A 56,255-nucleotide genomic window follows, 5' to 3' on the forward strand; every position below is an offset into this window, starting at 1 on the left:
CGACACGATGAGGTCGTAACGGCGGCCCTTCAGGCCGTTGAACAGATCCGACTTCACCGCCTCGACGCGGCCTTCCACGTGCTGGAACGCAATGTTCTCGCGCGCCAGCGACAGCGCATCGTCGCTGATGTCGACGATGTCGACCTGCCATTCCGGGTTGTACTCGGCCATGGCGATGCCGATGCAGCCCGAGCCCGTGCAAAGGTCCAGCGCGCGCTCCACGTGGCGATGATCCAGCCATGGCTGGAAGCCCGACTCGATCAGTTCGGCGATGGGCGAGCGCGGCACCAGGGCGCGGCGGTCGCTCTTGAACTTCAGGCCTGCGAACCAGGTTTCGCCCACGAGGTAGGCCACCGGCAGGCGCTCGCTGACGCGGCGCTCGATCAGCGCCAGCACGCGCTCGCGCTCTTCCGTGGTCAAGCGGCCGGCGCCATAGGCCGGCGGGATGTCCGGCGGCAAATGCAGGCTGGCCAGCACCAGATGGGTCGCCTCGTCGATGGGGTTGTCGTGGCTGTGCCCAAAGGTGAGCCCGGCCGCCGAAAACCGGCTGGCGCCGTAGCGGATGAAGTCGATGATGGAGGCGAGTTCGTGGGTCACGGCGGGCACATGGGCGTGAAGGGGTCGCACAGTATAGCGGGTGTGCCCTGGTTCGCCCGGAAGAACGCTTTGCCCGAGGCTTTAGCTCGTCATTCCCGCGAAGGCGGGAATCCAGCGTCGTTGCTTGGGCGTGGAAAAGGCACTGGATTCCCGCCTTCGCGGGAATGACGAGCACGGCATGGACGACCGGTGCGTATTCGCCCTCGGCTTCATTCATACTTGCGCGATGACCTTCAACGTACTCCTGCAATACATCCTGCCCCACCGCGCGCTGTCGCGAGTGGTCTACTGGGCCACGCGCTGGACGTTCAAGCCGTGGAAGAACTTCCTGATCAGCACCATCGTGCGCAACTATCAGGTGAACATGGCCGAGGCCGCGCAGCCCGATGCGCTGGCCTACCAGCACTTCAATGCGTTCTTCACGCGCAAGCTGCGACCCGATGCGCGCCGTGCGGATGCCGACCCGAAGGCGCTGCTCTCGCCGGCCGACGGCAAGATCAGCCAGATGGGCAAGATCGTGGACGGCCGCATTTTCCAGGCCAAGGGACAGGAATACACCGCTGCCGAACTGCTGGGTGACGACGCCAGCGCCGTGCCTTATCGCAACGGTCGTTTCGCCACCATCTATCTGTCGCCGCGTGACTATCACCGCGTGCACATGCCGCTCAAAGGCACGCTGAAGGAAACCGTGCATGTGCCCGGGCGCATCTTCAGCGTGGCGCCGTTCGCCGTGGAAGCGATTCCGCGCCTGTTCGCGCGCAACGAGCGACTGGTCTGCCACTTCGAGGGCGAGCACGGTCCGTTCGTGGTGGTGATGGTGGGAGCCATCCTGGTGTCCAGCGTGGCCACCGTGTGGGACGGGCTGGTGATTCCGCCGTATGCCTCGTCGATCCGCCGCAAGTCCTTCGTGGGCCAGAACATTACGCTGGAACGCTTTGCCGAAATGGCCCGCTTCAACATGGGTTCCACGGTGATCATGTTGTTCCCCGAGGGCATGGCCGAGTTGGACACGTTGGCCTCACAGCAGCCCGTGCAGGTCGGCCAGCGCCTGGGCACGCAGCTCAAGGGGTGAGCGGTCGCGTCAAGGATTTGACGCGACGAGTGACGCATTTCGTCGTTTTGTGACCTTTTTGGCTCATTGCCTTTGCCGGGCGCGGGTAAGCTCCCCGCTCGGCGACGCCCTGCGCGAGCGCCATCCCCCGACCGAGGACCGCCGATGCGCATCGTCACCCGACTCATCGCCATGAACCGCAGCCGCCAGCTCGCCAAGCAGCTTCGCGAGATCGAGCGCCAGATCCACGCCCTGCCCAAGCGCAGCCGCGCGCGCCTGGGCACCATGGCATTGCGTGAAATCGGCCAGGCATCGCGCAGCGACTTCCCGCACCTCTACGGCACGCCGCCGGAAGAGCGTTATCTGCCCTGGGGCCAGGGCACCGACATCGGCCTGGCCCGCGCCCGTTCGGACAACGCAGAGATCGCCATGCGCGGCATCGCGCTCTGGCTGGCCGTGGCCTACCACGAGACCAAGAACACCCCGCATCCGAGCATGCAGCCGCATCACCGCGACCTGATGCGCCTTCTGCGTGGGCTGAAGGAAGACCATCGCGAAGACCCGATGCAGTCATGGATGCAGACGCCCGCAGCCGCCTGAGTCACCGGAGCCCTCGACACCCGCCGCTCGTCATTCCGGCGCAGGCCGGAATCCAGCGGCGGCGACGTTAGCGTGTCGCGATAGCGGGTCACGCTTTTGGGTGACGCGAAAACTCGAAATCGCCGCTACTGGATTCCGGCCTGCGCCGGAATGACGAGCAAAAAAAACGCCGCCCTTTGAAAGGCGGCGTTTTTTCGTTACGGCATCAAACTCAGCGACAGGTCGGCAACCTGAGCACCTGCCCCGGCTTGATCTGGTGATGCTTGAGGTCATTCATCTCCGACACCTCCTGCACGGAGGAACAACCCACCTTGCTGACGATGCTGGTCAGCGTATCGCCGCGCTTGACGGTGTAATTGCGCGTGCGCGACGTGCTGGCGCCGCGCGACGACGCGGCCGGCGGCGGTGATGGCGACGACGGCACAACGGGGATCACCGCCGTGTGCAGGTCGTTCGCAAGGATCGGCCAGGGGCCACTGGTGCAACGCGCTTCGTACGGCTTCTCCAGCACCTTGGGCACCATGATGCGCACGCCCGTCGACTGGCTCACCTGCGGGTCGAGTCGCGGATTGAGATTGCGCAGCGTGCGGAACCAGCCGTCCTGCATGCCACCGGCGGAACCGAGGCAAACGGTGAGCTCGGTGAGCGACGCAGGACGCTTCAGCACGATGCTGCCCTGCGCGCCGTCCACGTGCGGGAAGCGCAGGTTGTAGCTCTCCGGATGCAGGAACAGCCACGCGGCTGCCAGCACGGAAGGCACGTAGTCACGCGTTTCCTGCGAGAGCTGGTTGTAGATGGTCGGGTCGTACAAGCTCACCGTGGTGTTGTCGCCCACGAGGCGGCGCATGCGGCCCTCGCCGCCGTTGTACGCGGCCAGGGTGAGTTCGAGATTGTTGTTGAAGGCCTTGAGCTGCTCGTCCATGTACTCCGCGTTGGCGCGCGCGGACTCGGCAGGATCGAAGCGCGAGTCGAAACCGTCTTCGGTATTGAGGCCAAAGCGAATGCCCGTGGCATACATGAATTGCAGCGGGCCCGCCGCACCGGAGCGCGACACCGCGTGCACCTTGCCACCCGATTCCTTCGCCAGGATGCCGAACAGCAACGCTTCGGGCAGATCCTGCTTCTGGTATTCGGGCCACATCTGGTAACGCAGGAACTGATAGTTGACGTAGGCATCCATCAGGTTGCCGCGCCACTGTGTGAGCCACATCTCCAGCGCCGCCTTCACGGGGCCGTTCATCGCGATGAGCTGCGAGAGTTGCTGGCCGCGCAGCAAGGTCACGCTGCGCTGGGCCTCGGGCAGGCTCGCGGCACCGGTCTTGCCAGCATCGCTGCCTTCGGGCAGATCGTCGCCCATGCTGCCCATGTCGTCGCCCAGGTCGAAGTTGCCATCCTTCAAGCGCAACAGACGATCAAAGGCCGAGAAGAAGCGTTGCGGATCGCAGCCGGGCGTCGAGGGGCAATGCGCGGAAGCGTTCTGGAGCTGATCCAGCGCCGTGGTGAGCGTTTGCTGCGAGGCCTGCGCGTTGCCTGCGCGCGCCTGGGTAAGCGCCGTCTCATAACCCTTGCTGGCCTGGTCCAGCTGCGCGTAGAGCTGATTAGCCTGGGGCGTGGGGGTGGCGGGCTTGGTACCACCACTACTGGAGCAGGCGGCGACCAACATCATGGCGCCAGCCAGAGGTGCCACGCGCAGCGAACGGGAAAAGGCGGGAAAAACCATGGACGACGTCACTGCCAGACCGAAAGCGCGACCTTACTGCGCGCAGCGGTGTCGACTCAACCGAAAAGAACGCCGTGACGCGCGGGCGCATGCCGTCGTGTTCGCGTGAAGGCGCAAGATCGTGCCGGCTCGCTACAATCGTTCCGCACCCAACGGATGGAACGCCATGACTGAGATTCTGATCGGCCGCAACGACGACACCAGCGTGAGCCTGGACCCGCGCTACGGCAATCGCCACGGCATGATCGCGGGCGCCACCGGCACCGGCAAATCGGTCTCGCTGATGGTGTTGGCCGAAGGCTTCTCGAAACTCGGCGTGCCCTGCTTCCTCGCCGACGCCAAGGGCGACCTGGCCGGCCTGTCGATGGCCGCGGCCGAACCGGGCGAGAAGCTCAAGGCACGCCTGGACAAGCTCCATCTCAACGACTGGAAGCCGCAGGCGAACCCGGTCATTTTCTGGGACATCTACGGCAGGCTCGGCCATCCCGTGCGCGCCACCATCAGCGAGATGGGCCCGACGCTGCTCGGCCGCATCCTGGAACTCAACGACACGCAGGAAGGCGTGCTCGAAGTGATCTTCAAGGTGGCCGACGACCAAGGCTGGCTGTTGCTCGATCTGCCCGACCTGCGCGCCCTGCTCGGCTTCGCCAGCGAAAACGCCAAGGACATCTCCACGCATTACGGCCTGATCAGCACGCAGAGCATTGCCGCGATCCAGCGCGCGGTGCTCAAGCTGGAACAGGATGGCGCTGACCAGTTCTTCGGCGAGCCCGCGCTGGAGCTGGCCGACCTGATGCGCCAGGACATGAGCGGACGCGGCGTGATCAACGTGCTCGCGGCCGACCAGCTCATCCTCAAGCCGCGCCTGTATTCCACCTTCCTGCTGTGGCTGCTGTCGGAACTGTTCGAACAATTGCCCGAAGTGGGCGACCTCGATCAGCCGAAGCTGGTGTTCTTCTTCGACGAGGCGCACCTGTTGTTCGACGACGCGCCGCCGGCGTTGCTGCAGCGCGTGGAGCAGGTGGTGCGCCTGATCCGCTCCAAGGGCGTGGGAGTGTACTTCTGCTCGCAGAACCCGGACGACGTGCCTGGCAACATCCTGGGCCAACTCGGCAACCGCGTGCAGCATGCGTTGCGTGCGTTCACGCCACGCGACCAGAAAGCGGTGCGCGCCGCTGCCGAAACCTTCGTGGCCAATCCGAAGATCAACGTGAGCGAAGCCATCACGCAGCTTGCCGTGGGCGAGGCATTGGCATCGACGCTGCGCGACGGTGGCGTGCCTTCGCCCGTGGAGCGCGTGATGGTGACCGCCCCCACGGCACGCATCGGCGCGATCACCGACACGGAGCGCGCCACGGTGCGCCAACGCTCACCGGTGGGCGGCAAGTACGACACGGCCGTGAATCGCGAATCGGCCGCGGAAATCCTGGCCAAGCGCGCGGCGGAAAAAGCCGCCGATCCGCAGGTGATCGCCAAGCAGGCGCCCGCAGGCGCGGCCACTCAGCAAGGCGCCGGCTGGACGGATGCCGCGAAGGAAATCCTGCTTGGCACCAACCGTCGCCAGGGCATGATCGAGGCGATGGCCAAGTCGGCCGTGCGCGCCGCGGGTTCGCGCCTGGGCCAGCAAATCGTACGCGGCGTGCTGGGCGGCATCTTCGGCGGGAAGCGCTGACGATGTCGAACGTGCGCGTGGTGGCGATGATGCTGGTCGTCGTGCTGGTCGTGCTCATGGTGCTCTTTGCCAATGGCTCGATGGGTCGGTTCCTCTGTCGCCGCTTCAGCCATGGCTGGCTGGAAAACCACGGCTTCATCGCCTGTTATCCGCGTGGGCCGTGACGACGTCGCCATGCCACCCATCAAGACCATTTCGCCCGAGACGCCGCTCGCCGAACGCTTTGCCGCCGGACTGACCTATCCGCTGCGCGGCGGCGCGCTCCCCGTCTGCGTGATGCTGGCCCTGGGCCAGTGCCTGACCATCCTGCCCAGCTTCGTCGGCCTTGGTTTCGGTTTCGCGCTCTGGCTGGCGCGCTGGCGTTACGCCGCGACGTGCCTGGTGCATACCGCCAACGGCTTTGCGGAACCACCCGATATCGGCGTCGAGGAAAGCCCAGGTGCCGGACGATGGCTGACGCTGGTGCACATGCTGGTGGTTGCACTGTGCGTGGCGTGCGCGCTGCTGTATCCGTCCATGCTATGGCCGCTGCTGCTGTTCTTCGCCTTGACGCTGCCGGCCATCGACATGTCGCTGGCTTTCGACGGCGATGGTGGCGCTGCCCTCAATCCGTTCAAGTGGCAAGCCGTCATCGGCCGACTGGGCGCGAGCTATTTCATCCCAGTGGTGATCAACGTCGCCACCGGCGTGTTGATCATGCTGCCATCGCTGATGCGCCCGGGCATCGGCCATGCGCTCGCGCAGCCGTTGTTCGCCTTCGGCTACACCTACCTGATCATCTTCAACCTGCACCTGATGGGCGTGATGATCCATCGCCATCACGAACGCTTCGACATGGAACCCGAGGCCGAAGCACTGATACGCGAGAGCGGCCAGGACGAGGACGAGCGCCTGCTCGTCGTGGTCCGTGAAACGGCCGCCGTGGATCGCCGCGCAGCGATCGGCATGCTGGTGGAACGCATGCAGGGACGCAGCGCTCCCACCTCGTTGCATCAGGCGTATCGCCAACTGTTGAAGCAGGAAGGGCTCAACGAAGGACTGATCGAACATGGGCAACTGTGGATCGCCGCGTTGATGGCCCATGGCGAAGCGCGCCGCGCCCTCGCCTTGACCCAGGAATGCGTGGAGATCGATGGCACGTTCCTGCCCGACTCGCCCGAGCAAGCCGCCATCCTTGCCGAGCTGGCCGCCAGCTCGGGCATGACGCGCTTGTCGCTGAAACTGTGCCGCGGCTTTCTCGCTCGTTGGCCGCGCTCGCCCGAGTGTCCCCGCATCGGATTGCTCGCCGCCAAGCAGATGACCGAACGACACGGGCAGGACGCCGAGGCCGCCGTGCTGCTCGGCAAGCTCGCGGCCACGTGGAAGGAACACCCGCTGCATCCGACGCTGGTTGCCCAGGCGTCGCAGTTGCAACGCGCCATTGGCATCCCGCACACACCTGCCGTGGACTAGCGTTTTTTCGTGTTGCGGCCTGCCCCAAGCCGGGTGTAGCGTGCGCACGCCATCTCCTTTTGGTGCATCGCCCCGTCCGTGAGCGATTCCGGCGCTCCGCGGCCGTCGACCCAGCCGGCTCACCCTGGTGCACGAGGAGAATTCCATGCGTCACGTTATCGGCAAGTTCGTATGGCTCGGCCTGATGCTGGCGACACCCGTCGCTTTTGCCCAAAGCACATCGGCCGCCAAGGAGCCGCCTCGCGCGGTCATTTCCCTTTATCGCGTCGCTCCCGGCAAGCACGAAGCCTTTCTCAAATGGATGGCCGATCGCGACGCCATCGACAAGCAGCTGGGCCTGCCGCGCGCGCAGTGGTACGCGCATTTCCAGGGCGATTCGTGGGACTACGTCGCCATCGCCCCCGAGCTCAGCGCTGCACAGCAGAAGAAGGAAGACGATGCGGCGAAAGCCAAGGGGCTCACCACGGGTGCCAAGTCGTCGATCGAATTCCGCCAGTTCATCGCCTCGCATACCGATACGGTCGCCTTTGGACCGATGAGCGTGAGCGACATGGTCACGCTCATCAATACGCCGTAAAACGCGCAGCGGGAGCGCACGGATGCCGCTCCCGCCACCGCTGCGCACGCAAGCCGGCTAACATCGACAGCACGAGCAACGCAACGGAATGATCCACGCATGAGTCGCTGGCGCCCACCCTCGCCTTCTTCCACCGCCATCATCACTCGCGAAGGCTTCGAGAAGCTCAAGGCCGAACTGGATCACCTGTGGCATACGCTGCGCCCGGAAGTGGTAAAGGCACTGGCCGCCGCCGCGGCCGAGGGCGACCGCTCGGAGAACGCCGAGTACACCTATCGCAAGAAGCAGCTTGGCGAGATCGATCGCCGCGTGCGCTACCTGAGCAAGCGTATTCCGTCGCTCAAGGTGGCCGAAGGCGCGCCGGCGGATCAGGCGATGGTGTTCTTCGGCGCGAGCATCGAGCTGGAAAACGTCGATACCGGCGAAAGTGTGCTGTATCGCATCGTGGGTCCCGACGAAACCGACGCTCGGCAGGGCTGGATCAGCATCGATTCGCCGCTGGCTCGCGCGGTGCTGAAGAAACGACTGGATGACGAATTCGAAGCGGAGCTGCCCAGCGGCCGCACGCGCTTCGCGATCGTGGCGGTCAGCTACTGACCGCCACGGGCTCTCACTGCCCCCGCAGCAGCGCCTGCACGTCGGACTGATGCGACTCGACGAAGCGGATGTTGTCAGGGTTGATCCATACCTGGTTGAGGTTGCCGGACAGCGCGGGATCGTTTCGCGCCTGCACGGCCATCACCGCATTCATCAGCGCGATATTGGCCAGCATGAATTCGCGCGGCGTGAAACCATATTTCTTGACCAGGGCCGGAATGCGCGGGTCCGCCGACATCGCCTGGTTGGCCAGATCGTCCAGGCTGTGCACCTTGCTGGCATCGGGCTCCGCCTGCGGCGGAATGCCGGTGGCGCGCGCTTCGCGCGTGGCAGCGGCGAGGCGGCCGAACACATCGTCAGTGAGCGTGTATTTCTTGATCTGCTGCTTGTCCGCATCCGGCAACGAGGCGGGCGACATCTGTGCATGCACCAGCGGCACGGCGCCGAGCACCAGGGCAATCACGGCCATGCGGCACGCGGACAGGACACGATCAAGAACAGGCATGGAAATCTCCGGAAGAACCAGCAGGGCTGGCAAGGCATCACCCCGACATCGGGTGCTTCAATGACATCTCAGTTCTGCAGAAGTTGCTTCAACGCGTGCTGGTAATCCACGTCGATCTGCTTGAGCCGCGTCGTCTTGGCCTGATCGTTCACCCAGCGGCCGTGCTCGACCTGTTCGCGCATCAGGCGGAATTCCAGGTCGATGAAGGGGCGCAGCACACTGTTGTCGGCCTTGGCGAAGCCGGCGAGATCGGGAATGCGCGCCAGATTCGTGCGCTCGCGTTCACCCGCCGCGCCAGGTGCCTGCCCGTAGCTGCGCATGAAATCGATGAGCTGGCCGCGCAAGGGTTCGGCCATGCCATTGCGCACGACCAGCACGCCGGAAGGAATCAGCGTGGACCGCCAGATCACGCGCAACTGCGTGGCCTCCGCAGGGAAATTGCGGCGAAACAGATCCAGGTCGGGGTTGTTGCAGGTCGCAACGTCCACTTCGCCGTTGGCCACGGCAAGCGCGTTGTTCTGGTGATTGCCCACGCGCACGTTGGCGAAGAACGTATCGGAGTTGAGTCCCTTGGGCGCGAACACTTCGGCTTCCGGCGCGACATAACCGGTGACCGACAAGGTTTCGCCGCGCGCATAGCGCCAGCGCCCTGGCTTGGCGAGCATGTCCTTGAGCGAATGAATGGGGCTGTCGGCGCGCACAATGAGCATGGCCGTGTTGCCCTTGGCGCCGTCGTCGCGCACGAACTGCGCCACCACGCTCATGTGCTGATGTTCCACCGCCTCGATCGCGAGCCGGCCGGAGAGAAAGGCAATGTCGACACGCTGGTCGCCGATGGCACCGGAGAGACCCGCGTAGCTGCTGACCGAAACGGTGGTGACGGTGTGACCGAGCTTGTGCTCCAGGTCTTCCAGCAACGGGCGCCATTGCTCGCGCGATTCGGCGGCGCTGCCGATGGGAAGGATGCCGAAATGGATCGCCGGATCAGTTCCGCCCTTCACCACTTCGTCGGCGCGGATCGAAACGGCAGGCACCAGCAGGCAGGCCATCCACACGGCCCGTAACCACCACCCATGCCCCTGATCACGGCGCACTCGACAAGCCTTTTCCATGCCCGCTCCCCAGCCCCGCTGCATTCCTTGTAGCGCGATTGCCACGCCGCCGCAATTTGTTGCAGTGGCGTAACGGTGAAGATCAAAGCGCGACAGGCGGCGGATACGCACGCCCTTCGCGGCGCGGCTGGTAGCACGCGGCTTGCTGGTGGAACGGCTCGGAGTCGCTCCGGGCATGCCATCCCGGCAGGCCAGACAACGGCAAGGGGCGCAGGTCCAAGGGGTCGCGCAGCAGGCGTCCGGAGGCGATGCCATCGGCACAGGCCGCGATGATGTCACCCTCCTCGCCGGAGCCGACGAACACCAACGCCTTGCCGACCAGCAGCTTGGCCGGGGTCAAGGCATGTTCGAGCAAGGCATGGCCAAAGACATGGATGGCGGCCCGCCCGTCCAGCCACGCCTTTCGTTCGCGCCAGAACAGGCCGTACCAGTCGTGTGCATCCCAGAGATCGAGCAGCGAACGATCCCGCAGCTGCACGATCACGCCAGCTTCGTCGAAATGCGTCATGGCGTACTGGGCGCGCGATCGTTCGCGTGTACCCATGCTTGCAATCTCGACCATCTGCTGCGCATTGAGCGCGCGCTTGAGCGAGGGATAACGCAGCCAGGCCATGGCGTTGAACAGGTCGTGCCAGTTCGCCTCGCGCGTGGCGATGTCACCGCGTTCGGCGATGCGCTGCTCGTAGTGCAGGCCGTCGTCCAGCAAGGCCTGCGTCTGCGCGACGAAACGTTCGCGCTGACCGGCAGGCCTGGCGGCATTGAGTTCGTCGATGGAAGGCCAGTGCGTGCCCTGGATCCAGGCACCATGTTCGCACCAGCCGCTCAGCGGCCAGCGCGAGAAAACCACCGGATCGACGCTTTCGCGAGACGGCGCGATGTAGCGCATCACGCCACCGCGATCAGCCGGCCAGGCGCGCGTGCAGGTCGTGCTCGTCGGCGTCTTCGATCACCACGTCCACGAACTGGCCCGCCTTGAGCAACTGGCCGTTGGCGACATGCACCACGCCGTCGATTTCCGGCGCATCGGCCGCCGAGCGTGCGACGGCCCCGTCGGCGCCAGCCTCGTCGACCAGCACCTTCATGGTGCGACCGATCTTGCGCTGCAGCTTGGCCGCGGAGATTTCCGCCTGCACTGCCATGAATTGTTCGAGGCGATCTTCCTTCAATTCCTCGGACACGGCGCCCGGCAACTCGTTGGCCTTCGCACCGTCCACCGGCGAATAGGCGAACGCGCCGACGCGGTCGAGTTCGGCTTCACGCAGGAAGTCGAGCAGCTCGTTGAACTCCGCATCCGTCTCGCCGGGGAAGCCGACGATAAAGGTGCTGCGGATGGTGAGGTCGGGCACGAGCTTGCGCCAGTTGCGGATGCGCTCCAGCGTCTTGTCGATATTGCCGGGGCGCTTCATCAGCTTGAGGATGCGCGGGCTGGCGTGCTGGAACGGGATGTCGAGGTACGGAAGGATCTTCCCTTCCGCCATCAACGGCATCACTTCGTCCACGTGCGGGTACGGGTAGACGTAGTGCAGGCGCGTCCACACGCCCAGTTCCGACAGGCCTTCGCACAGTTCCGTCATGCGCGTGCGGTAGCTCTTGTCGCGCCACTGGCGTTCGGCGTACTTCACGTCCACGCCGTAGGCGCTGGTGTCCTGCGAGATCACCAGCAGTTCCTTCACGCCGCCCTTCACCAGACGCTCGGCTTCCAGCAGCACTTCGTCGACCGGACGCGACACCAGGTCGCCGCGCATCGACGGGATGATGCAGAAGCTGCAGCGGTGATTGCAGCCTTCGGAAATCTTCAGGTAGGCGTAGTGCTTCGGCGTCAACTTCACGCCGGTATCCGGAATGATGTCGAGCAGCGGATTGCGCTTGGGCGGCAGCGCCGAATGCACGGCCTGCATCACGCTCGCATAGTCCTGCGGGCCGGTGATGGCGAGCACGTCCGGGTAAGCCTCGCGGATCAACTCCGAGCGCTTGCCCAGGCAGCCGGTCACGATCACCTTGCCGTTCTCGTGCAGCGCTTCGCCAATGGCATCCAGCGATTCCTGCACGGCTGCATCGATGAAGCCGCAGGTGTTCACCACCACGGCATCGGCCGCGCCGTAGCTGGGCACGATCTCGTAGCCCTCGACCTTGAGCTGCGTGAGGATGCGCTCGGAGTCCACCAGCGCCTTGGGGCAGCCAAGGCTGACGAAACCGACTTTGGGCGAAACCTGCGACATGGCGTGGGGACCGTAACTATGCGGAAAACGGGCGATTGTATCGCACACCCGGCCGCCACACCGACTTGACTTCCTGAATGGCTAAAATGGCGTTTTGCCGCCGCAGGAACGCCAGCCATGGGCCAGACCATCAACCTCAACACCACGCGCATGCAGTGCATCGGCGCCTATCTCGCCCAGCCGGAGGGGAAACCCAAGGGCGGCATCGTGGTGATCCAGGAGATCTTCGGCGTCACCGAGCACATCCGTCACGTGGCGGACGGCTTCGCGCGGGCCGGCTACACGGCGATTGCCCCGGCGTTCTTCGACCATCTGGAGACCGGCGTTGAGCTGAAGTACGACGACGAAGGCATGCAACGCGGTCGTGAGCTGGTCACCGAACTGGGCCTGGAGCGCGCCGTGGAAGACGTGGCGAGCGCCGCGGAGGCCATCAGCTCGGCCGGACGCATCGGCACCGTGGGTTATTGCTGGGGTGGCACGGTGGCCTTGCTGGCAGCGCTGCGCCTGGGCCTGCCGTCGGTCAGTTACTACGGTGCACGCAACGTGCCTTTCCTGGGCGAGAAGCCCAAGGCGCCGGTGATGTTCCACTTCGGCGAGATGGACAAGTCCATTCCGCCCGAAGCCGTGCAGAAGCATCGCGACATGCTGCCGCAAATGGACGTCTTCACCTATCCCGCCAACCACGCCTTCAACCGCGACGTGGGCCCGCAATACGACGAAGCCAGCGCGACGCTCGCCTACCAGCGCACGCTGGCCTTTTTCGACAAGCATCTGGCGCAGGGCGCATGAGCGACGCATCGTTCGCGCTCGACGCCCGCCTGCGGAACGACACGCGCCACGTCGCCTCGCTGGAGTTGTGCGATGTGCTGCTGATGAACGATGCGCGGTTTCCCTGGCTGGTGTTGGTTCCGCGCGTAGCCGGCATGGTGGAGATCTGCGACCTTCCCATCGAGCAGCAAACCATGCTGTGGCGCGAAGTGAGCCATGCATCGCAGGCGCTTCGTTCGCTTGCGCCGTTCGACAAGCTCAACCTCGGCGCGCTGGGCAACATCGTGCGCCAGTTGCATGTGCATGTGGTGGGACGCCGCGAAGGCGACGCCGCGTGGCCTGGCCCGGTCTGGGGCAGCGGTGCCGCGCTGCCCTATGACGAGCACGCGCTGGCTTTGCTGCGCGAACGCTTGCGCGTGGCGTTGACCACGACCGAGTCATAAAAAAAGCCCGCGGCATGCGCGGGCTTTTCTCGAAACGATCGATCAGTAGTGCTGCTGCGTCGGCGGCGGAGCGTCGGCCGCCTTCGGCGGTGCCTTGTAGTCTTCCAGATCGCGTGCCTTGGTATCGACCACACTGATCTTCTTCAGCGTGCCACCGTCGTCGTAGTATACGGTGAAGCCGTAGTCGATCTGCAGGCGCGCCATGTACTGCAGGTGCTGCTTGCGAACCTTCGAGTCGTCGCTGGGTTCGAGCAGGACCGTCTTGGGCAGCTTGCCCTGGTCCTTCAGATAGGCGAAGTGGCTGCCGGTATCGAGTGCCGACAGCACGGCGCCGTCAACGATGAACTGGCCGCTCTTGTAGGCCTGGATCACCGCATCGAACTGGCTCTTCATGTCCGAGGTGCGCACTTCATCCTTGGCGCTACCGCGGTGGCAGCCGGCCAGCACCAGCATGCTGCCCAGCAGGATGGCTGCGCCGGCGCGGGTCAGCAGCGTGGAAAAACGGGTCATGCGGGATCTCCTGCAATGCATCGAAGTGAACGAAAGGAGTTTAGCGCCGCCCCGGTCTCATGCACCGAGGCCGGAAGGCAACCATTCAGGTGAATGTGACGCCAGTCGCAAGGGATTGCGAACGGCGCCTTCAGGTGCGCGGGAGCGTAACGCCCTGCTGCCCCTGGTATTTGCCGCCGCGATCCTTGTAGCTGGTCTCGCATTCCTCGTCGGATTCGAGAAACAGCATCTGGGCCACGCCTTCGTTGGCGTAGATCTTCGCGGGCAGCGGCGTGGTGTTGGAGAACTCCAGCGTCACGTGGCCTTCCCACTCCGGCTCCAGCGGCGTCACGTTGACGATGATGCCGCAGCGCGCGTACGTGCTCTTGCCCAGGCAGATGGTGAGCACGCTGCGCGGAATGCGGAAGTATTCGACCGTGCGCGCCAGCGCGAACGAGTTGGGCGGAATGATGCACACGTCCGCTTCCACGTCGACGAAGCTGGTGGGATCGAACGCCTTCGGATCGACGATGGTGGAATTGATGTTGGTGAAGATCTTGAACTCGCGCGCGCAGCGCACGTCGTAGCCGTAGCTGGACGTGCCGTACGAGACCAGCTTGGTGTCGTTGCGCGTCTTGATCTGGCCCGGCTCGAACGGCTCGATCATGCCGTGCGACTCGGCCATGCGGCGGATCCACTTGTCGGATTTGATGCTCACTCGGGCTCCCGAAGGACTGCTGTGTCGCGCCGGACGGCGTAAAGGATGGGAAAATAGCGGAAAGTGAGGGGTGGCCGCCAGTCGAGGCTGGATGAGACGGGGTTTGGGGTTCGCTTTGCTGTCTTGTAGGGGGCCGGGGGTGGTTGTGGGCTGGGGGCCAGCCGGTTGTCCTGGAATCGGGGGCTTTAGGCGCTTCTGCTCATCATTCTGGCGCACCCCAAAAGCGGGCGGGGGCCCGAGGCGCTGGCCTTTGCTCGTCATTCCGGCGAAGGCCGGAGGCGCTTTACAACAGCCGAATGGCTGGTCATCCAGCGCCTCGGTTTCGGGTTCCCGCGATAACGTCTGATCGCGCCTTTGTGGCGCTGCCGCGACCGGGCCGCCTGCGCGGCGGGCGTTTCGATCGGCTGCCGCCGCTCGAGTCACTTTTCTTTTGTTGGCCCAAAAGAAAAGTAACCCAAAGAAAATGGCCTTCAGAGCAAGGGCTCGCAGCATCGTGCTGGGATAAGCCCGAACACTCGAGGACGGTTGGCGCGGAACACCCATGGGAGGCCATACAGCGGGTACTCCGTAGCGCTGCGCAACGCGCCCGAATCGCTGAGGACTTAAAGCGGAGCCTCGCTTCGCATCAGCCGTTGCTTGCTGTCGATCTCCACGCCATCTCCGTGCACCGCACTTCTCCCTCTCCCCTTGTGGGAGAGGGTCGGGGCATTGCCACCTTTACGGTGGTGAGGGGCGGGTGCTCGCGAAAGCGCAGCTAATTCGCGCTTTGTTCTTGGCTCTACGGGTCCTCGTATGACAGCGGCGGGCGGGCGCGCGAAGGGAAAGCCCGTAGGGTGGCCGCAGGGATGCGGCCAGTTTTTCGACAGGACAAAGATGTCCCGTCGAAAAACCCCGCAACCCGCAGGCGAGCTAGGTCGCGGCAACGCGACAACTGAGCGATGCCAAAATCAGCCGGCCACAGAAACGCCTCCTACGGCGCCCCCTGCACCATGATCTTGCCCAACCCCAATGACTTGTTCCGCGGCATCCGCGACAACCGCCCCGCCGCATTGCGTGCGATCTCGCGATACCGCGCGGCCAGGTCCGACTCCGGTATCGCCGCTACGGTCGGCGTGCCGCCGTCCGCCTGTTCGCGAATGCGGATATCCAGCGGCAACGAACCCAGGTACGCCACGTTGTACTGCTCGGCCATGCGCGCACCGCCGCCTTCGCCGAAGATGTGTTCCTCGTGGCCGCAGTTCGAGCACACGTGCGTGGCCATGTTCTCCACCACGCCGAGCACCGGCACTTCGACCTTCTCGAACATCTTCAGCGCCTTGCGTGCATCGAGCAGCGCGATGTCCTGCGGCGTGGTCACGATGACGGCGCCAGCCACCGGCACCTTCTGCGACAGCGTGAGCTGGATATCGCCGGTGCCCGGCGGCAGGTCGATGATGAGGTAATCGAGCTGTTCCCAGCGGCTGTCGTTGAGCATCTGCATCATGGCCTGGGTGACCATCGGGCCGCGCCAGATCATCGGGGTTTCCTCTTCGATCAGGAAACCGATCGACATCACCTGCAGACCGTGCGCTTCCAGCGGCAGGATCGACTTGCCGTCCGGCGACTGCGGCTTGCCGCTGGCGCCGAGCATGCGCGGCTGGCTGGGGCCGTAGATGTCCGCATCGAGCACGCCCACCTTGGCGCCTTCAGCGGCCAGCGCCAGTGCAAGGTTGGCCGACACCGTGGACTTGCCCACGCCGCCCTTGCCCGAAGCGACCACGATGACGTTTTTCACGCCCGGCTGCGGCGCCAGCGTGCCCTGCACCTTGTGCGAGTGCACGCGCGTGCCGATCGACACCGTCGCGACAGCAATGGCCGGATCGGCTTCCAGCGCCTGCTTCACGCGCGCCGCCAGCGCATCGGCCACGCTCCTGGCCGGATAACCCAGCTGGATGTCCACCGACACGCGATCGCCGTCCACGCCAACGGCGCGCACAGCATCGGCCAGCGGCGCGCCAGTATGGGAATCAACAAGGTCGCCAAGAATACGGCGGACCAGCGCTTCACTCGCCTGCGTCATATCGGGATCTGCGGAATGTCGTGGGGATTACCCATTATGCCAGTCCAGCGCCGCGAGCCGCGTACGGCGCTTTCGCAGTGCAACTTGACGCCCTCGCGGCAGGTCGGTCAGGCTCCGAACATACGCTTTCGTACGGGAGGGATCATCCATGAAGTCATTGCTTCGCATCGCCGTCGTCGCTGGACTGCTGCTGGGTACCAGCGCCGCGTTTGCCGCCGAGGTCACGCCGGTCGGCACCTGGAAGACCATCGACGATGAAACCGGCAAGCCCAAGTCCATCGTGAAGATTACCGACGAAGGCGGCGAACTGAAGGCCACCGTGGTGGAAGTGCTGCAGTCCGATGAAGGCCCGCACCCGACCTGCAAGAACTGCGACGGCGAACGCAAGGACAAGCCGATCGAGGGCATGAACATCATGTGGGGCGTACACAAGGACGGCGACATCTGGGACGGCGGCAAAATCCTCGATCCCAAGACCGGCAAGGTCTACAAGGTGAAGCTGCAGCCCAGCGAAGATGGCAGCAAGCTCACCGTGCGAGGCTACATCGGCTTCTCCCTGCTCGGTCGCAGCCAGGAGTGGCAGCGCCAGCCGTAAGCACGGCGCTGGTCTCGAGGGAGCGCAGCAGTGCGCTCCCTCAGAAGTAATTCCTCAGCTTGCCGTGGCTTCGGCCCGATGCACCGCCATGCCACGCGCCGTAAACGCCGCACGGGTCGCCTTGTCGGCCGAATGCTCCACCACCAGATGCTGCACACGCGCCAGCTCGGCCACCTGATGGGCAGCCACAGCGCCAAGTTTGTCGTCCGTGGCCACGACCACGGTTTCATCGCTCGCTTCGATCATCGCGCGCTTGAACAGCGATTCCTCGCTGTCGAAGCCCCACAGGCCATGAGCCGCATCGATGGCGCAGGCGCCGGGAAAGCACAGGTCCGCGCGCACGCGGCGCACCTGATCCACCGCCTGCGCGCCGGTGGCGCCGCCAATGGTGGTATCGATGCGTCCGCCGATGAGCAGCACGTCGAAACCTTCGCGATCAAGCAGCACCTGGGCGATATGCGGCGCATTGGTGATCACGGTGAGTCGCGCGTCGCGTGGCAAAGCCGCGGCAATGGCGGCGTTGGTGCTGCCCGCATCGATCAACAGCGTTTGCCCGGTCTGCACCAGACTGGCCGCCTTGCGTGCGAGCGCTTCCTTGCGCGCCGAGTGTTCGCCGCGTCGCTGCTTCAGCGGCGTGAGCGTGACGGCAGGCAATAGCGCGCCGCCGTAGACACGTTTGCACAATCCCAGCGCCGCCAGCTCGCGCAGGTCGCGGCGAATGGAGTCTTCCGATACCTCGAAGGCGAGCGCGAGCTCCGCCGCCACCACGCGCCCTTCCGCGCGCAGGCGCTCCAGAATGCGTTGCTGGCGTTCTTCCGGCAGCGCGTTGCTGTCCACGTTGGAAACGGATGACTTAACCATGCGATGCCTCTCGGGCGGACGAGTCCAGCAGTGCCAGTTCGACCAGCCGCTGGCGCAGGCCGTCCGCACCACGGAACCACCAACCATGCATGCCCAGCGCCTCGGCGGCGGCCACGTTGCGCGCCGAGTCGTCGATGTAAAGCGCTTTCGACGGATCGACCGCGTAGCGCTCCAGCAATCGCTGGTAGATACGCGGATCGGGCTTGATCAGGCGCTCCTCGCCGGATACCACGATGCCTTCGAACCACTGCAGGAATTCGAAGCGCTCACGCGCAATGGGAAAGGTTTCCTGCGACCAGTTGGTGAGCGCCAGCAGCCGCACGCCACGCGCGCGAAGTTCGGCCAGCAGCGCGACGCTTTCCTCCATCGCGCCGACCAGGGTTTCTTCCCAGCGCAGATGGTAGGCGTCGATGAGTTCGGCGTGTTCGGGAAACTTGCCGCGCAATAGCGCCGTGGCTTCCGTCCACGAACGGCCCGCATCCTGCTGCTCGTTCCATGCGCTGTTGCAGACGTCGCGCAGGAACCATTCCAGCTGCGCTTCGTCATCGATCAGTTGCCGGTAGAGCCGGCGCGGGTCCCAGGCAATCAGCACGTTGCCCAGGTCGAAGATCACGGTGTCGACGGCTTGGTTCATCACTTCACGATCCTGGCGGAAAACGACACCAACACCAGCAGGCCAGCCACGCCGGCAAAGGCCATCGGCAGGTTGCTCACGTGCGCCACCAGGCCGATCAGTGCCGGGCCACTGAGCAGGCCCACGTAACCGAGCGTGGTCACCGTGGCGATGGCGATGGCCGGCGGCGTGTTGGGCAAGCGCCCTGCCGCGCTGAACATGACCGGCACGATGTTGGACGCGCCCAGGCCGATAAGCACGAAGCCCACCAGCGACATCACCGCGCCCGACACGCAGGCCACCAGCAGGAAACCTGCCGCCGCCAATGCCGCGCCAATGCGCATGGCGAACACAGGGCCGTAGCGACCCACGAAACGATCACCGGTAAGACGCCCCAGCACCATGGCCGCGGAGAAGAACGCATAACCGAAGCCTGCGGACGCCTCCGACAAACCGCGGAAATCGCGCAGGAACACCGCGCTCCAGTCGAGCATGGCGCCTTCGGCGAGAAAGCTCACGAAGCACAACAAGCCAAGAAGCCACGCCAGCGCGTGCGGCATGCTCAGCGGTTCCTTGCGCGGGGTATCGGCCGTGGGCGCGTCATCGAGCAGATCGCTGCGCAACCACATCACCATCACCGCCAGGACGAGTGCCATCACGGTGGCGGCAAAAGTCAGCGGCACGCCAACGGCCAGCAACGCGCTCATCAAGGCCGCACCCGTCAGGCCTCCCACGCTGAACAGGCCATGGAAGCCCGACATGAGGCGACCGCCATCCAGCCGTTCCACGTCCACCGCGTGCGCATTCATGGCCACGTCCACCGCGCCCAGCACCACGCCGAAGTAAAGCAGCACCGCGATGAGCATCGCGGTGCTGGAAGCCATCGCGAGCACGGGCAGCGCCACGCACATCAGCAGGCCCGAGGCGACGATGAGCGTGCGGTTGCCCAGCTTGTGCGCCAGCCAGCCCACGAACGGCATGGACAGCATCGAACCGCCGCCGAAGGCGAGCAGCGCCAGGCCGAGCTGCGCGTCATCCAGGCTCAGTCGCGCCTTGGCATACGGCACCATGGGCGCCCATGCGGACATGCCGATGCCGGAGACCAGGAAGATCAGGCGCGTGGCCCGCCGGGCCGCCCGGACGTCAACGGCAGACGAACCATCCGAACGGTCGGCAATGGCATTCAAGGGCGTGCCTCTTGATCAGGAGAACAAGTACAAATGTATTGAAATGTGCAAAAACGTGCAACAGGCGTTCGCGATGGCCAGCAAACGCTGCGTTTCGCCACACGCCTTCCCTTTTTACGTGACAGGCTGAAGCAGCTTCGGAGCAAGGATTGCCCCATGACCACCATCTTCACCCACGCCGCGGTCCCGTTGATGATCGGCGCCGCCCTTGGCCGACGCACCGTCAGCGGCCAACTGCTCGCGGCCGGCGCCATCGCCGCCATGTTGCCTGATATGGACGTGCTCGCCTTCCGGCTGCACATTCCCTATGCCGATGCGTTCGGACATCGAGGCGCCACGCATTCCCTCGCTTTCGCCGCCCTGCTCGCGACGCTGGCTGCGCTGAGCCATCGATGGTTGGCCAGCACGCGTCGCGTAGCTGCTCTTTTCGTGGGATTGTCCACGCTATCGCATCCCCTGCTCGATGCCTGCACCGATGGCGGACTCGGCGTCGCGCTCGCCTGGCCGCTCACGGATGCCCGCTGGTTCGCGCCCCTCCACCCTATTGCCGTCTCGCCCATCGGCGCGCGCTTCTTCAGCGAACGCGGCCTGCACGTGATCGCGTCGGAGCTGTGCTGGGTGTGGCTGCCCGCGGCCGTGGTCGCCGCAGGCATCGCGCTCTGGCAACGGGCGTCCAAACGGCCGTGATGCGGTGCCTGGGGAGCCGCGTGTCATAATGCCTGACCCACTCCCTAAGTTTGCCGCCCATGAGCCGACGCCTCCTCGTCACCAACGCGCTGCCCTATGCCAATGGCCCGCTCCATCTCGGCCACCTGCTGGGCTACATCCAGGCCGACGTCTGGGTACGCGCGCAGCGGATGCAGGGCAACGAGGCCATCTACGTATGCGCGGACGACGCCCACGGCACGCCCATCATGCTGGCCGCCGAAAAGGCCGGCCTGTCGCCGGAAACCTATATCGAAGGCATCCGCGTTGGCCATGAAGCCGACTTCGCGGCCTTTGGCGTGGCGTTCGACCATTACCACTCCACCCATTCGGAAGAGAACCGCGAACTCGCCTCGCTAATCTACACACGCCTGCGCGACGGTGGCTTCATTGCACGTCGCAGCATCCAGCAGTTGTTCGATCCGGAAAAGGACATGTTCCTGCCCGATCGCTACATCAAGGGCACCTGCCCCAACTGCAAGACGCCCGACCAGTACGGCGACAACTGCGAGAACTGCGGCGCCACCTACGCGCCCACCGACCTGATCAACCCGTACTCGGTGATGTCCGGCGCCACGCCCGTGCTGCGCGACTCGGAACACTTCTTCTTCGAACTGGGCAAGTTCGAACAACTGTTGCGCGACTGGTTCGCCGGCAAGTTCACCCACGGCCAGCCGGTGGCCAACAGCGGCGTGACGGCGAAGCTGCGCGAGTGGCTGGATGGCGGCCTGAAGGATTGGGACATCTCGCGCGATGCGCCCTACTTCGGCTTCCCCATTCCCGACGAGCCGGGCAAGTTCTTCTACGTGTGGCTGGACGCACCCGTGGGTTATCTCGCCAGCTTCAAGGCGCTGTGCGATCGCACCGATCTGAAGTTCGAGGATTTCCTCGCAGCCGACAGCCGCGCCGAGATGCACCACTTCATCGGCAAGGACATCATCAATTTCCACGGCCTGTTCTGGCCGGCGATGCTTCACGGCGCGAACTTCCGCACGCCGACGGCGCTGCACGTCAACGGTTACCTCACCGTCAACGGCGCGAAGATGTCCAAATCGCGTGGCACCTTCATCAAGGCGCGCACGTATCTCGATGCCGGCCTGCATCCGGAATTCCTGCGCTACTACTTCACCACCATGCTGAGCGATGCACCGGTGGACGTGGACCTCGACCTCAAGACCTTCGAGGAACGCGTCAACTCTCACCTGGTCGGCAAGTGGGTGAACATCGCCAGCCGCACCGCCGGCTTCGTGCACAAGTATTTCGACGGTCGTCTCGCTCCCGCCTTCAGCGCGGAAGAACAGGAACTGTGGCGCGAACTGCTGTCGCTCTATGGCGATGTCCCCGCGCTGTACAACACCGGTGAGTTCGCCGAAGTGGCGCGCCGCTTCGTGACCATGGCCGACATGGTCAATGGCTACATCGCCGCCAAGGCGCCGTGGGCCATGGCCAAGGACGAAGCGCGCCGCGCGGAACTGCACCAGGTGTGCTCCTTCGCGCTGGCCGCGTTCCGCCTGCTCGCCGGCTTGCTGAAGCCGGTGGTACCGGCCACGGTGGAAGCCGCCGAGCGTTTCCTTGCCGCGCCGATCAACGGCTTCGACGACGCACGCGCCGAACTGCACAACCACACCATCAACGCGTTCGAGCCGCTGCTCGGCCGCATCGATCCCAAGCAGGTCGAGGCCATGGTGGAAGCGTCCAAAGACTCTCTGGCGCCCACCGAAACCAAACCCGCCCCCAAGAAAACCAAAGAACACGCCAAGCCCATGACCGAAACCAGCACCCCGACCGCCGCCACCGAACCCGCCGTGATCAGCATCGACGATTTCGCCAAGCTCGACCTGCGCATCGGCAAGGTCACGGCGTGCGAATTCGTGGACGGCTCCGACAAGCTGCTGCGCTTCGAACTGGACGCCGGCCCGCTGGGCACGCGCCAGATCTTCTCCGGCATCCGCGCTGCCTACGGCGAGCCCGAAAAACTGGTGGGCCGCAAGGTGGTGTTCATCGCCAACCTCGCGCCGCGCAAGATGCGCTTCGGCCTGTCCGAAGGCATGATCCTCTCGGCCGGCGACGGCGGCAGCGACCTGTTCCTGCTCGACGCCGACCAGGGCGCGCAGCCCGGCGCCACTGTTCGCTGAGTGCCGCCCGTCAGTGACCTAACGTGGGTACTGATGCCCGGGCTAGACGGCACGGGCAGAATGTTCTCGTCGCTGACTTCACACTGGCAATTCGACGCTCCCTTTTTGTGCGTTAACTACCCAGCCTCGGTGCCCACGAGGCTGGATAGCTATGTGGAGCACGTAGTGCATCAGGTCGCCGCGCTGGATCGCGTGGTGCTGGTTGCCGAGTCGTTTTCCGGTCCCGTCGCCATTCTTCTCGCCGCGAGGCTGGGGCCACGACTTGCCGGTCTCGTATTGTGTGCGAGCTTTGCCACCACGCCTCATCCGCTGGTCGCTCTGGCGCACTACTGCCCTTCCTCGCTAATCGAATACGCCAAGCGCGAGCCGCTGCTTCTACGCCACTATTGCATGGGCAGTGATGCCGCTGCTTCGCTCATTGAAGAACTCTCGAGCACGCTTGGCGAGGTCGAAAGCGTCATGCTCAAGCGACGTTTGGCGATGCTGGTTGATCTGGATGTCAGGGCGGCCCTCAAAAACGTGGCTGCACCGATTCTTCTGCTGCAGGCTGGCCGAGAGCGCTTGTTGAGCGGGCGCGCCGTCCACGCCGTCATGTCGACCGTGCCCCAAGCCACTGTCGCATGGATCGATGGTCCGCATCTTCTGCTTCAGGCCAAGCCTCAGGCGTGTTGGCAGGCCATTGGCCGCTGGAGCGCCGCTCACGGTTTCGCGCTTTGCGTCGTCGCTGCTTAAACTACGCCCATGACTTTCGCTCCACTCTCCCTCAGCGACCGCATCGACGCCCTGCTGCCGCAGACGCAATGCGAGCAATGCGGTTACCACGGCTGCCGGCCGTATGCGGAGGCGATTGCCGGCGGCGAGGCGAAGATCAACCAGTGTCCGCCCGGCGGTGCCGCAGGCATTGCGAGGCTCGCGGCATTGCTCGACGTTCCCGTGCTGCCGCTTGATCCGGAGCACGGCATCGAAAAGCCGCGCACGCTTGCGCGCATCGTCGAGGCCGATTGCATCGGTTGCACCAAATGCATCCAGGTGTGTCCAGTGGACGCCATCGTGGGCGCGTCGAAGGTCATGCACACGGTGATGAGCGACGACTGCACCGGTTGCGAACTGTGCGTGCCGGCCTGCCCGGTCGACTGCATCGTGCTCGAGCCGATGCCGTTGGCGCAGGTGAATGATCCGTTGCATGCCGATGCATCGCGTGCACACTTCCAGCGCCGAGAGGCACGACTCGCGCGGGAGCACGCGCGGCGCGACGCCGAGCTGGCCGCACGCAAGGCGGAAGTGGCCGCCACGGCCACGCCAACCAACCCGGTGCTGGCCGCACTCGCCCGGGCCAAGGCCAAACAGCAAGGAAAGCCCCAGTGAAGAAAGCCGACGTCGTCGAGCTGTTCACCCGCCTGCGCGAACTCGATCCGCATCCCACCACCGAACTCACCTACACCACGCCGTTCGAACTGCTCGTTGCCGTCGTGCTTTCGGCACAAGCCACCGACGTGGGCGTGAACAAGGCGACGAAGAAGCTCTATCCCGTCGCCAACACGCCACGGGCGATCCTCGACCTGGGCGAGGAGAAGCTCAAGCAGTACATCAGCACGATCGGCCTGTTCAACGGCAAGGCGAAGAACGTGATCGCCCTGTCGCGCATTCTCGTGGAACAGTACGACGGTGATGTGCCACGCACGCGCGAGGCGCTGGAGGCTCTGCCCGGCGTGGGGCGCAAGACGGCGAACGTGGTGCTCAACACGGCCTTCGGGCAGCCCACCATTGCGGTGGATACGCACATCTTCCGTGTTTCCAATCGCACCGGCCTTGCGCCTGGCAAGGACGTGCGCGCGGTGGAAGACAAGCTGGAGAAAGTGGTGCCCGCCGAATTCAAGCAGGACGCTCACCACTGGCTGATCCTGCATGGTCGCTACGTGTGCAAGGCGCGCAAACCCGATTGTCCACAATGCGTGATCCGCGATCTGTGTCGCTACAAGGACAAGACCGCGGCTTGATCGCGCCTCGCACGACGTTTGCGACAGCATGGAGCGCGCACTCCGTTGCATAGGCGCACTCCATTGCATGAGCGCACGACGGTTGCATTGGCAACGACCATCGCGCTGATGGCGCAAGCGTCAGTCACGCGAAAGCACCGAGCAGCAACTCGATCGACGATGACGCGATCATCACGGATGTTTTTGCGCGCGCTCTTTCATGATGTGGTCGTATCGACATCGCGAGCACATCGGCGATGTGTTTCTGGTGCGTCCGCGAACATGATGCGTGCATGCCGCGATGCACGCGTGTCATCGCGTCGACATGTGGTTCCTCGGTGACGGCACGCCACTCGTCACACGCAAGCGGTGCTTTCCTGCCATTTCGCTGCATCACACTGTTACTAGTGGCCTATGACGTGCGGTGAAGCTCGCAAAACCTCATAAATTCCTCAGTGTTTCGCGCAAGTTCCTCAAGCTTGGCGAACGCTGCGGACCTAACGTTGAACCTCCCCCGGACCACTCCCCGTTAGGAGGCCTCACCATGAAGCGCATGATTCTTCCCGCTGTCGTGGCTGCATTTGGTTTCGCATGTATCGGTGCCGCCCACGCCGCCGTCGAAAGCTATACGGTCGACATGAACGGCTACGCCGTGATTGGTTTCGTTGGAAACTCTCCGGCGGACTATGCACGCGCCCAGCAACTGGCGAACGGTTGGGAAACGCAGCGTCACCTGATGCTCAAACCGCAGTCGATCAAGGCCGTGGCCATCGACCAATCCCAGGGCGTCGCCCTCAACCAGACGCAGTTGCGCGAAGCCATCGTGCAGGCTGCCCTCGCCAAGACTCCTTGAACACACCCTCTTCACGCTTTTGACGGCGCCATCCCCAGGGTGCCGAACAGGAAGGAAGACGGCGGGCGAGCAGGCCCGCCGTCTTCCTTTTTGTCTCTCCCATTGACGCGACTCACCGCGCTTGCCAACGTGACACCCGCTCGATCCGCGAGAACGGGCAAAAGATCCGCAAAAGGTAGATGACGGATCATGCGGCAGGGCATCGTATGGTCGATGCCTACGCCAAGTCCGATACGGGTGCCATGGCATGCATATTCTGCTGGTCGAAGACGATGCCGAGCTGGGCGGTGCGATCAAGCACGCGCTCGAGCACCAGTCGTACGCGGTGACCTGGCTGCGTGACGGGCGCGAGGCGATGGAGGCATTGCGTGGCGATCCCGTGGATCTGGTGCTGCTCGATCTTGGCCTGCCCGGCAAGGACGGCCTGGAAGTGCTCGCCGAAGCCCGCCGCTCGGGCGTGAAGACACCCGTACTCGTGATGACCGCACGCGACGCGCTGGAGATGCGCATCCGCGGGTTGGACCTGGGTGCCGACGACTATCTCGTGAAGCCGTTCCATCTGGGCGAACTTGCCGCGCGCATCCGCTCGCTCACCCGTCGCACGGCGGGCCTGGCCGACAACCTCGTGGAAGTCGGCGGCCTGCGCCTCAATCTGGCCACGGCCGAGGTCGAATTTCGCGGCGAACGCGTCACGCTCACGCGTCGCGAGTTCGCCCTGCTCCGCGTATTGATGGAACGCGCCGGACGCATCGTGCGCCGCGAAGCGCTGGAGAACTCCGTGTACGGCCTGGACACCGTGGTGGAACGCAACGCCATCGAGGTGCAGGTGCACTGGTTGCGCCGCAAGCTGAGTCCGGAGGTGATCCACACCGTGCGCGGCATCGGCTACATGATTCCGCGCGAGCCGCAGTGAAGTCGCCATCATGACCACAGGCGCCCATCCCGCCAGTCTTCGCACGCGACTGACCTGGCTGATCATCGCCGTGATGGTTGCCGTGCTGATTCCGCTTGGCTGGATCAGCTATCGCCGCGAATTGCGCGAGATGAACGAGTTGCTCGACGGGCGACTCGCCCAGGCCGGCCGCACGCTGGGCACCTTGATCGCCCACGGTCAGCTGCCGATGCGCGGCGATGCGGATCTGCCTTCCATCACGCAGAGCGTCGACAGCCATCACCACGGCGTGGTGGTCTCGGTGCATCCGCGCAACTACGAGCCCGAGGTCGGCTTCCAGGCCTACGATCCGCAAGGCGAACTGATCGCCGCCACCTCCAATTTCGCCGACCTGCCGCCACCCACCAGCGAAGAACGCGGCTTTCGCGACATCCAACGCGAAGGCAAGCTGTGGCGCACGTTCACCCTGCAGAACCGCGCCAACCTGGTGATCCGCATCGGCGAGAGTTCCAGCAACCGCGTGGACATCGCGCGCGGGCTCGTGATCGAACACACGCTGCCGCTGCTGATCGGCCTGCCCTTGCTTGCGCTGCTGGTGAGCCTCGCGGTGAAACGCGGCCTGCGCCCCGTTGCCGTGCTCACCGAGATGCTCGACCGCCGCACGCCGGGCAGCCGCAAGCCGATGCCTGCCGATGTCGCGCCCGGCGAGATCAAGCCGCTGATCGTGGCGCTCAATCAACAACTGGAACGCCTGGAAGACGCGCTCGATCGCGAGCATCGCTTCGCCACCGACGTGGCGCACGAACTGCGCACGCCGCTGGCCGCCACCATGATCCACCTCGAAAGCGCGATGATCGCCGACGACCCCACCGAGGTCGAATTCACCGTCCGCCACGCGCAGCAAAGCATGGCGCGACTGGGGCGGCGCATCGAGCAGATCCTGGCCATGGCTCGACTCGAAGCCGGTGCCGCCTCGCAGCAGCGCACGCCGATGGATCTGGCGCGGATCGCCACCGAAGTGATCGAGGAGCTGGCGCCGCTCATCGCTGAGAAAGACATCGAACTCAGCCTAGCGCACGACGACATGGTCGTGGTGCTCGGCCACGAGGTGGCGCTCACCGCCATGTTCCGCAACCTGATCGAGAACGCCCTGCGCTACACGGAAACCGCAGGCCAGGTGGACGTTTCCCTGCGACGCGAAGGCAACCAGGCGATCGTCGACATCTGCGACAACGGCCCCGGCATTCCGCCCGACCGGCGACAAGCCGTCTTTCAGCGCTTCCATCGCGAGGTGGAAAGCGCCACGCGCGGCTATGGCCTGGGCTTAAGCATCGTGCAGCGCGCGATCGAGCTGCACGATGCTTCCATCGAGCTGCTCGAATCGCCGCTGGGGCGCGGATTGCTGGTCCGTATCCGCATGGCTGCAGCACCCCGATAAGGCCGCACGCCTCAAACGCAGCGCGGCTTTTGCGCGTCATTCCGGCGCAGGCCGGAATCCAGTGGCGACCACATCGGATGGTCGCAAACGTGCTCTCTTTATCCGGTCGCAAAGGCCGTTCGTCCACCGATCTGCGCCAGAACGACGAGCGGAAGACCGCGCAGCCACCTTTCAGCCTTCCAAAAGGTTTCCACAAGACTGCGTCGTCATCATGTCCTGCGTCGGGTCCTTGGCCCAAACGCTGCGACGCTCATGCTTGGTCTTGTCCGAATCGCCCTGTCGCGACCGCTCACCTTCATCGTGCTGGCGGTGCTCATCCTCATCGCCGGGCCGTTGGCGGCCTTGCGCACGCCCACGGATATCTTCCCGAACATCGGCATTCCGGTGATCAGCGTGGTGTGGAGCTACAACGGCCTGCCGCCCGACCAGATGTCCGGCCGCGTGGTGTATTACTACGAGCGCCAGCTGAGCACTTCGGTCAACAACATCGAGCACATCGAATCGCAGTCGCTGCCCGGCATGGGCATCGTCAAGATCTTCTTCCAGCCGGGCGTGGATATCCGCACGGCCACGGCGCAGGTCACGTCGATTTCGCAGACCGTGCTCAAGCAGATGCCGCCGGGCATCACGCCGCCGCTGATCCTCAACTACAACGCCTCGACCGTGCCGATCCTGCAGATGGCGCTGTCGAGCAAGAGCATGTCGGAGGCGAAGATCCTCGACCAGGGCCTCAATGTGATGCGCCCCATGCTCACTTCCGTGCCCGGCGTGGCGGTGCCCACGCCGTACGGCGGTGCGGCACGTCAAGTGACGCTGGATCTCGACCCGCGCGCACTCGCCGCGAATGGTCTCTCCGCGCAGGACGTGAGCAACGCGCTGGCAGCGCAGAACCAGATCATTCCGGTGGGCACGGCAAAGATCGGCACGTACGAATATCACGTGCAGCTCAACAATAGCCCCGATGCCGTCGACGAACTCAATCAGCTGCCGGTGAAGACCGTGCGCGGCGCCACCATCACCATTGGCGACGTGGCGCACGTGCGCGACGGCGCCGCGCCGCAAACCAACGTGGTGCGCGTGGATGGCAAGCGCGCGGTGCTGATGCCGGCACTGAAGGTGGGCGACGCATCGACGCTGGCGGTGGTCTCCGGCATCAAGCAGCTGATGCCGCTGGTGAAGGAGTCGTTGCCTTCCAGCCTCAAGGTGTCGCTGCTGAGCGACCAGTCGACCTTCGTGAAGGCGGCGATTTCCTCGGTGGCGCGCGAAGGCATCATCGCGGCCCTGCTCACCTCGGTGATGATCCTGATCTTCCTGGGCAGCTGGCGTTCCACGGTGATCATCGCGGTGTCCATCCCGCTGGCCATTCTTTCGGCCATCGCATTGCTTGCGGCAACGGGACAGACGCTCAACGTGATGACGCTGGGCGGCCTGGCGCTGGCCGTGGGCATCCTGGTGGACGATGCCACGGTGACCATCGAGAACATCAACTGGCATCTCGAACAGGGCAAGGATGTGCATTCGGCGATCATGGATGGCGCCAAGCAGATCGTGACGCCGGCCTTCGTCTCGCTGCTGTGCATCTGCATCGTATTCGTGCCGATGTTCCTGCTCGATGGCATCGCCGGCTTCCTGTTCCGCCCGATGGCGTTGGCGGTGATCTTTGCGATGGCTTCGTCGTTCCTGCTGTCACGCACGCTGGTGCCGACGCTGGCGATGTTTCTGCTCAAGCCGCACCACCTTGAGAAGGGCTTGGGCGATCATCCGGAGGACGCCTACCTCAATCATCACGAGGGCGATCAACCGGCACGGCGCAAGCGCAGTGTTTTCCTCGTGGCGATGGTGACGTTCCAGCAACGTTTCGAACATCGCTTTGCGCAGGTGCGCGACGTGTATCACGCGACGCTCGCCGTGGCGCTGACTCATCGGCGCCGTTTCATCGTGGGCTTCCTTGGCTTCGTGCTGGCTTCGTTCGCGCTGGTGCCGCTGCTCGGCCGCGACTTCTTTCCCGACGTGGACGCCGGCGCCATAGCCCTGCACGTGCGTGCGCCGATGGGCACCCGCGTGGAGGAAACCGCAGCCGAGTTCGATCGCATCGAAAACGCGATACGCCAGGTGATCCCGCCCAACCAGCTCGATACGGTGATCGACAACATCGGCTTGCCGCTGTCCGGCGTGAACATGGTCTACAACTCCAGCGGCACCATCGGCCCGCAGGATGGCGACATCCAGGTCGTGCTGAAAGAGGACCACGCGCCCACGGCCGATTTCGTGCGCGAACTGCGTGCGCGCCTGCCGCGCGAGTTTCCCGGTACGCAATTCGCTTTCCTGCCGGCGGACATGAGTTCGCAGATCCTCAATTTTGGTGCGCCAGCGCCGCTGGACGTTTCCATCGCCGGTCGCGACCTGAAGGCCAACGAAGCTTATGCCACCGAAATCATGAAGCGCCTGCGCGAAGTGCCTGGCATCGCGGACGTTCGCCTGCAGCAGAGCAACAGCTATCCCCAGCTCAACGTGACGGTGAACCGCACGCGCGCCGACCTCCTGGGCGTGACCGAACGCGACGTCACCAACAGCATGGTGGCGTCGCTGGCCGGCAGCTCGCAGGTGGCGCCCACGTTCTGGCTCAATCCGAGGAATGGCGTGTCCTATCCCATTGTCGCGGCCACGCCGCAATACAAGATGGACAGCATGGCCGATATCGCGAGCCTGCCGGTGACGCCCGCCACCAAGGGCGCCAGCCAGGTGCTTGGCGGCATTGCCACCTTCACGCGCGTGCCCAGTCCTGCCGTGGTGTCGCACTACAACATCCTGCCGTCGTTCGACATCTACGCCGCCGTGCAGGATCGCGATCTCGGCGCCGTATCGAGCGACGTGCAGAAGGTGCTGGACCAGTTCGCCGCGTCGCGCCCCCGGGGCACGCTGGTGAGCCTGCATGGCCAGGTGGGCACGATGAACGAAGCCTTCGGCGGCCTGATCTTCGGCCTGGTCGGCGCCATCGTGCTGATCTATCTGTTGATCGTGGTGAACTTCCAGTCCTGGCTCGATCCGTTCGTGATCATCACCGCCCTGCCCGCCGCGCTGGCCGGCATCGTGTGGATGCTGTTCCTCTCGCACACCACGCTGTCCGTGCCCGCCTTGACCGGCGCCATCATGTGCATGGGCGTGGCCACGGCGAACTCCATCCTGGTGGTGAGCTTCTGCCGCGAGCGTCTTGCCGAACATGGCGACGCGATGAAGGCCGCGCTCGAAGCGGGCTTCACACGCTTCCGCCCGGTATGCATGACCGCGCTGGCGATGATCATCGGCATGCTGCCGATGGCGCTGACGCACGAACAGAACTCGCCGCTGGGCCGCGCCGTGATCGGCGGCCTGCTGTTCGCCACTTTTGCCACCCTGCTCTTCGTGCCGGTGATCTTCAGCATCGTGCATGGCCGCGAGCAGACGCAGCCCGTATCCGATTCCGCTTCCGGAGAACCTGTCCATGTCGCATGACGCCAGCATCATCACGCGAACGCCGAAGCTCGGCCGCGCCGTGCGCATCGGCCTCGCCTTGGCCGTGATCGCCACCATCGCCGGCGTTTCCGTGCGCGCCTATGACTATCACCACGTGGTCGCCTGGACCCATGCGCAGGTGACGCCCAGCGTGCAACTGGTGACGCCCGAAAGTGGCCACGGCCTGCAGGCCATGACGCTGCCCGGCCACCTGGATGCGTGGATCAGCGCACCCATCCATGCGCGCGTCAGCGGCTACCTCAAGAGCTGGAGTCGCGATATCGGCAGCCAGGTCGCTGCGGGTCAATCGCTCGCGGAAATCGACACGCCCGAGCTCGACCAGCAATTCGAGCAGGCCAAGGCCAGCCTGGTGCGCGCGCAGGCGAATGCGCGACTGGCCGTGCTCACCGACAAGCGCTGGAAGAACCTGCTCGCCTCCAATTCGGTGTCCAAGCAGGAGGCCGATGAAAAAGCAGGCGAAGCGGAAGCCGCGCAAGCCAACGTGCTGGGTGCACAGGCGGACGTGGACCGCATCGCCGCCCTGGAAGCGTTCAAGCACATCACGGCGCCCTTCGCCGGCACCGTGACGGCGCGCAGCACCGATATCGGCGATCTCATCAGCGCCAACAACGAAAGTTCGCCCGCGCTCTTCACCGTGTCCGACACCACGCGCATGCGCCTGTACGTGGAAGTGCCGCAGGGTTATGCCGACGCGATCCGCCCCGACATGAGCGTGCAGTTGGACGTGCCCGATCATCCGGGCGAGCAGTTCACCGGGCATCTCATCGGCAATTCGGGTGCGGTGAACCAGGCGTCCGGTTCGCTGCTGGCGCAGTTCGAAGTGGACAATCCCCGCGGCGAACTGCTTCCGGGCGCGTATGCCGAAGTGCATCTGCCGATGGCAGCCAACAATCACACGCTGACGGTGCCCGCCACCACGCTGATCTTCCGCGCGCAAGGTCCCCAGGTGGCCGTGGTGGACGCACACAACAAGGTCGTGCTGCGCAACGTGCACATCGCAATGGATCTCGGCGATCGCCTGCGCATCGACAAGGGCCTGCAGGCGGGCGACCGCGTGATCAACCATCCGTCCGATTCGCTGGCCCAGGGTGACGCGGTGCAGATCGCGCTCGCAGACGATGACGCCGGCAAGGCGGAGTGACGCCATGACACGCAAGCTCACCTTCCTGCGTCGGCTGCTGCCATTGGCATGCGTGGCGGTGTTGCCGGCATGCTCGCTTGCGCCCGCGTACAAGACGCCGGATGTTGGCCCGCTGCCGGACAATTACGCCGGGCAGACGGCCAATGGGCTGTGGTCACCCGCGCATCCGGCGGACATGGCCATGCGCGGCCAGTGGTGGTCGGTGTATGCCAACCCCACGCTCGACCGTTTGGAGAAACAGCTCGACGTTTCCAATCCCAGCCTCGCCGTGGCGCTGGCGCGCTACGACGCCGCACGTGCCTTGCTGGGCGAAGCACGCTCCGATCTCTATCCCACGCTGGGCGTAGGTGCGAGCGACTCCCGCAATCGCCAGTCGAACAACCGGCCCCTTCGCGGCAGCGGCCAGCCCAACGAGTACAGCGCGGAAACCCTCGGTGTTGGCCTGGGTTATGAGCTGGATCTGTGGGGCCGCGTGCGCAATGAGGTCGCCGCCGGCAAGGCGAATGCCAATGCCGCGCAAGCCGATCTCGCCTCGGTGAAGCTGAGCCTGGAGGCGCAGCTTGCCGATCTCTACGTCACCCTGCGCGGCTACGACGTGCAGGAGCGCATCCTCAAGGACACGCTGGATGCATACCAGCAAGGGCTGGACCTCACGCAGCGTCGCTTCCAGGGCGGCGTGGCATCTGGTCTCGACGTGAGTCGTGCGAAGACGCAGCTGTCCGATGCGCAGGCACAGGTGTCCGAAGTGGAAGCGCAGCGTGCGTTGACCGAACACGCCATCGCCACGCTGGTGGGCGAATCGGCGTCGCGCTTCGCTTTGCCGGTGGACAACGCACCGATGAACGTGCCCGCCATTCCGCTCGGCGTGCCATCGCAATTGCTGGAACGTCGCCCGGACATTGCCGCCGCCGAGCGCCGCGTGTTCGCCGCCAACGCCGAGATCGGCGTGGCGCGCGCGGCGTTCTTCCCGCGGCTGAGTCTTTTCGCCGCGCTGGGTTGGCAGGACACCGGCATGGGCAATCTGCTGAGCGCCAGCAACCGCTATTGGGCGCTGGGGCCGGAGCTGGCGATGACGCTGTTCGATGGTGGCCTGCGACGTTCGAAGGTGCAGGAGGCGCAGGCCAACCTGGATGCGTCCGCAGGGCTCTATCGCGGCGTGGTGCTCGATGCCTTCCAGCAGGTGGAAGACAACCTCACGCTGCTGCAGCAACTCGGCAAGGAAGCACATCAGCAGGACGATGCGGCGAGCGCCGCGCGCGATTCGCAGACTATCGCCACCAATCGCTATCGCGAAGGTGCCGTGAACTATCTCGACGTGGTGAGCGCGCAAACGGCCGAACTGCAGGCCGAACGAAGCGCTGAAGAAGTGCGCACGCGACGTTTGCAGGCGAGCGTGAACCTGATCCGCGCACTCGGCGGCGGCTGGGATTCCGCCCGGCTGTCGACCACCGCCAACGCGGTGGCCGACAGCATGACCCAGGCCCACTGACGCAACGGTACCTACTCCGCTGCGACCGCCCGGGGACCCAAGGAGTCCTCCCACGGAGAGAGAGGGGAGGCAAGAGGACTCCTATGATGACGAGCGAGCCTATGCCGCCCGTCGTACACCTTCGACACGCAAGTCGAGCTGCTGCCAGTCCACAATCAGCTCGCAACCGCGCGCAGAGGCATTCCTGCTCCATTCGCGCAGCAACTCAAGGCAGGCCTGGTCGACGTGATGCAGGCGATCCACCTGAAGTTGCAGGCGCGTGTTTGGCGGCACGCTTTCCAAGGTACGCGCCACCGAAGGCACGCGCAGGAACGTGGCTGAACCTTCCAGGCGCAGCGATGCCGTGCCCGGTTCGTCGTGATGATGCAGACCCACCTTCAATCGCGACGAATGCAAGGCCAGGCGGAACAGCGACAAGGCGAAACCGATCAGCACGCCGGCCAGCAGATCCGTTGCAACGATGGCCACGGTAGTTGCGACGTAAATCCATGCGGTGCCCTTGCCGTACTGCGCCAGCGCTTTCACCTGCTTGAAGTTCACCATCTTGATGCCGGTATAGACCAGGATGCCGGCCAGGCAGGCTACCGGCGTCATGCGCATCAACCATGGCAGCAGCATGGCAAAGACGAGAAGCCAGCTACCGTGCATGATGGTGGCCATGCGCGTGGCCGAACCGGCTTGCACATTCGCCGCACTGCGCACGATCACGCCCGTCATCGGCAGCGCGCCGAACAGACCGCAAATGGTGTTGCCGATGCCTTGCGCGGTGAGCTCGCGGTCGTACCGGGTACGCACGCCGTCATGCATGCGGTCGACCGCCGCCGCCGACAGCAACGTCTCGGCGCTCGCAATGAAAGCGAACGTGAGTGCAGCAATCAGCAACGAAGGTTCCAGCAGGCTGGAAAGACTGCCCACCGTCGGCATCGACACGGCGGCCATCAGGTTCGATGGCACGTCCACCGTTTTCACGCCAAGACCGGCGAACTGCACCGTCGCCGTCAACGCAACCACGGCCAGCAATGCACCGGGCACGAAGCGCAGTGTCGCCGGGCGCAATTTTTCCCAACCCAGCATGATGGCGATGGTCACCACGCCAACACCCAGCGCCGAGAGACTACCTGCCTCGCCCTGCACCGCATCGATCACCGCGCCGGGCAACGCAGCGAAGTTCTCCAGGCCGCGCGCCTTGGGCAAGGCGTCCATCAGCACGTGCAGCTGCGAGGCCACGATCAACACGCCGATGCCGGACAACATGCCTGCCACCACGGCCGGCGAACACATGCGGAACCACACGCCGACGCGACACAGGCCCGCCGCGATCTGGATCAAGCCGGCAAGCAACACCACCGGACCCAGCGCGACCACGCCATGCTCGCGCACCAGCTCGAACACGAGCACGGCCAAGCCCGCTGCCGGACCACTCACCTGCAACGGCGAACCGGCCACGGCACCGACGATGATGCCGCCGACGATGCCGGTGATGAGTCCCGCTGCCGGCGGCATGCCCGAGGCGATGGCGATGCCCATGCACAAAGGCAGCGCCACCAGGAACACCACGATCGAGCCGAGCAGGTCGCGGCCGAACAATCCTTGTTTGAAGTAGTTGCTGATCACGACACCGCCCCTCACGCCGCGGACGCAGCTGGCACGGAGAAACGCGCGTGTGGCGTGGCTTCCGGCAAGTCGCCGTTGCCGGGTTCGACCGGCACGAAACGGCCGTGCTGCGCGTCGAAGGCTTTCAGTCCGGCATGCTCGATGTCATAGACCCAGCCATGGATGCGCAACTGGCCGCTGGCCAGCGCGGCAGCCACGGTGGGCAGCGTGCGCAGGTGCTCGAGCTGGCCCACCACGTTTTCTTCGGTGAGTCGACGCAGGCCCTCGGTACCTTGCAGACCGGGTCCGTTTTGATCGACCACGTAGCGCGCGACATCCGCGTGCTTCATCCACGCCGCCACGGACGGCATGTCATGCACCCGTTCGGGATGTTGCAGCGCCTTCATCGCACCGCAGTCGGAATGGCCGCAGATGACGATGTGGCTGACCTTGAGCACCTTCACCGCGTACTCGATGGCGGCGACCACGCCACTCACGTGCTGCGCATACGGCGGCACGATGTTGCCGATGTTGCGATACACGAACAGCTCGCCCGGCTGTGCCGAGAACATCAGTTCCGGCATCACGCGCGAGTCGGCGCAGGTGATGAACATCGTACTGGGGCTCTGCCCCGCCGCCAGCTTGCGGAACACGTCGCGCTGCGCGGGAAAAACCTCATTGCGGAACTGTTCGAAACCTTCGATCAAACGCTTCATGCGAATACTCCAGACAAGATTCGGGTACGACGCCCACGGCGCAACGCGCGCCAGACAAGAGGCGTCATCGGAAAGAGGAACGGATGGCCAGCGCCGCGCGCAGGCACGCGAAGCGCACCGCGGAGGCGGATCAGCTCACTGACAAGACCATCGGAGGCGGCAGGCCCGAAGGCGTGCACGCATAGGGAACGCGTGCCGCTTCAGCGGCCGCGCATCAGGCGACTTCGGGTGGACGCAGCAGGCGTGCGGGGTCGTGCGGGCTCGGGTCGTCATGCAGCGACCGCGGCGCGTGGTGGGGCATCGGCGCCCACAGGCAGGCCACGTCGAACGGATGGAGAATGTCGTCCATGCCGCCGCTCGTGGAGGTGTCTTCCAGTTCGCCGCGCTCGCCGTCGTCGGCGGCGATGTCGGCGACATCGTCGGCCATGACCTGCGTGGCCACGGCCTTGTCGCCCAACGAAGCGGAAGACAGTTGCACCGGGCGTACCGGCGTGCCGACCAGCAGAAGCAGGCCGAACAAACACGCCAGAAACGCGGCGAAACGAGAGCGGTGGAGACGCGAAGCCATACCGCTGACGTTATCGGAAAGCGCACGACGATCGCAAGACTTTGCGTCACATCGATGTCGCATTTTCTGAAACACGCCAGCAGACATTCATGTTGGCGATGAGGTGTCATCGCGAACAAACACGCAACGCGAAAAAGAAAACGGCGAGCCAGGGGCTCGCCGTTTTATCCGTCCTTGGGTGGAACTCCGTTGCGATAGCCGTACCGCCGATCCGATTAGAACGGGTAGTAGCGGAAGGAGGTGAAGAACATGTTCTCGGTGGCCTTCGGCGAAGCAAGACCGTTGGCAACCGGACCGCTCACGCCATTGATGAAGCCCTGGCCCGGGAACGCTTCCTTCTGGGTGTACGAGTACTGTGCACCGAACTGCATCTTGCCGAACTTGCCCTGGTAGAACTTCCACCAGAAGCCGGCCGTGCCCTGCCAGATCTCGCGAGCGTTGCCCACGCAGTTGCTGTTGCCGGCAATGTCGCAACCGCTGTTGTTGTAAGCCGGGTTGCCGTAACCGAGGGCCACGTTGCCGCCGTTGTAAGCAGTGAAGTCCTTCTTGCTGGCAGCTTCGCGACCGCCGAACAGATAGATGTCCAGATCGGGGTTGGTGTGCCAGGTCAGGCCGGTCAGCATCATGTTCTCCTTGATCGGAGCCAGGTTGCCGTTCGGGCTAAAGGTCACGTCGGAGAGCTGGGCGCTGCCGTAACGGCCAATGCCCTTGCCCGACATGCCGGAGAACTGCCAGTCGAGGGTCTTGTCGATCAGCGGCAGGATCACGCCCAGACCCCAGCCACCGCCGTAGGTGTTGTGGTTCTGGTAGCTGCCGTTCACCGCATAGCGGTTGTAGAAGGCGCGGCCGAGGCCGAACAGTTCGTAGTGACCGTAGCCCGGGTCAGCAGCGAACTTCACGATCACGTCCGGGATGTGGTTGAGCGACAGCGTGTTGGCCGAGTCGAAACCCGAACCCGCGGTCATGTTGTAAGCCGTCTGCTGCACCGGCGCCTTGGCCTGGTTCGGGCTGGAGTAGAACGTGGTCTGCGGATTCTCGAGCGAGATGCCCAGCCAGTACTTCTTGTCCCAATCCTTGACCAGGCGGATCTGCGCCTGACGCGCCCAGGTGAAGCCCGGGATGTACTGCGCGTCGATCTGCGGCGGCATCTGCTCGCCACGCGGCATGATGCCCTTGCTGTTGAGCGTCAGCAGCGACCAGTTCTGGCCGGCCAGCAGGTGCAGGCCGGAGGTATCCCAATCGGAGGCCAGGTACACGTTGCGGATGCGCGGGTTGAACGAGTTCGACTCGTTCGAGTTCGCGGTCTGGGCGCCGCCCAGGAAGTCCAGTTCGATGTAGCCGGACAGATGCGTGGTCGGATCCACGTCACCCTGGGCCAGGGCCGAGATGCGGCTCTGGCGGGCGGTCATGCGGAACTCGTTCATGTGCGCGGTCTGCACGTTCTTGTACGGAATCGCGCTGTAGTTCGAGGCGATGTCCGCGCCTTCCTGGGCCGAACGGTAGATCGATTCGGCAGCGAGGAAGCCGCCGAGCGTGATGTTCACGCCCTTGTAGGCAATCTTGTCCTGCGACTTCTTGACCGTCGCGTCGGTGGTGGCGACCTGCTTCTGCACCTGCTCCACGGCCTGGCCGGTGGACACGTTGATATCGGACTGCGCATCGGTGCGCTGCTCGAGCTCGACGACCTTCGCCTGCAGGGCCTGCAACTGGGCCTTCAGCGCTTCGATTTCAGCAGACTGCGAAGACTGCGTGGTGGTCTTCGAGGTCGACTTCGCCTGGGCCGGGTCGGCCATGACGTGGAAGCTGGTAACGCCCAAACCGGCAGCAATCGCCACCGCGAGCAACTTGGAACGCATGGAATATCTCCGCATGTAGGTAAGAATCACCTGGACCGCCCCCTTCTCTCTCCGGCCGTCCAAGCAGGTTCGGAGCGCAGGATGGGCTTCGGGGTTTACCGTTACATGGACGTTATGTGACAGAACGGAGACACGCGTTCGCGCACGTACGGACAACTCGCCTCCCGGCACATGCCCAAACCGGGCCAGCGGCCCCGGCTGATATGATTTGCGAATGGACAACCTCAACAACAGCATGGCCGGCCGCATGGCCGAGCGATTCCGAGGCTTTCTGCCGGTCATCGTGGACGTGGAAACCGGCGGTTTCGATGCCGAGCGCGATGCGCTGCTGGAGATCGCCGCTGTCATATTGCGGATGACGCCCGAAGGCTATCTGCAGCCGATGCCGGCCGTGTCTGCCCACGTGCACCCTTTCCCCGGCGCCAATATCGACCCGCGTGCGCTGGAGATCACCGGCATCGACCCGGACAACCCGCTGCGCGGCGCGCTGGATGAGCGCGTGGCGCTGGACCATGTGTTCAAGCCCATCCGCGATGCCATGCGCGACATGGATTGCCAGCGTGCGGTGCTGGTGGGCCACAACGCCGCGTTCGACCTGGGTTTTCTCAATGCCGCCGTGCGCCGCGTGGGCCACAAGCGCAACCCGTTCCACCCTTTCAGTTGCTTTGACACAGCCACGCTGAGCGGCTTGGCCTATGGACAGACCGTGCTGAGCAAGGCCGTGCAGGCCGCCGGCATTCCGTTCGATACGCGCGAGGCGCATTCGGCCATCTATGACGCCGAGCGCACGGCCGAGCTGTTCTGCACCATCATCAACCGCTGGCGCCGGCTGGAAGAATTCGAGCGCGACCAGATCGGCATCGAATCGCTGTAACGGCCGGGGGCAGCTTCCCGCCCATCTTGGCCGATCGATTTAATCCCTTCTTTATCAGTGCCATATGACAGTTCGTGACGGACTGTCATATCGCTGAAACATTGAACTCATTTCATTGCAACACGGCGCGCATGAAATAACGGCGGGCGGAATCCCCCGTGACCCTTACTGGAGCAACCGTGTTGATCTCAACCAAATCTCTGTCTCGCATCGGCACGACCGCTGTGTTCGCCGCGGCGTCGCTGTTTGCCATGGGCGCGCAGGCGACCGATATCACCGGCGCAGGCTCGAGCTTCGTCTACCCGGTGCTGTCGAAGTGGTCCGCGGGCTACGCCGAAAAGACCGGCAACAAGCTCAACTATCAGTCCGTCGGCTCGGGCGCCGGCGTGGCGCAGATCAAGGAAGGCACCATCGACTTCGGCGCCACCGATGCACCGGTGAAGGCTGAAGACCTCGCACAGTTCGGCCTGGGCCAGTTCCCGGTCGTGGTGGGCGGCATCGTGCCGGTGGTGAACATCCCGGGTGTCGAAGCCGGCCAGGTCAAGCTGGACGGCGCCACCCTCGCCGACATCTTCCTCGGCAAGATCACCATGTGGAACGACCCGCGCATCGCCGCGATGAACGCCGGCGTGAACCTGCCGTCCAAGAAGATCACCGTGGTGCATCGCTCGGATGGTTCGGGCACCTCGTTCAACTTCACCAACTACCTGTCCAAGGTCAGCCCGGATTGGGCTTCCAAGGTCAAGTTCGGCACGGCCGTCGAGTGGCCGACCGGCGTGGGCGGCAAGGGCAACGAAGGCGTGTCGCAGTACGTGAAGCAGATCACCGGTTCGATCGGCTACGTCGAATACGCCTATGCCGTGAAGAACAAGATCAGCTGGGTGAACCTGAAGAACGCTGCCGGCCAGGTCGTAGCGCCGAGCGCCGATGCCTTCGCCGCTGCCGCCGCGACCGCGGACTGGGCCAGCGCCAAGGACTTCAACGTGATCATGACCAACGCCTCCGGTGCGCAGGCATGGCCGATCACCGCGACCACCTGGGTGGTGATGTACAAGAAGCCGAAGAATGCCGAGCACACCAAGGTGGCCTTCGAGTTCTTCAAGTGGGCGCTCGAGAACGGCCAGAAGGATGCCGCCTCGCTCGACTACGTCGCGCTGCCGGACACCCTGGTCAAGAAGATCGAGGCCTACTGGGCTTCGGAATACAAGCACTAAGATCGGCGTCTCGCCGGTCACGCTACGGCAACCGGCAACGCTTATCCTGATGGCTTGACTGCACGACAACGGCCGCCCGACTAACCTCGGGCGGCCTGTTGCTGAAAGGCGCCCGGAAGCGCCATCCATCGACCAGCCGGCACCCACCGGTTTTTGGCCTGAATGCCGAGGAATCCTCCGCACATGCAAGCGAACGTAGGCGCCATCGCCTCCTCCGTGCCCCAGGAAGAGCGCGCTCGTCGCGACGCCCGGCACGACCGCCTGTTCAGTTGGCTGCTCAAGGGCTGCGCCCTGCTGGTGCTGGCCTGCCTGCTCGGCGCCGCCGGTGCCACGCTGTGGGGTGGCCGCCACGCGTTCGGCACGTTCGGCTGGCACTTCCTCGTCAGCGACGCATGGGATCCGGGCTCGGACACCTACGGCGCGCTCGTGCCGGTGTACGGCACCATCGCCACCTCGCTGATTGCGCTCGTCATTGCGGTGCCAGTGAGTTTCGGCATTGCGCTCTATCTTTCCGAAGTGGCGCCGCCGTGGCTGCGCACGCCGGTGGCCTCGGCCATCGAACTGTTGGCCGGCATCCCTTCGATCATCTACGGCATGTGGGGCCTTTTCATCTTCGCGCCCTTTTTCGCTGATCACATCAAGCCGTGGATGACCAACTACCTCGGCAACAAGCCCGACGATGGCAAGCTGTCGTGGGTGGCGCAGCACGTGCCCTTCGTCGGCAAGCTGTTCGGCAGCGACTATCCGTTCGGCGCCAGCATCCTCACCGCCGGCATCGTGCTGGCGGTGATGATCATCCCCTTCATCTCCTCGGTGATGCGCGAAGTGTTCCAGACGGTGCCCTCGCGCCTGAAGGAATCGGCATATGCGCTGGGTTCGAGCACCTGGGAAGTGTCCTGGGACATCGTGCTGCCCTACACGCGTTCGGCGGTGATCGGCGGCATCTTCCTGGGCCTGGGCCGCGCACTCGGCGAAACGATGGCCGTGACCTTCGTGCTCGGCAATGCGATGACGCTGTCGGCGTCGATCCTCGATCCGGGCGCCTCCATCGCCTCCACCATCGCCAACCAGTTCTCCGAGGCCGCCGGCCTGCAGAAGTCCACGCTGATGGCGCTGGCCTTCCTGCTGTTCGTGGTGACCTTCATCGTGCTGCTGATCGCGCGCTGGATGCTGCGCCAGCTTGCCCACAAGGAGGGTCGCTGATGGCCGGCAACTCGATGCTGTATTCCACGCGTCGCATCAAGAACATCATCGCGCTCAGCTTGAGCGTGGTGGCAACGCTGATCGGCCTGCTCTTTCTCGCCTGGATCCTGTGGGAGACGCTGCAGCAGGGCATCGCTGCGCTCAAGCCGCAGCTGTTTACCAAGATCACCGCGTACGGCGAAGACGGCGGCCTGGCCAACGCCATGGTCGGCAGCTTCATCGTCAACCTCATCGGCATCCTGATCGCCACGCCCATTGGCGTCCTCGCCGGTACGTGGCTGGCCGAATACGCCAACGGCACCAAGCTGGGCGAGTCGATCCGCTTCCTCAACGACATCCTGCTGTCGGCGCCGTCGATCGTGCTGGGCCTGTTCGTCTACACCATCATCGTGTTGCCGAGCACCTCGCTGACCAACGGCAACACCACGTTCTCCGGCTGGGCCGGCGGCGTGGCGCTGGCGCTGATCGCCCTGCCCGTCATCGTGCGCACCTCCGACGAAATGCTGCGCCTGGTGCCTTCCACGCTGCGCGAAGCATCGCTGTCGCTGGGCATTCCGCAGTGGAAGCTGACCACGCAGATCCTGATCCGAGCCGCGCGCTCGGGCATCATCACCGGCGTGCTGCTGGCGCTGGCGCGCATCAGTGGCGAAACCGCACCGCTGCTGTTCACCGCATTCGGCAACAACTACATGACGTTCAATCCGGCGGACAAGATGTCCAGCCTGCCGCAGATGATCTACCAGTACGCCAACGATCCGGGCGAAGGCCTGCACGCCATCGCGTGGGCCGGTGCCTTTGTGCTGACCATGTTCGTGCTGTTGCTGAGCCTCGCTTCCCGTCTGGTCCTTTCACGCTCCAAGGTGTCCCATGACTGAGTCCGCCGCCGCCGGCATCCACCCGCAGTCCGCGGCAACGCCTGCCCCCATCGCGCCCACCAAGTTGAAGGTGCGCGACCTGCACTTCTACTACAACGGGTTCCATGCGCTGAAAGGCATCAACATGGACATTCCGGAGAAGAAGGTCACGGCCATCATCGGTCCGTCCGGTTGCGGCAAGTCCACGCTGCTGCGCATCTTCAACCGCATCTATGCGATCTACCCCAAGCTCGAGGCAAAGGGCGAGATCGTGCTGGACGACGAGAACATCCTCGATTCGCGCTATTCCATGAACCGCCTGCGCAGCAAGGTCGGCATGGTGTTCCAGAAGCCGGTGCCGTTCCCGATGACCATCTTCGAGAACGTGGCCTACGGCATCCGCCATCACGAGAAGCTGTCGCGCGCCGACATGGACATCCGCGTGGAACAGGCGCTGCGCAGCGCCGCGCTGTGGGACGAGGTGAAGGACAAGCTCAAGCAGAGCGCGCTCGGCCTCTCCGGCGGCCAGCAGCAGCGCCTGTGCATTGCGCGTGGCATCGCGCTGAAGCCCGAAGTGCTGTTGCTCGACGAACCCACCTCGGCGCTCGACCCGATCGCCACCGGCCGCATCGAGCAGCTGGTGGAAGAACTCAAGAGCGAGTACACCATCGTCATCGTCACCCACAACATGCAGCAGGCGGCCCGTTGCTCGGACCTCACCGCGTTCATGTACCTGGGCGAGCTGATCGAATTCGACCGCACCGAACAGATCTTCACCAAGCCGGGCAAGAAGCAGACCGAGGATTACATCACCGGTCGCTTCGGCTAAAACGATACGCCACTCCCTCTCCCCTTCGAGGAGAGGGCGGGGTGAGGGGCCACGCCGCCTCACCGTTTACTGATAGGGAATCTCCCATGAGCGGCAGCAGCAAAGAACACATCATCAAGAGCTACGACGACGAGCTGACGCGCCTCACCGGCGAGATCGTGCGCATGGGCGAGCTTGCGGTGAGCCAGCTGGAAGCAGCCATCGACGTGATCGACCGCCGTGACGAGCGCGCCGCCCAGCACGTGGTCAACAACGACGACGCCATCGACCTGCTCGAACAGGAAATCAGCCACGACGTGGTGCGCCTGCTCGCGTTGCGCGCGCCCATCGCCGGCGACCTGCGCAACGTGTTCGCCGCGCTGCGCATCGCCGCCGACATCGAGCGCATCGGTGATTACGCCGCCAACGTGGCCAAGCGTTCCATTCCGCTTTCGATGGTGGCGCCGATCGCGCCGACCAGCGGCCTGGGCTACCTCGCCGAACTGGCCGCGCAGGAAGTGCGCGACGTGCTGATCGCCTACCGCGACCGCGATGCCGAGCGCGCCTATCAGGTGTGGAAGGACGATGCGGAGCTGGACGAAGCCTATACCGGCTACTTCCGCCAGTTGCTCACCTACATGATGGAAGACCCGCGCAACATCACGCCGTGCACGCACCTGCTGTTCATGGCCAAGAACATCGAGCGCATCGGCGACCACGCCACCAACATCGCCGAAAGCATCTGGTACCAGGTGAACGGCGAACCGCTCACGGCACAGCGTGCCAAGCGCGACTTCACGTCGAACCCCGAGTTGACGAAACTGGGCAACAAGCCCGAGTAACCGCTAACCGCGTTGTCCCGGGCGCAATCACATCACTTTCCCTCATCGTCATTCCCGCGAAAGCGGGAATCCAGTGTCGTTCCTTTAGACGGCAGAATGGCGCTGGATTCCCGCTTTCGCGGGAATGACAGTGAGGGAGTTGAACCCTCGGTGACGCACGCTCAGTGCGCGTTGCCGGTGAGCTTCAGGCCCACCATGCCAAGCACCACCAGCGCCACGCAGGCCAGCCGCAGCGGCGAGGCCGAATCGCCAAACAACACGATGCCGAGAATCACGGCGCCCACGGCACCGATACCGGTCCAGATGGCGTAGGCCGTGCCGATGGGCAAGGTCTTCACCGCCATGGCCAGCAACACGATGCTGGCGACCATCGCCGAACCCGTGATCACGCTGGGCCAAAGTCGTGTGAAGCCTTCGGTGTATTTGAGTCCTACCGCCCACACCACTTCGAGCAGGCCGGCGAACGCGAGATAGATCCAGGGCATGAAGCGCTCCTCTGGATGAGAGCAGGGCCGTCCCTGCCGAAAACACTTGCGTGCGGGGCCGTCCCCGCAGACCGGTTCCCTTGCGGAACCGGTCCACGCATTTTACCGGCGACGCCTGAACCCGCGTCAGGACGTGAACTTGCTGCCCAGCTCGCGGGCTTCGCGTCGCACGCGCGCCGAATGCATGATGCCGTACACGCCGATGATGATCCAGGCCAGCTCCATCAGCAGCGCAGGCCAGTTGATCGCCACGCCGAACACCAGCGACAGCACCACGCCCAGCGCGCCAAACACGTTCATGAGCTGATAGACCAGGCCCGTGCCGTGCAGCTTGCGTGCCTGCAGCAACAGGAAGGACGACAGCACCAGTACCACGCCGATATAGCCGGCCCAGTCATACCAGAAGAACGTCATCGCTTTTCACTCCTTTGTCGCAATGCCTCGAACAACACGATGCCCGTTGCCACGGACACATTCAGGCTTTCCATCACGCCGGGCATCGGAATCTGTGCCACGAAATCGCAGGTTTCGCGCGTGAGGCGACGCATGCCCTCGCCTTCGCTGCCCAGCACCAGCGCCACCGGGCCACGCATGTCGATGCTATAGACCGAGGTGTCCGTATCGCCGGCCAGGCCAGTGATCCACACGCCGGCATCCTTGAGCGTGCGCAGCGCGCGGGCAAGATTGGTCGCGGCGATCAGCGGCACGCGATCGGCACCACCGGCCGACGCACGCCGCACCACGGGCGTGAGACCCACGGCGCGATCTTTCGGCACGATCACCATGGTTGCGCCAGCAGCCGCCGCGCTGCGCAGGCACGCGCCCAGGTTGTGTGGATCGGTGACGCCATCGAGCACCAGCACCAGCGCGCCCTGGCCTGCTTCGGCGAGCAGGCGTTCAATGTCGTTCTCCGAACCCATCGGCGGCGCTTCGTAACGCGCCACCACACCCTGATGGCGTGCCTCACCCGACACGCGATCAAGCTCCTCGCGCGAACGATGGTGCACGGGAATGTTCAACGTCTTGGCGCGCGCCGCCAGTTCCTGCACGCGCGCATTGCGCTGGCCCTGCTCCACCAACACTTCGCGCACGCGCGAGGCGTCGTTGCTCAGGGCACCTTCGACCGGGTTGATCCCGACGATCCAGCTATCACTCATTTTTTGCCTTTGTTCTTGCCGGCCCCGCGGGCCTTGGTGACTGCCTTGGACGCGGCAGCCTTGGCCGCATTGAACTTGCCCTTGGCGGCCGATTTGGCCTTGGCCAGCATGCTCTTGCCGCCATCCGGTTTCTTCCCGGCCGCGGGCGCGTCGGCGCGAGCCGACGGGCGCGATGCCGGGGGAGCGTCATTATCGCGCGTGGCCGGGCGCGATGTCCCCTTGCCGCCCTTGGGCAGCGAATAACGCACGCCTGCCGCGGCGTAGTTGTAGCGGCGCTCGCTGCTGGGCGGCACGAAGCCTTCCTTGCGCGGCGTGACCAGGCGGAAGTCGATCTTGCGGTCTTCCAGGCTGGCCCGCAGCACCTGCACGCGCACGTGATCGCCCAGGCGGAACTGCGCGCCGCTGCGCTCGCCCTTCAGCAAGTGGCGCACGGGATCGAAGTGGTAGTAGTCGTTGGAAAGCTGGCTGATGTGCACCAGGCCCGATACCTTCGACTCGTCCAGCTCCACGAACAGGCCGAACGACGTAACGCCGGTGACGGTGCCATCGAACTCGCTGCCCACGTGCTTGGACATCCAGGCGCACTTGAAGCGCTCGTCCACGTCGCGCTCGGCTTCTTCCGCACGGCGCTCGCGTTGCGAGCAATGCACGGCCATCGCGGCCATTTCGCTCGGGCTGTAGTAGTAGGCGGAAGGCTTGCCGCCGGCGATGGCATAGCGGATCGCGCGGTGCACCAGCAGATCCGGATAGCGACGGATCGGCGAGGTGAAATGCGCATACGCCTCCAATGCGAGGCCGAAGTGACCGCGATTGTCGGGCTGGTACGCCGCCATGCTCTGCGAGCGCAGCAGCACGGACTGGATCAGCTCACGCTCCGGTCGGTCATGCACGAGGCGCAGCACGTCGGCGAAGTCGCCCGGCGTCACGTCCTCCACCGGCGGCATGCGCAGCTTGAACTCGCGCAGGAACTGCTGCAGGTCTTCGTACTTCTCGGCCGGCGGCGGCTCGTGTGCGCGGAACAGCGCGGGAATCTTCTTCTTTTCGAGGAACAGCGCCGCCTGCACGTTGGCGGCGATCATGCATTCCTCGATCAGCTTGTGCGCATCGTTGCGCTCGGTGGCGCCCATGGACTCCACTTCGCCACGCTGGTCGAGGCGGAATTTCACCTCGGGCGTTTCGAAGTCGATCGCGCCACGGCGTTTGCGCTGCGCCGCCATCAATTTGTAGAGGCCGTGCAGGTGTTCGACCTGCGGCAGCACGTCGGCAAGTTCGTGCCGCGCATCGGCATCATTGAGGCCGATGGCCTGCCAAACACGGTCGTAGGTGAGGCGTGCGTGCGATCGCATCACCGCGTTGTAGAACTTCGAGCGGACCACCTCGCCTTCTTCGTTGACCAGCATGTCGCACACCATGCACAGGCGTTCGACCTTGGGATTCAACGAACAGATGCCGTTGGACAGCGTCTCCGGCAGCATCGGCACCACGAAGCCGGGGAAATAGGTGGAGGTGCTGCGCTCGTAGGCTTCCTTGTCGAGCGCCGAACCCACCTTCACGTAGTGCGACACGTCGGCGATGGCAACCACCAGGCGATAACCGCCGCCACGCCTGGGCTCGGCAAACACCGCATCGTCGAAGTCGCGTGCGTCGGCGCCATCAATCGTCACCAGCGGCAGCGAGCGCAGATCCACGCGGCCTTCGCGCTCGGCGGCGGTCACCTGCGGTTCCACCTGCGCCGCATCGCGTATCACCGCGTCGGGCCAGTCGTGCGGCAGGTCGTGGCTGGCGATGGCCATCTCCACCAGCAGCGACGGCTGCAGGCGTTCGCCCAGCACGGCGCGGATGGCGCCCAGCGGGCCGCGATGCGGCGTCGGCGGATCGGTGATCTCGGCCACCACGATCTGGCCGGAACGCGCGCCCATGTCCTGCCCGGGCACGATCATCACGTCCTGGTGTACGCGGCGATCATCCGGCGCCACCAGGGTGACGCCGTTCTCGATCACCACGCGACCGACAAGTCGCGGCGAACGGCGCTGCAACACCTCGACGATGGCGCCCTGCTTGCGACCGCGACGGTCGATGCCAACCACGCTGGCCAACACACGGTCGCCATGCAGCACCGTGCGCATCTGCTGGGGCGACAGATAGAGATCGTCTCCGCCGCCATCGGGACGCAGGAAGCCATAGCCTTCCGCGTTGGCGAGCACCACGCCCTGGATCAGGTCCAGCTTGTTGGCCGGTGCATAGCCACCACGACGCCCCAGCAACAGTTGGCCGTCGCGCACCATGGCACCCAGGCGTTTGCGCAGCGCATTGAGTTCGTATTCGTCGGACAGCGACAGCGCCTCGGCGATGCGCGCCTCGGTCAGCAGTTCGCCGCGTTCTTCGAGCAGCGCGAGGATCGCCTCGCGGCTAGGGATGGGGCGCTCATAGCGCTGCGCTTCGCGTTCGGCATGCGGGTCGCCCACCACGCCTTCGCGCGGCCTAGTTGGGTCGACGGCCGAACGACGTACGCGGCCGCTGCCGCTGCCGCTCTTCGGTGCCTTGGGGCCCCGCTTGGCTTCCTGCTTGCTGTCGCGCGGTTCTTTTTTTCTGGTCACTTCCTATGCCTTTTTAGTTGTTTTAAGGGGCTTGCGGACCGGAGGAGACGCGGTCCGAAAAAAAATCCGTGAAAGGATAGTTGACAACCCACCGACACATGCCTAATCTACGCGGCTCACGCAGCTGACAAAGCACGCGTGACACCTGCCCAGGTGGCGGAATTGGTAGACGCACTAGTTTCAGGTACTAGCGGGTAAAACCGTGGAGGTTCGAGTCCTCTCCTGGGCACCAATTGTAGACGAAGCCCGCAGCGATGCGGGCTTTTTCGTTTTCGGTGTTCACGCTTTCGCGCCGCGCGCATTCAGCCCGCAACGCGCAGCGCGTGCAGTCCTCCCGCCAGCGAATACACGTTCTGCACGCCTTCGCCGCGGAGCAGGCGCGCCGCATGACCGCTGCGCCGGCCGCTGGCGCACACGAGCAGATAACGACCATCGACGAACTCGCCTGCCCGCTCGCCCACCTGCGCGGAAGGTACCTGCAGCGCGGCAACGACCGGCATCGGATCGCTGATCCACTCGTCGGCCTCGCGCACATCCACCAGCCGGAAGCCGGCAGCGATGGCATCGTCCAGTCGATCGAACGCCAGGTCGACGTCTTCCTCATCTATCGAACGGGCGAGCGCACGACGCGCCACCTCGATGCACCCGCCATGCATGGCGCAACCGCTGGCCGCGTCGATGGGCAGGTGCTGGATGCTGAGATCGATCAGGTTCACCAGCGACAACACACCTGCGTTCGGTTGCGGCAGGCCAAGCAGATACTTCAACGCCTCGGTGGCCTGCATGGCGCCCAGCACGCCGGGCACGGGGCCGAGCACGCCCGAGAGCACGCAACTGCCTACCGATTCCGGTGCCGGCTCGTGTGGCCACAGGCAGCGCAGGCATGGCGTGCCTGGCTGGCCGGAGACGATTTGCAGCTGGCCTTCGTACTGATAGATGCTGGCGAGGATCAACGGCGTGCCCGTGACGACGGCGGCGTCGCTGCTGAGATAGCGGCTGCGCATGTCGTCCGTGCATTCCACCACCAGGTCGAACTGATTGAACACATCGACCACGTTGGCCGCGGTCAGCGGTTCCTTCCAGGCCTGCACCTTCACCGTGGGGTTGAGCGCAGCCACGCGACGCGCGGCCAACTCGGCCTTGTACTCGCCGACATCGCGCGCGTCGTAAATCGTCTGGCGATGAAGGTTGCTGGCGTCCAGGCGGTCGCCATCGACGATGCCGAGCGTGCCGATGCCGGCGCCGGCGAGATAACTGATCACCGGGCAACCGAGTCCGCCTGCGCCGATCACGAGCACGCGCGCGGCCGCCAGCTTCGCCTGCCCCGCCTCGCCCACCTCGCGCAGGCGCGTCTGGCGAGAGTAGTCGGGAACGAACGGCGCAGCATGCGCGTGGTGGTGATGGCCATGGTGATCTTCGTGCTCGTGCTCGCGATACACATGCGTGCACGCCACCCAGTCCGATTCGCCGGTGACGTAGTGTTCCTTCTTCCAGATCGGCAGCCTGTGCTTGATCTCGTCGATGATGTAGCGGCATGCGCGGAATGCCTCGTCGCGATGCGGCGACGACGCGCCGACCCATACCGCCATGTCGCCGATCTTCAAATCGCCGGTGCGATGCACGCAGCGCGCATCGGTGACGCTGTAGCGCTCGATGGCTTCGGCGACGATGCGCTCGCCTTCCGCGATGGCGAGTTCCGCATAGGCCTCGTACGACAACCCGTCGACCTCGCGCCCTTCGTTGCTGTTGCGCACCCAGCCTTCGAACGCGCAATAGCCGCCGCTCTGCGGATGGCGAAGCCGATCACGCTGACCTTCGGTATCAACGACTGCATTGGAAAGTTCGAAACGACTCATCCGCCCGCCACCGGTGGAATGAAAACAATGGTGTCGCCATCGCGCAGCGGGCGATCCCACGCGCTGAACTGGGCGTTCACCGCCACCTTGAGCGCGTCCGCGGCCAGAGAGAAGCCCCGCGCCGTGCGCAGTTCCTCATAAAGATCGCGCAATGAGGTTGCCGTGGTGGTGACCTGCTCGCCACTGGTGCCGGCCTGTTCGCGCAATTGCGCGTAATACTGGAGGTTCACCACCGTCATGCCAAAGACTCCAGACGCTGTTGCATGGCTGCCCGTTCCTCGGGTGTGTTGACGTTGTCCAGCGCGTCTCCCGGCGCCGGCAACAGGGCAATCTTCGATTGCATCAGGGCCTTGCGCGGGCAATAGCTGCCGTCCTCGTAGCGTTGCCGGAGCAGCGCGTGGCTGCCCGGTTCCCAGATGGCGCACAGCGGCTCGGGCAGGCCGTCGTGGCTGCTGGCGAACACGGTGGCGTCGGCCTGCGCATCGCGCGCATCGATCAAGTGACGCAGCGTGTCGTGATCCAGCAACGGCAGGTCGCAGGCCAGCACCAGCCAGGCGGCATCCGGATGGCGATCCTGTGCGGACAGGATGCCGGCCGCGGGCCCGATGGCATCGTAAGTGTCGACGATCTGCGGCAGGCCTGCGCGCAAGGCATCCTCGCGCTGGCTGTCGCGCACCGACAGAAAGGCGCGCTCGGTCACGGCTTCCAGCAGGCGCCAAGCGCGCAGCAACTGCGGTTCGCCACGGTAGGCGAGCGCGGCCTTGTCCTGGCGCATGCGCTGGCTCGCGCCGCCGCTCAACAACAAGCCATAAAGCGGAGCCAGTGAGTTGCTCATACCGTCTCCGTGTTGCCGACGTCGTGCTTGCCGCCGGTCTTGGAGACCAGGCGCACGTCGCCGATCACCATGTCGTGCGACATCGCCTTGCACATGTCGTAGATGGTCAACGCGGCCACGGTGGCGCCGGTGAGCGCTTCCATTTCCACGCCGGTGCGGCCGCTGCACGACACCGTGCAGTCGATCAGCGCATCCACGCCTTCCATGCGGATGGCGATGTCGCACTTGTCGATGCTCAGCGGGTGGCACAGCGGAATGAGTTGCGGCGTGGCCTTGGCGCCCATCACTCCGGCGATCTGCGCCACGGTGAGCACCGCCCCCTTGGGTGTCACGTAGCCTGCGTCGTGCAGGCGCTGCGCAACGTCCGCGGGAAACGTGACGGTTGCACGCGCCTTTGCGGTGCGGCGGGTGATCGCCTTGGCGCCGACGTCGACCATGCGCGGTTGCTGGTCGTCGCCGACGTGGGAAAGCTGGGTGGATATCGCGGTCACGGCAAACTCCGGGGGCATGGCCTGATTATCGGTCCGGCGGCGACGGCAAGGATGAAGAAATTGTGTTGGCGCGGGCCTTTTGCGGCGCAGGTCGGATATTCCTCATCGTCATTCCGGCGCAGGCCGGAATGACGGGCAGGAAGAGGTTCGTTGCATGGCCTGCAGCACCTCATCCCCCGATGTAATGCATTTCGATCTTGCGCGGCGCCTTGCCATGGTGCTCCGCCCGCTCTTCGCTGTAGCGGTCGATGCGGCGCAACCAAACATCGCGCAGCAGGTCGGTCAATGCCTGGTCGCTGGCGCCATCGCGCAGCGGCTGGCGCAGATCGGTGCCCTGCGTGGCGAACAGGCAGGTGTACAACATGCCTTCGGAGGAAAGCCGCGCCCGCGAGCAACCGCCGCAGAACGGCTGGCTGATGGAGGAGATCATGCCGATTTCCCCGCGGCCGTCCTCGAAGCGATAACGCGTCGCCACTTCGCCGGCATATTTCGGCGGCACCGCCCGCAACGGCCATTGCGCGTGTATGCGCTGAACGAGTTCCGCAGACGGCACCACCGCACCCGGGCGCCAGTCGTTGCGGTTGCCCACGTCCATGTATTCAATGAAGCGCACCACGATGCCGCTGTCGCGGTAGCGGTCGACCAGATCGATCACCGTATGCTCGTTTACGCCGCGCTGCACGACCGTATTGAGTTTCACGCCATGCGGAAAGCCTGCGGCCTGCGCGGCGTCGATGCCGGCCAGCACATCGTCCAGCGCGCCGCGGCCGCCGCTCATGCGATGGAACAGCGCGGGATCGAGCGTATCGAGGCTGACGGTGACGCGATCGAGCCCGGCATCGCGCAGCTCGCTGGCGTGTCGTGCCAGCAGCACGCCGTTGGTGGTCAGTGCCAGATCGGTAATGCCATCGAGTCGACGCAGGCGCGCAACGAGCTCGGCCAGGTGCGGACGCAACAGGGGTTCACCACCCGTGAGGCGCAGCTTGCTCACGCCCAGCGTCGCGGCCAGCCGGCACAGGCGCTCGATCTCGTCGAAGCTCAGGCGCTCGTCATTGCGCAGGAAGGTGAAGTGCTCGCCATAGGTCGACTCGGGCATGCAGTACGGGCAACGGAAATTGCAGCGATCCATGACCGAGATGCGCAGGTCATGCAATGGCCGGCCCAGTTGGTCGACCGGCAATGCAGTGCTTTCGTCGAGAGTGTTGATCGCGCTCATCTCACCACCGGTAAAACGCCGCCACGCTGCCGGCGGGGGCCTTGCCCTTGCCCGGCGGCAGCTGCACGAATCCCTGCGTGCGAGGCAGGGATGAAAAATCGCCTGAGGTTTTCGAAGGCACCGGATAGGCCATCAACCGTCCCTGCGCATCCGTCTGCACGCGCGCCGGCATGAAACTCACCAGCATGGGGTGGATGTCGACCTCGGCATCGAGCACCACGTACTCCCGCGCGGGAGCGAGCATGCCCTGCGCCATCAGCAACGCGGGCCGCGCATAGCGCGTGGCGCACACCAGCGCCGACACCGGATTGCCGGGCAAGGCGAACACTACCTGTCCCCGCGGCCCGATGCCGAACCACATTGGCTTGCCGGGTTTCTGCGCGATGCGGTGAAACACTTTCTGCACACCCTGCGCCGCCAGCGCCGCGGGCACGTAGTCCCGTTGTCCCATCGACACGCCGCCGGAGAGCAACAGCACGTCGTGGCGATCCAGCAGGTCGGCGATGCGATCGCGCGTGGCCGCTTCGTCGTCGACGATGTGTTCCATCGCCACGCGCGCCAGCCCGTCCAGCTGCAGTGCGGAGCGCACGGCGGTGTCGTTGGAACGGCGGATCTGTCCCTCGCCCAGCGGCTCGTCCACATTCACCAGTTCATCACCGGTGGACACAATGGCAACCGACGGCATCACGGCCACTTCCACGTTCGCCACGCCGTTCGCCGCCAGCAGCGCCATTTCGGCCGGGCCCAAACGCATACCCGAAGAAAGCAACAAGGTGCCTTCCGCGCAATCGGAAGCACGGCGATGAATGAACTGTCCGGCGAGCGGCTGGCAGTCGACGGACAGCACATAGTCCTCACCGTCTCGCTGCAACTGCTCGATGGGAATCACGCAGTCGCATCCCTCGGGGAGCATCGCACCCGTGGTGACTTCCAGGCAGGCATCGCCAGCCGGCAGCGCCTGCCGGCGCATGCCCGCCATCTGCGCGCCCGCGATGTGCAGTCGGCGCGGCATGGCCTCCGACCAGCGCGTGGCGATGCCGTCCATCATCACGCGATCGAACGGCGGATGATCGTGCTCGGCGCGCACCGATTGCCTCAGCACCCTTCCTGTCGCCACGTCCAGAGGCACGCGCTCGCTGCCGAACGAAGGCATGTGTTCGGCGATCAAGGCTTCGGCTTGGCTGACGCTGGTCAATTCGCTCATGGTTTTGATCATGCAAAGAATGGCGACCGCATGGGGTTGAGCATACCGCGTCGATCAAACACCGAGCGCAACGGCTTTCACCTGCGCCCACGCCTGGTTGCCCGGCGACAGCCCCAGCGCATGCCACGAGCGCCGCGTGATGCGCGCCAGCAGCACGCAGCCACCCGCATCCAGTTGCACAAGAACCTGCGCCGGATGGTCCGCGTCGGCCACGGCGATGATCCGGCAAGGCAGCTGGTTCAGGGCGCTGGTGCCGGTTTGCGGCAGGGTCGTCAACACCACGTCACGGGCGCCGATGCGGCATCGCAGCCACTGCCCCACGCTTTCGTGGCGATAAGGCAGCCACAGCCGCCCCCCGGGGAAATCCAACTCGATCAGCTGATCATGGGCGTCATAGCCCACCACTTGCCCTTCGATGACCGCGCCCAGGGCCTCGCCCAGCGCCGGCGGCAGATCCAGCCGCGCCAGCGTGTCCTGCAGCGCGCCCTGCGCCACCACGTGGCCCGCTTCCATCAGCACCAAATGGTCCGCCAGCCGCGCCACTTCGTCCACGTTGTGGCTCACGTAGATCATCGGTATCTGCAGCGTGCCATGCAGCGATTCCAGGCATTCGAGCAGATCGGCGCGGGCGGCGCCATCGAGTGCCGACAGCGGTTCGTCGAACATCAGCAAGGCCGGGTCGGAAAGCAGCGCCCGCACCATCGCCACCCGCTGCCGCTCGCCGCCGGACAGCGCGCCAACGCGGCGTTCCAGCAGTGGCCGCAAGCCGAAGCGGTCGATCAGGCCGTCGCGGTCCAGATGCGATGGCCGACCCGCGCGGCGATAACCAAAATCGAGGTTGCCGGCCACGGTGCGATGCGTGAACAGGCTCGGTTCCTGGAACACGTAACCGATGCGCCGCCGATGCGTGGGCACGAACACGCGATGCGCACTGTCCTGCCAGGCGGTCTGTCCAAAACTCACGCGCCCCACGGCGTCGCGCTCGAGGCCGGCAATGGCACGCAGGCAACTGCTCTTGCCCGCGCCCGAGGGGCCGAACAAGGCGGTGACGCCTTGCGGCGGCAAGGTCAGATCGATATCGAAGGCGAGCGCACCGCGGCGCCACGCGAGCTTGGCATCGAGGCCATGCGGAGAATCGTTCCGGGGCTCAGTCACGCGTCGGCCTGCGCGTGCGCAACAGCGACATGGCGAGCAGGGCAGCGAAGGAAACCACCAGCAGGCATAGCGAAAGCACGTTCGCCTGGTGGTATTCGCCGGCCTGCACATGGTCGTAGATGCGCATGGAGAGCACGCGCGTCTGTCCGGGAATATTGCCGCCGATCATCAGCACCACGCCGAACTCGCCCACGGTGTGCGCAAAGCCGAGCACGGCTGCGGTGATCACGCCCGGCCATGCCAGCGGCAACGCCACGCTGAAGAATCGGTCAAGCGGACCGGCACGCAAGGTTGCCGCCACTTCCAGCGGACGATTCCCCACGGCATCGAATGCGTTGTGCAGCGGCTGCACCACGAACGGCAGCGAATAGAGCATGGACGCCACCACCAGGCCTTTGAAGGTGAACGGCAGCGCCGCGAGGCCCAGTGCAGCGAACGCGCGCCCCACCACGCCGTCCGGCCCCAGCAACATCAGCAGATAGAAACCCAGTACCGTCGGCGGCAGCACCAGGGGCAAGGCCACCACCGCAGCAATGGGGCGGCGCCAGCGCGAACGCGTATGCGCCAGCCACCAGGCCAGCGGCAGGCCCAGCAGCAGCAACAAGAACGTGACCGTGCACGCCAGTCGCAGCGTCAATCCCAGCGCTTCGATGTCCGCTTCCGTCAGCAGGGTCATGGCTGCGCTCAGCGGGCTGTGTCGTCCGGAAGGTTGAAGCCGTAGCGGGAGAGGATGGCCTTGGCCGGCGCGCTCTGC

At 64.8% G+C, this 56,255-nt stretch carries 56 protein-coding genes and 1 tRNA gene (2 of these 57 running past the window's edge); 28 read left to right on the top strand and 29 right to left on the bottom strand.

Features of this window, described 5'->3' with window-relative positions:
* On the bottom strand, positions 1 to 597 hold the 5' portion of the coding sequence (prmB, locus tag ABIC75_RS03925; protein WP_354012541.1) for a 50S ribosomal protein L3 N(5)-glutamine methyltransferase. The gene continues 330 nt to the left of window position 1, outside the view; the window shows 597 of its 927 coding nt (coding positions 1-597); its start codon is at positions 595 to 597; its stop codon lies off the left edge, out of view.
* Positions 598 to 823: 226 nt separating this feature from the next.
* Between prmB and asd the strand changes: the two genes are divergently transcribed.
* Together asd and ABIC75_RS03935 are read left to right on the top strand one after the other, a co-directional pair.
* Entirely contained in the window at positions 824 to 1,669 is an 846-nt protein-coding gene (asd, locus tag ABIC75_RS03930; RefSeq protein ID WP_354013062.1) for an archaetidylserine decarboxylase, read from the top strand.
* Between the two features lie 144 nt (positions 1,670 to 1,813).
* Positions 1,814 to 2,248, top strand: a complete 435-nt coding sequence (locus ABIC75_RS03935; protein WP_354012542.1) for a hypothetical protein — start codon at positions 1,814 to 1,816, stop codon at positions 2,246 to 2,248.
* Between the two features lie 211 nt (positions 2,249 to 2,459).
* Here ABIC75_RS03935 and ABIC75_RS03940 read toward each other — a convergent pair whose 3' ends face one another.
* Positions 2,460 to 3,968, bottom strand: a complete 1,509-nt coding sequence (locus ABIC75_RS03940) for a transglycosylase SLT domain-containing protein (protein ID WP_354012543.1) — start codon at positions 3,966 to 3,968, stop codon at positions 2,460 to 2,462.
* Positions 3,969 to 4,134: 166 nt separating this feature from the next.
* Between ABIC75_RS03940 and ABIC75_RS03945 the strand changes: the two genes are divergently transcribed.
* The 5 genes from ABIC75_RS03945 (at position 4,135) to greB (ending at position 8,266) form a co-directional block, all read left to right on the top strand.
* Positions 4,135 to 5,640 carry a helicase HerA-like domain-containing protein gene (locus ABIC75_RS03945; RefSeq protein ID WP_354012544.1) on the top strand — a complete coding sequence of 502 codons (1,506 nt, stop codon included), beginning with the start codon at positions 4,135 to 4,137 and terminating at the stop codon, positions 5,638 to 5,640.
* Positions 5,641 to 5,642: 2 nt separating this feature from the next.
* Positions 5,643 to 5,804, top strand: a complete 162-nt coding sequence (locus tag ABIC75_RS03950) for a hypothetical protein (protein ID WP_354012545.1) — start codon at positions 5,643 to 5,645, stop codon at positions 5,802 to 5,804.
* A gap of 10 nt (positions 5,805 to 5,814) precedes the next feature.
* The gene (locus tag ABIC75_RS03955) at positions 5,815 to 7,092 is read left to right on the top strand and encodes a hypothetical protein (protein ID WP_354012546.1); all 1,278 of its coding nucleotides are present in this window, start codon (positions 5,815 to 5,817) and stop codon (positions 7,090 to 7,092) included.
* A 145-nt stretch (positions 7,093 to 7,237) separates the two neighbouring features.
* A complete protein-coding gene (locus ABIC75_RS03960) occupies positions 7,238 to 7,669 on the top strand; it encodes a hypothetical protein (RefSeq protein WP_354012547.1) in 432 nt (143 codons plus the stop codon).
* Between the two features lie 99 nt (positions 7,670 to 7,768).
* Positions 7,769 to 8,266 carry a transcription elongation factor GreB gene (greB, locus tag ABIC75_RS03965; protein WP_354012548.1) on the top strand — a complete coding sequence of 166 codons (498 nt, stop codon included), beginning with the start codon at positions 7,769 to 7,771 and terminating at the stop codon, positions 8,264 to 8,266.
* Positions 8,267 to 8,279: 13 nt separating this feature from the next.
* Here the strand turns inward: greB and ABIC75_RS03970 are convergent, their stop codons facing one another.
* From ABIC75_RS03970 to rimO, 4 genes are all read right to left on the bottom strand, one after another.
* Complete coding sequence (locus ABIC75_RS03970; RefSeq protein ID WP_354012549.1) at positions 8,280 to 8,771, bottom strand: hypothetical protein; 492 nt, start codon at positions 8,769 to 8,771, stop codon at positions 8,280 to 8,282.
* 68 nt (positions 8,772 to 8,839) lie between these two features.
* Positions 8,840 to 9,865, bottom strand: coding sequence for a phosphate/phosphite/phosphonate ABC transporter substrate-binding protein (gene phnD, locus ABIC75_RS03975; protein ID WP_354012550.1), 1,026 nt, complete (start codon positions 9,863 to 9,865; stop codon positions 8,840 to 8,842).
* Between the two features lie 100 nt (positions 9,866 to 9,965).
* Positions 9,966 to 10,769: a DUF3025 domain-containing protein gene (locus ABIC75_RS03980; RefSeq protein ID WP_354012551.1), complete on the bottom strand. Its 804-nt coding sequence runs from the start codon at positions 10,767 to 10,769 to the stop codon at positions 9,966 to 9,968.
* Positions 10,770 to 10,782: 13 nt separating this feature from the next.
* Positions 10,783 to 12,102: a 30S ribosomal protein S12 methylthiotransferase RimO gene (gene rimO, locus ABIC75_RS03985; RefSeq protein ID WP_354012552.1), complete on the bottom strand. Its 1,320-nt coding sequence runs from the start codon at positions 12,100 to 12,102 to the stop codon at positions 10,783 to 10,785.
* 117 nt (positions 12,103 to 12,219) lie between these two features.
* Here rimO and ABIC75_RS03990 point away from each other — a divergent pair, with 117 nt between their 5' ends.
* Both ABIC75_RS03990 and ABIC75_RS03995 read left to right on the top strand, forming a co-directional pair.
* Positions 12,220 to 12,891, top strand: coding sequence for a dienelactone hydrolase family protein (locus tag ABIC75_RS03990; RefSeq protein ID WP_354012553.1), 672 nt, complete (start codon positions 12,220 to 12,222; stop codon positions 12,889 to 12,891).
* Positions 12,888 to 13,313, top strand: coding sequence for an HIT family protein (locus ABIC75_RS03995; protein ID WP_354012554.1), 426 nt, complete (start codon positions 12,888 to 12,890; stop codon positions 13,311 to 13,313). The genes ABIC75_RS03990 and ABIC75_RS03995 overlap by 4 nt, the downstream gene beginning before the upstream one ends.
* 42 nt (positions 13,314 to 13,355) lie before the next feature.
* Here the strand turns inward: ABIC75_RS03995 and ABIC75_RS04000 are convergent, their stop codons facing one another.
* The 3 genes from ABIC75_RS04000 to apbC all read right to left on the bottom strand — a co-directional run bounded on the left by ABIC75_RS04000 (position 13,356) and on the right by apbC (position 16,579).
* Positions 13,356 to 13,823 carry a hypothetical protein gene (locus ABIC75_RS04000; RefSeq protein WP_354012555.1) on the bottom strand — a complete coding sequence of 156 codons (468 nt, stop codon included), beginning with the start codon at positions 13,821 to 13,823 and terminating at the stop codon, positions 13,356 to 13,358.
* Positions 13,824 to 13,953: 130 nt separating this feature from the next.
* The gene (gene dcd / locus ABIC75_RS04005; protein WP_354012556.1) at positions 13,954 to 14,520 is read right to left on the bottom strand and encodes a dCTP deaminase; all 567 of its coding nucleotides are present in this window, start codon (positions 14,518 to 14,520) and stop codon (positions 13,954 to 13,956) included.
* A 970-nt stretch (positions 14,521 to 15,490) separates the two neighbouring features.
* Positions 15,491 to 16,579 (bottom strand): iron-sulfur cluster carrier protein ApbC, encoded by a 1,089-nt coding sequence (apbC, locus tag ABIC75_RS04010; protein WP_354012557.1) that lies wholly within the window; start codon positions 16,577 to 16,579, stop codon positions 15,491 to 15,493.
* Between the two features lie 148 nt (positions 16,580 to 16,727).
* Between apbC and ABIC75_RS04015 the strand changes: the two genes are divergently transcribed.
* Positions 16,728 to 17,174 (top strand): DUF2147 domain-containing protein, encoded by a 447-nt coding sequence (locus ABIC75_RS04015; protein WP_354012558.1) that lies wholly within the window; start codon positions 16,728 to 16,730, stop codon positions 17,172 to 17,174.
* Positions 17,175 to 17,228: 54 nt separating this feature from the next.
* On the opposite strand, the gene ABIC75_RS04020 is transcribed toward ABIC75_RS04015, so the two are convergent.
* The 3 genes from ABIC75_RS04020 to ABIC75_RS04030 are packed head-to-tail and all read right to left on the bottom strand — an operon-like array spanning position 17,229 to position 19,835.
* The gene (locus ABIC75_RS04020) at positions 17,229 to 18,035 is read right to left on the bottom strand and encodes a DeoR/GlpR family DNA-binding transcription regulator (protein WP_354012559.1); all 807 of its coding nucleotides are present in this window, start codon (positions 18,033 to 18,035) and stop codon (positions 17,229 to 17,231) included.
* Entirely contained in the window at positions 18,028 to 18,669 is a 642-nt protein-coding gene (locus ABIC75_RS04025) for an HAD family hydrolase (protein ID WP_354012560.1), read from the bottom strand. Before ABIC75_RS04025 ends, ABIC75_RS04020 begins: the two co-directional genes overlap by 8 nt.
* On the bottom strand, positions 18,669 to 19,835 hold the full coding sequence (locus ABIC75_RS04030) for an MFS transporter (RefSeq protein WP_354012561.1): 1,167 nt from the start codon (positions 19,833 to 19,835) through the stop codon (positions 18,669 to 18,671). The genes ABIC75_RS04025 and ABIC75_RS04030 overlap by 1 nt, the downstream gene beginning before the upstream one ends.
* 156 nt (positions 19,836 to 19,991) lie before the next feature.
* On the opposite strand from ABIC75_RS04030, the gene ABIC75_RS04035 reads away from it, so the two are divergent.
* The 11 genes from ABIC75_RS04035 (at position 19,992) to ABIC75_RS04085 (ending at position 33,977) form a co-directional block, all read left to right on the top strand.
* Positions 19,992 to 20,522, top strand: a complete 531-nt coding sequence (locus tag ABIC75_RS04035) for a metal-dependent hydrolase (RefSeq protein ID WP_354012562.1) — start codon at positions 19,992 to 19,994, stop codon at positions 20,520 to 20,522.
* 59 nt (positions 20,523 to 20,581) lie between these two features.
* A complete protein-coding gene (metG, locus tag ABIC75_RS04040; RefSeq protein WP_354012563.1) occupies positions 20,582 to 22,675 on the top strand; it encodes a methionine--tRNA ligase in 2,094 nt (697 codons plus the stop codon).
* Positions 22,676 to 22,840: 165 nt separating this feature from the next.
* Positions 22,841 to 23,407 carry an alpha/beta fold hydrolase gene (locus ABIC75_RS04045; RefSeq protein WP_354012564.1) on the top strand — a complete coding sequence of 189 codons (567 nt, stop codon included), beginning with the start codon at positions 22,841 to 22,843 and terminating at the stop codon, positions 23,405 to 23,407.
* Between the two features lie 9 nt (positions 23,408 to 23,416).
* The gene (locus tag ABIC75_RS04050) at positions 23,417 to 24,040 is read left to right on the top strand and encodes an RnfABCDGE type electron transport complex subunit B (protein WP_354012565.1); all 624 of its coding nucleotides are present in this window, start codon (positions 23,417 to 23,419) and stop codon (positions 24,038 to 24,040) included.
* Positions 24,037 to 24,672: an endonuclease III gene (gene nth, locus ABIC75_RS04055; protein ID WP_354012566.1), complete on the top strand. Its 636-nt coding sequence runs from the start codon at positions 24,037 to 24,039 to the stop codon at positions 24,670 to 24,672. The genes ABIC75_RS04050 and nth overlap by 4 nt, the downstream gene beginning before the upstream one ends.
* A 523-nt stretch (positions 24,673 to 25,195) precedes the next feature.
* The gene (locus ABIC75_RS04060; protein ID WP_354012567.1) at positions 25,196 to 25,504 is read left to right on the top strand and encodes a hypothetical protein; all 309 of its coding nucleotides are present in this window, start codon (positions 25,196 to 25,198) and stop codon (positions 25,502 to 25,504) included.
* A 247-nt stretch (positions 25,505 to 25,751) separates the two neighbouring features.
* The gene (locus ABIC75_RS04065; protein WP_354012568.1) at positions 25,752 to 26,417 is read left to right on the top strand and encodes a response regulator transcription factor; all 666 of its coding nucleotides are present in this window, start codon (positions 25,752 to 25,754) and stop codon (positions 26,415 to 26,417) included.
* A 10-nt stretch (positions 26,418 to 26,427) separates the two neighbouring features.
* Positions 26,428 to 27,834, top strand: coding sequence for a sensor histidine kinase (locus ABIC75_RS04070; RefSeq protein ID WP_354012569.1), 1,407 nt, complete (start codon positions 26,428 to 26,430; stop codon positions 27,832 to 27,834).
* Positions 27,835 to 28,086: 252 nt separating this feature from the next.
* A complete protein-coding gene (locus ABIC75_RS04075; protein WP_354012570.1) occupies positions 28,087 to 31,326 on the top strand; it encodes an efflux RND transporter permease subunit in 3,240 nt (1,079 codons plus the stop codon).
* Positions 31,316 to 32,488, top strand: coding sequence for an efflux RND transporter periplasmic adaptor subunit (locus ABIC75_RS04080; RefSeq protein WP_354012571.1), 1,173 nt, complete (start codon positions 31,316 to 31,318; stop codon positions 32,486 to 32,488). Before ABIC75_RS04075 ends, ABIC75_RS04080 begins: the two co-directional genes overlap by 11 nt.
* A 4-nt stretch (positions 32,489 to 32,492) precedes the next feature.
* Positions 32,493 to 33,977 carry an efflux transporter outer membrane subunit gene (locus ABIC75_RS04085; protein ID WP_354012572.1) on the top strand — a complete coding sequence of 495 codons (1,485 nt, stop codon included), beginning with the start codon at positions 32,493 to 32,495 and terminating at the stop codon, positions 33,975 to 33,977.
* A gap of 99 nt (positions 33,978 to 34,076) precedes the next feature.
* Here the strand turns inward: ABIC75_RS04085 and ABIC75_RS04090 are convergent, their stop codons facing one another.
* The 4 genes from ABIC75_RS04090 to ABIC75_RS04105 form a co-directional block, all read right to left on the bottom strand.
* Positions 34,077 to 35,588 (bottom strand): SulP family inorganic anion transporter, encoded by a 1,512-nt coding sequence (locus tag ABIC75_RS04090; protein ID WP_354013063.1) that lies wholly within the window; start codon positions 35,586 to 35,588, stop codon positions 34,077 to 34,079.
* Between the two features lie 14 nt (positions 35,589 to 35,602).
* Complete coding sequence (locus ABIC75_RS04095; protein ID WP_354012573.1) at positions 35,603 to 36,286, bottom strand: carbonic anhydrase; 684 nt, start codon at positions 36,284 to 36,286, stop codon at positions 35,603 to 35,605.
* A 214-nt stretch (positions 36,287 to 36,500) separates the two neighbouring features.
* Entirely contained in the window at positions 36,501 to 36,854 is a 354-nt protein-coding gene (locus ABIC75_RS04100; protein ID WP_354012574.1) for a hypothetical protein, read from the bottom strand.
* A gap of 215 nt (positions 36,855 to 37,069) precedes the next feature.
* Positions 37,070 to 38,710, bottom strand: coding sequence for a hypothetical protein (locus ABIC75_RS04105; RefSeq protein ID WP_354012575.1), 1,641 nt, complete (start codon positions 38,708 to 38,710; stop codon positions 37,070 to 37,072).
* A gap of 214 nt (positions 38,711 to 38,924) precedes the next feature.
* Between ABIC75_RS04105 and rnt the strand changes: the two genes are divergently transcribed.
* The 6 genes from rnt to phoU all read left to right on the top strand — a co-directional run bounded on the left by rnt (position 38,925) and on the right by phoU (position 44,505).
* Positions 38,925 to 39,584: a ribonuclease T gene (gene rnt, locus ABIC75_RS04110; RefSeq protein WP_354012576.1), complete on the top strand. Its 660-nt coding sequence runs from the start codon at positions 38,925 to 38,927 to the stop codon at positions 39,582 to 39,584.
* 182 nt (positions 39,585 to 39,766) lie between these two features.
* A complete protein-coding gene (gene pstS / locus ABIC75_RS04115; protein WP_436407883.1) occupies positions 39,767 to 40,798 on the top strand; it encodes a phosphate ABC transporter substrate-binding protein PstS in 1,032 nt (343 codons plus the stop codon).
* 183 nt (positions 40,799 to 40,981) lie between these two features.
* The gene (pstC, locus tag ABIC75_RS04120; RefSeq protein ID WP_354012578.1) at positions 40,982 to 42,001 is read left to right on the top strand and encodes a phosphate ABC transporter permease subunit PstC; all 1,020 of its coding nucleotides are present in this window, start codon (positions 40,982 to 40,984) and stop codon (positions 41,999 to 42,001) included.
* Positions 42,001 to 42,876 (top strand): phosphate ABC transporter permease PstA, encoded by an 876-nt coding sequence (gene pstA / locus ABIC75_RS04125; RefSeq protein WP_354012579.1) that lies wholly within the window; start codon positions 42,001 to 42,003, stop codon positions 42,874 to 42,876. The genes pstC and pstA overlap by 1 nt, the downstream gene beginning before the upstream one ends.
* The gene (pstB, locus tag ABIC75_RS04130; RefSeq protein WP_354012580.1) at positions 42,869 to 43,684 is read left to right on the top strand and encodes a phosphate ABC transporter ATP-binding protein PstB; all 816 of its coding nucleotides are present in this window, start codon (positions 42,869 to 42,871) and stop codon (positions 43,682 to 43,684) included. The genes pstA and pstB overlap by 8 nt, the downstream gene beginning before the upstream one ends.
* A gap of 86 nt (positions 43,685 to 43,770) precedes the next feature.
* A complete protein-coding gene (phoU, locus tag ABIC75_RS04135) occupies positions 43,771 to 44,505 on the top strand; it encodes a phosphate signaling complex protein PhoU (RefSeq protein WP_354012581.1) in 735 nt (244 codons plus the stop codon).
* Between the two features lie 161 nt (positions 44,506 to 44,666).
* Here phoU and sugE read toward each other — a convergent pair whose 3' ends face one another.
* From sugE to rnr, 4 genes are all read right to left on the bottom strand, one after another.
* Positions 44,667 to 44,990, bottom strand: coding sequence for a quaternary ammonium compound efflux SMR transporter SugE (sugE, locus tag ABIC75_RS04140; protein ID WP_354012582.1), 324 nt, complete (start codon positions 44,988 to 44,990; stop codon positions 44,667 to 44,669).
* Between the two features lie 126 nt (positions 44,991 to 45,116).
* On the bottom strand, positions 45,117 to 45,404 hold the full coding sequence (locus tag ABIC75_RS04145) for a CBU_0592 family membrane protein (RefSeq protein ID WP_354012583.1): 288 nt from the start codon (positions 45,402 to 45,404) through the stop codon (positions 45,117 to 45,119).
* The gene (gene rlmB / locus ABIC75_RS04150; protein ID WP_354012584.1) at positions 45,401 to 46,147 is read right to left on the bottom strand and encodes a 23S rRNA (guanosine(2251)-2'-O)-methyltransferase RlmB; all 747 of its coding nucleotides are present in this window, start codon (positions 46,145 to 46,147) and stop codon (positions 45,401 to 45,403) included. Before rlmB ends, ABIC75_RS04145 begins: the two co-directional genes overlap by 4 nt.
* Positions 46,144 to 48,744 (bottom strand): ribonuclease R, encoded by a 2,601-nt coding sequence (gene rnr / locus ABIC75_RS04155; RefSeq protein ID WP_436407868.1) that lies wholly within the window; start codon positions 48,742 to 48,744, stop codon positions 46,144 to 46,146. Before rnr ends, rlmB begins: the two co-directional genes overlap by 4 nt.
* Before the next feature lie 147 nt (positions 48,745 to 48,891).
* Here rnr and ABIC75_RS04160 point away from each other — a divergent pair.
* Positions 48,892 to 48,976, top strand: a tRNA-Leu gene (locus tag ABIC75_RS04160).
* A gap of 70 nt (positions 48,977 to 49,046) precedes the next feature.
* Here ABIC75_RS04160 and ABIC75_RS04165 read toward each other — a convergent pair.
* The 9 genes from ABIC75_RS04165 to modA form a co-directional block, all read right to left on the bottom strand.
* Entirely contained in the window at positions 49,047 to 50,600 is a 1,554-nt protein-coding gene (locus ABIC75_RS04165) for a ThiF family adenylyltransferase (RefSeq protein ID WP_354012585.1), read from the bottom strand.
* Positions 50,597 to 50,839 carry a MoaD/ThiS family protein gene (locus ABIC75_RS04170; RefSeq protein ID WP_354012586.1) on the bottom strand — a complete coding sequence of 81 codons (243 nt, stop codon included), beginning with the start codon at positions 50,837 to 50,839 and terminating at the stop codon, positions 50,597 to 50,599. The genes ABIC75_RS04165 and ABIC75_RS04170 overlap by 4 nt, the downstream gene beginning before the upstream one ends.
* Positions 50,836 to 51,435: an NTP transferase domain-containing protein gene (locus ABIC75_RS04175; protein ID WP_354012587.1), complete on the bottom strand. Its 600-nt coding sequence runs from the start codon at positions 51,433 to 51,435 to the stop codon at positions 50,836 to 50,838. The genes ABIC75_RS04170 and ABIC75_RS04175 overlap by 4 nt, the downstream gene beginning before the upstream one ends.
* On the bottom strand, positions 51,432 to 51,917 hold the full coding sequence (moaC, locus tag ABIC75_RS04180) for a cyclic pyranopterin monophosphate synthase MoaC (RefSeq protein ID WP_436407884.1): 486 nt from the start codon (positions 51,915 to 51,917) through the stop codon (positions 51,432 to 51,434). Before moaC ends, ABIC75_RS04175 begins: the two co-directional genes overlap by 4 nt.
* A gap of 178 nt (positions 51,918 to 52,095) precedes the next feature.
* Positions 52,096 to 53,142, bottom strand: coding sequence for a GTP 3',8-cyclase MoaA (gene moaA / locus ABIC75_RS04185; RefSeq protein WP_354012589.1), 1,047 nt, complete (start codon positions 53,140 to 53,142; stop codon positions 52,096 to 52,098).
* A 1-nt stretch (position 53,143) separates the two neighbouring features.
* On the bottom strand, positions 53,144 to 54,346 hold the full coding sequence (locus ABIC75_RS04190; RefSeq protein WP_354012590.1) for a molybdopterin molybdotransferase MoeA: 1,203 nt from the start codon (positions 54,344 to 54,346) through the stop codon (positions 53,144 to 53,146).
* Positions 54,347 to 54,400: 54 nt separating this feature from the next.
* On the bottom strand, positions 54,401 to 55,501 hold the full coding sequence (modC, locus tag ABIC75_RS04195; RefSeq protein WP_354012591.1) for a molybdenum ABC transporter ATP-binding protein: 1,101 nt from the start codon (positions 55,499 to 55,501) through the stop codon (positions 54,401 to 54,403).
* The gene (modB, locus tag ABIC75_RS04200) at positions 55,494 to 56,177 is read right to left on the bottom strand and encodes a molybdate ABC transporter permease subunit (RefSeq protein WP_354012592.1); all 684 of its coding nucleotides are present in this window, start codon (positions 56,175 to 56,177) and stop codon (positions 55,494 to 55,496) included. The genes modC and modB overlap by 8 nt, the downstream gene beginning before the upstream one ends.
* An 8-nt stretch (positions 56,178 to 56,185) precedes the next feature.
* Positions 56,186 to 56,255 carry the final stretch of a molybdate ABC transporter substrate-binding protein gene (gene modA, locus ABIC75_RS04205; RefSeq protein WP_354012593.1) on the bottom strand. It continues 707 nt past the right edge of the window, so the window shows 70 of its 777 coding nt (coding positions 708-777); its start codon lies off the right edge, out of view; it ends in the stop codon at positions 56,186 to 56,188.

It is taken from the genome of Dyella japonica, assembly GCF_040545895.1.
Lineage (GTDB): Bacteria > Pseudomonadota > Gammaproteobacteria > Xanthomonadales > Rhodanobacteraceae > Dyella > Dyella japonica_D.

Coding starts and splice junctions, on each gene's coding strand:
- asd (WP_354013062.1), top strand. CDS start 824: ATGACCTTCAACGTACTCCTGCAATACATCCTGCCCCACCGCGCGCTG.
- ABIC75_RS03935 (WP_354012542.1), top strand. CDS start 1,814: ATGCGCATCGTCACCCGACTCATCGCCATGAACCGCAGCCGCCAGCTC.
- ABIC75_RS03940 (WP_354012543.1), bottom strand. CDS start 3,968: ATGGTTTTTCCCGCCTTTTCCCGTTCGCTGCGCGTGGCACCTCTGGCT.
- ABIC75_RS03945 (WP_354012544.1), top strand. CDS start 4,135: ATGACTGAGATTCTGATCGGCCGCAACGACGACACCAGCGTGAGCCTG.
- ABIC75_RS03950 (WP_354012545.1), top strand. CDS start 5,643: ATGTCGAACGTGCGCGTGGTGGCGATGATGCTGGTCGTCGTGCTGGTC.
- ABIC75_RS03955 (WP_354012546.1), top strand. CDS start 5,815: ATGCCACCCATCAAGACCATTTCGCCCGAGACGCCGCTCGCCGAACGC.
- ABIC75_RS03960 (WP_354012547.1), top strand. CDS start 7,238: ATGCGTCACGTTATCGGCAAGTTCGTATGGCTCGGCCTGATGCTGGCG.
- greB (WP_354012548.1), top strand. CDS start 7,769: ATGAGTCGCTGGCGCCCACCCTCGCCTTCTTCCACCGCCATCATCACT.
- ABIC75_RS03970 (WP_354012549.1), bottom strand. CDS start 8,771: ATGCCTGTTCTTGATCGTGTCCTGTCCGCGTGCCGCATGGCCGTGATT.
- ABIC75_RS03980 (WP_354012551.1), bottom strand. CDS start 10,769: ATGCGCTACATCGCGCCGTCTCGCGAAAGCGTCGATCCGGTGGTTTTC.
- rimO (WP_354012552.1), bottom strand. CDS start 12,102: ATGTCGCAGGTTTCGCCCAAAGTCGGTTTCGTCAGCCTTGGCTGCCCC.
- ABIC75_RS03990 (WP_354012553.1), top strand. CDS start 12,220: ATGGGCCAGACCATCAACCTCAACACCACGCGCATGCAGTGCATCGGC.
- ABIC75_RS03995 (WP_354012554.1), top strand. CDS start 12,888: ATGAGCGACGCATCGTTCGCGCTCGACGCCCGCCTGCGGAACGACACG.
- ABIC75_RS04000 (WP_354012555.1), bottom strand. CDS start 13,823: ATGACCCGTTTTTCCACGCTGCTGACCCGCGCCGGCGCAGCCATCCTG.
- apbC (WP_354012557.1), bottom strand. CDS start 16,579: ATGACGCAGGCGAGTGAAGCGCTGGTCCGCCGTATTCTTGGCGACCTT.
- ABIC75_RS04015 (WP_354012558.1), top strand. CDS start 16,728: ATGAAGTCATTGCTTCGCATCGCCGTCGTCGCTGGACTGCTGCTGGGT.
- ABIC75_RS04020 (WP_354012559.1), bottom strand. CDS start 18,035: ATGGTTAAGTCATCCGTTTCCAACGTGGACAGCAACGCGCTGCCGGAA.
- ABIC75_RS04025 (WP_354012560.1), bottom strand. CDS start 18,669: ATGAACCAAGCCGTCGACACCGTGATCTTCGACCTGGGCAACGTGCTG.
- ABIC75_RS04035 (WP_354012562.1), top strand. CDS start 19,992: ATGACCACCATCTTCACCCACGCCGCGGTCCCGTTGATGATCGGCGCC.
- metG (WP_354012563.1), top strand. CDS start 20,582: ATGAGCCGACGCCTCCTCGTCACCAACGCGCTGCCCTATGCCAATGGC.
- ABIC75_RS04050 (WP_354012565.1), top strand. CDS start 23,417: ATGACTTTCGCTCCACTCTCCCTCAGCGACCGCATCGACGCCCTGCTG.
- ABIC75_RS04060 (WP_354012567.1), top strand. CDS start 25,196: ATGAAGCGCATGATTCTTCCCGCTGTCGTGGCTGCATTTGGTTTCGCA.
- ABIC75_RS04065 (WP_354012568.1), top strand. CDS start 25,752: ATGCATATTCTGCTGGTCGAAGACGATGCCGAGCTGGGCGGTGCGATC.
- ABIC75_RS04070 (WP_354012569.1), top strand. CDS start 26,428: ATGACCACAGGCGCCCATCCCGCCAGTCTTCGCACGCGACTGACCTGG.
- ABIC75_RS04075 (WP_354012570.1), top strand. CDS start 28,087: ATGCTTGGTCTTGTCCGAATCGCCCTGTCGCGACCGCTCACCTTCATC.
- ABIC75_RS04080 (WP_354012571.1), top strand. CDS start 31,316: ATGTCGCATGACGCCAGCATCATCACGCGAACGCCGAAGCTCGGCCGC.
- ABIC75_RS04085 (WP_354012572.1), top strand. CDS start 32,493: ATGACACGCAAGCTCACCTTCCTGCGTCGGCTGCTGCCATTGGCATGC.
- ABIC75_RS04095 (WP_354012573.1), bottom strand. CDS start 36,286: ATGAAGCGTTTGATCGAAGGTTTCGAACAGTTCCGCAATGAGGTTTTT.
- ABIC75_RS04100 (WP_354012574.1), bottom strand. CDS start 36,854: ATGGCTTCGCGTCTCCACCGCTCTCGTTTCGCCGCGTTTCTGGCGTGT.
- ABIC75_RS04105 (WP_354012575.1), bottom strand. CDS start 38,710: ATGCGTTCCAAGTTGCTCGCGGTGGCGATTGCTGCCGGTTTGGGCGTT.
- rnt (WP_354012576.1), top strand. CDS start 38,925: ATGGACAACCTCAACAACAGCATGGCCGGCCGCATGGCCGAGCGATTC.
- pstC (WP_354012578.1), top strand. CDS start 40,982: ATGCAAGCGAACGTAGGCGCCATCGCCTCCTCCGTGCCCCAGGAAGAG.
- pstA (WP_354012579.1), top strand. CDS start 42,001: ATGGCCGGCAACTCGATGCTGTATTCCACGCGTCGCATCAAGAACATC.
- pstB (WP_354012580.1), top strand. CDS start 42,869: ATGACTGAGTCCGCCGCCGCCGGCATCCACCCGCAGTCCGCGGCAACG.
- phoU (WP_354012581.1), top strand. CDS start 43,771: ATGAGCGGCAGCAGCAAAGAACACATCATCAAGAGCTACGACGACGAG.
- sugE (WP_354012582.1), bottom strand. CDS start 44,990: ATGCCCTGGATCTATCTCGCGTTCGCCGGCCTGCTCGAAGTGGTGTGG.
- ABIC75_RS04145 (WP_354012583.1), bottom strand. CDS start 45,404: ATGACGTTCTTCTGGTATGACTGGGCCGGCTATATCGGCGTGGTACTG.
- rlmB (WP_354012584.1), bottom strand. CDS start 46,147: ATGAGTGATAGCTGGATCGTCGGGATCAACCCGGTCGAAGGTGCCCTG.
- ABIC75_RS04165 (WP_354012585.1), bottom strand. CDS start 50,600: ATGAGTCGTTTCGAACTTTCCAATGCAGTCGTTGATACCGAAGGTCAG.
- ABIC75_RS04170 (WP_354012586.1), bottom strand. CDS start 50,839: ATGACGGTGGTGAACCTCCAGTATTACGCGCAATTGCGCGAACAGGCC.
- ABIC75_RS04175 (WP_354012587.1), bottom strand. CDS start 51,435: ATGAGCAACTCACTGGCTCCGCTTTATGGCTTGTTGTTGAGCGGCGGC.
- moaA (WP_354012589.1), bottom strand. CDS start 53,142: ATGAGCGCGATCAACACTCTCGACGAAAGCACTGCATTGCCGGTCGAC.
- ABIC75_RS04190 (WP_354012590.1), bottom strand. CDS start 54,346: ATGAGCGAATTGACCAGCGTCAGCCAAGCCGAAGCCTTGATCGCCGAA.
- modB (WP_354012592.1), bottom strand. CDS start 56,177: ATGACCCTGCTGACGGAAGCGGACATCGAAGCGCTGGGATTGACGCTG.